At 73.1% G+C, this 56,818-nt stretch carries 49 protein-coding genes (1 of these 49 cut by a window edge); 18 read left to right on the top strand and 31 right to left on the bottom strand.

The genetic code is table 11. The features are described 5' to 3' along the window. Positions 1–913: the 3' portion of a GH1 family beta-glucosidase gene (locus ABZS58_RS30300; protein ID WP_354786632.1), read on the top strand. It extends 503 nt beyond the left edge of the window; 913 of the gene's 1,416 nt are visible here — the last part of the coding sequence; its start codon lies beyond the left edge, outside the window; it ends in the stop codon at positions 911–913. Between the two features lie 5 nt (positions 914–918). Here ABZS58_RS30300 and ABZS58_RS30295 read toward each other — a convergent pair whose 3' ends face one another. Beyond that, entirely contained in the window at positions 919–1,584 is a 666-nt protein-coding gene (locus ABZS58_RS30295; protein WP_354786631.1) for a response regulator transcription factor, read from the bottom strand. A 151-nt stretch (positions 1,585–1,735) separates the two neighbouring features. Continuing rightward, a complete protein-coding gene (locus ABZS58_RS30290) occupies positions 1,736–3,538 on the bottom strand; it encodes a histidine kinase (RefSeq protein WP_354786630.1) in 1,803 nt (600 codons plus the stop codon). Positions 3,539–3,724: 186 nt separating this feature from the next. Here ABZS58_RS30290 and ABZS58_RS30285 point away from each other — a divergent pair, with 186 nt between their 5' ends. From ABZS58_RS30285 to ABZS58_RS30265, 5 genes are all read left to right on the top strand, one after another. Then, positions 3,725–4,213 (top strand): DUF1707 domain-containing protein, encoded by a 489-nt coding sequence (locus ABZS58_RS30285; protein WP_354786629.1) that lies wholly within the window; start codon positions 3,725–3,727, stop codon positions 4,211–4,213. 68 nt (positions 4,214–4,281) lie between these two features. Further along, complete coding sequence (locus ABZS58_RS30280; protein ID WP_354786628.1) at positions 4,282–4,908, top strand: SDR family NAD(P)-dependent oxidoreductase; 627 nt, start codon at positions 4,282–4,284, stop codon at positions 4,906–4,908. A gap of 43 nt (positions 4,909–4,951) precedes the next feature. Beyond that, complete coding sequence (locus ABZS58_RS30275) at positions 4,952–5,761, top strand: metal-dependent hydrolase (RefSeq protein ID WP_354786627.1); 810 nt, start codon at positions 4,952–4,954, stop codon at positions 5,759–5,761. Next, the gene (locus ABZS58_RS30270; RefSeq protein ID WP_354786626.1) at positions 5,758–6,627 is read left to right on the top strand and encodes an amidohydrolase family protein; all 870 of its coding nucleotides are present in this window, start codon (positions 5,758–5,760) and stop codon (positions 6,625–6,627) included. The genes ABZS58_RS30275 and ABZS58_RS30270 overlap by 4 nt, the downstream gene beginning before the upstream one ends. Continuing rightward, on the top strand, positions 6,624–7,211 hold the full coding sequence (locus tag ABZS58_RS30265; protein WP_354786625.1) for a hypothetical protein: 588 nt from the start codon (positions 6,624–6,626) through the stop codon (positions 7,209–7,211). The genes ABZS58_RS30270 and ABZS58_RS30265 overlap by 4 nt, the downstream gene beginning before the upstream one ends. Positions 7,212–7,310: 99 nt before the next feature. Here the strand turns inward: ABZS58_RS30265 and ABZS58_RS30260 are convergent, their stop codons facing one another. Further along, positions 7,311–8,078, bottom strand: coding sequence for an SRPBCC family protein (locus ABZS58_RS30260; RefSeq protein ID WP_354786624.1), 768 nt, complete (start codon positions 8,076–8,078; stop codon positions 7,311–7,313). 355 nt (positions 8,079–8,433) lie between these two features. Next, entirely contained in the window at positions 8,434–9,705 is a 1,272-nt protein-coding gene (locus ABZS58_RS30255; protein WP_354786623.1) for a hypothetical protein, read from the bottom strand. Between the two features lie 111 nt (positions 9,706–9,816). Here ABZS58_RS30255 and ABZS58_RS30250 point away from each other — a divergent pair, with 111 nt between their 5' ends. Continuing rightward, positions 9,817–10,062 (top strand): LysR family transcriptional regulator, encoded by a 246-nt coding sequence (locus ABZS58_RS30250; RefSeq protein ID WP_354786622.1) that lies wholly within the window; start codon positions 9,817–9,819, stop codon positions 10,060–10,062. Here ABZS58_RS30250 and ABZS58_RS30245 read toward each other — a convergent pair. Genes ABZS58_RS30245 through ABZS58_RS30235 form a run of 3 tightly spaced genes read right to left on the bottom strand, consistent with a single transcriptional unit; the run spans position 10,059 to position 12,387 of the window. Continuing rightward, the gene (locus ABZS58_RS30245; RefSeq protein WP_354786621.1) at positions 10,059–11,177 is read right to left on the bottom strand and encodes an XdhC/CoxI family protein; all 1,119 of its coding nucleotides are present in this window, start codon (positions 11,175–11,177) and stop codon (positions 10,059–10,061) included. The two genes, ABZS58_RS30250 and ABZS58_RS30245, sit on opposite strands and share 4 nt — an antisense overlap. Next, entirely contained in the window at positions 11,170–11,682 is a 513-nt protein-coding gene (locus tag ABZS58_RS30240) for a VWA domain-containing protein (protein ID WP_354786620.1), read from the bottom strand. The genes ABZS58_RS30245 and ABZS58_RS30240 overlap by 8 nt, the downstream gene beginning before the upstream one ends. Before the next feature lie 33 nt (positions 11,683–11,715). Continuing rightward, a complete protein-coding gene (locus ABZS58_RS30235) occupies positions 11,716–12,387 on the bottom strand; it encodes an NTP transferase domain-containing protein (RefSeq protein ID WP_354786619.1) in 672 nt (223 codons plus the stop codon). Here ABZS58_RS30235 and ABZS58_RS30230 point away from each other — a divergent pair. Beyond that, a complete protein-coding gene (locus ABZS58_RS30230) occupies positions 12,386–12,889 on the top strand; it encodes an NUDIX domain-containing protein (protein WP_354786618.1) in 504 nt (167 codons plus the stop codon). The genes ABZS58_RS30235 and ABZS58_RS30230 overlap by 2 nt on opposite strands. A 169-nt stretch (positions 12,890–13,058) precedes the next feature. Here the strand turns inward: ABZS58_RS30230 and ABZS58_RS30225 are convergent, their stop codons facing one another. The 6 genes from ABZS58_RS30225 to ABZS58_RS30200 all read right to left on the bottom strand — a co-directional run bounded on the left by ABZS58_RS30225 (position 13,059) and on the right by ABZS58_RS30200 (position 19,780). Continuing rightward, a complete protein-coding gene (locus ABZS58_RS30225) occupies positions 13,059–14,714 on the bottom strand; it encodes a bifunctional 3'-5' exonuclease/DNA polymerase (RefSeq protein WP_354786694.1) in 1,656 nt (551 codons plus the stop codon). Between the two features lie 84 nt (positions 14,715–14,798). Then, a complete protein-coding gene (locus tag ABZS58_RS30220; protein WP_354786617.1) occupies positions 14,799–15,716 on the bottom strand; it encodes a carbohydrate ABC transporter permease in 918 nt (305 codons plus the stop codon). 11 nt (positions 15,717–15,727) lie between these two features. After that, a complete protein-coding gene (locus tag ABZS58_RS30215; RefSeq protein ID WP_354786616.1) occupies positions 15,728–16,636 on the bottom strand; it encodes a sugar ABC transporter permease in 909 nt (302 codons plus the stop codon). Positions 16,637–16,649: 13 nt separating this feature from the next. Beyond that, complete coding sequence (gene ngcE, locus ABZS58_RS30210; RefSeq protein WP_354786615.1) at positions 16,650–18,098, bottom strand: N-acetylglucosamine/diacetylchitobiose ABC transporter substrate-binding protein; 1,449 nt, start codon at positions 18,096–18,098, stop codon at positions 16,650–16,652. A gap of 21 nt (positions 18,099–18,119) precedes the next feature. Then, positions 18,120–18,872 carry an SIS domain-containing protein gene (locus tag ABZS58_RS30205; RefSeq protein ID WP_344502896.1) on the bottom strand — a complete coding sequence of 251 codons (753 nt, stop codon included), beginning with the start codon at positions 18,870–18,872 and terminating at the stop codon, positions 18,120–18,122. Next, positions 18,869–19,780 carry a MurR/RpiR family transcriptional regulator gene (locus ABZS58_RS30200; RefSeq protein ID WP_354786693.1) on the bottom strand — a complete coding sequence of 304 codons (912 nt, stop codon included), beginning with the start codon at positions 19,778–19,780 and terminating at the stop codon, positions 18,869–18,871. Before ABZS58_RS30200 ends, ABZS58_RS30205 begins: the two co-directional genes overlap by 4 nt. Before the next feature lie 602 nt (positions 19,781–20,382). Here ABZS58_RS30200 and ABZS58_RS30195 point away from each other — a divergent pair. Further along, positions 20,383–21,390 carry a hypothetical protein gene (locus ABZS58_RS30195; protein ID WP_354786614.1) on the top strand — a complete coding sequence of 336 codons (1,008 nt, stop codon included), beginning with the start codon at positions 20,383–20,385 and terminating at the stop codon, positions 21,388–21,390. A 1-nt stretch (position 21,391) separates the two neighbouring features. Here ABZS58_RS30195 and ABZS58_RS30190 read toward each other — a convergent pair whose 3' ends face one another. From ABZS58_RS30190 to ABZS58_RS30150, 9 genes are all read right to left on the bottom strand, one after another. Continuing rightward, positions 21,392–22,948, bottom strand: a complete 1,557-nt coding sequence (locus ABZS58_RS30190; protein ID WP_354786613.1) for a PucR family transcriptional regulator ligand-binding domain-containing protein — start codon at positions 22,946–22,948, stop codon at positions 21,392–21,394. A 103-nt stretch (positions 22,949–23,051) separates the two neighbouring features. Further along, positions 23,052–24,899 (bottom strand): N,N-dimethylformamidase beta subunit family domain-containing protein, encoded by a 1,848-nt coding sequence (locus ABZS58_RS30185; protein WP_354786612.1) that lies wholly within the window; start codon positions 24,897–24,899, stop codon positions 23,052–23,054. Continuing rightward, a complete protein-coding gene (locus tag ABZS58_RS30180; RefSeq protein ID WP_354786611.1) occupies positions 24,896–26,248 on the bottom strand; it encodes a condensation domain-containing protein in 1,353 nt (450 codons plus the stop codon). Before ABZS58_RS30180 ends, ABZS58_RS30185 begins: the two co-directional genes overlap by 4 nt. After that, positions 26,241–26,495 (bottom strand): hypothetical protein, encoded by a 255-nt coding sequence (locus ABZS58_RS30175; protein WP_354786610.1) that lies wholly within the window; start codon positions 26,493–26,495, stop codon positions 26,241–26,243. The genes ABZS58_RS30180 and ABZS58_RS30175 overlap by 8 nt, the downstream gene beginning before the upstream one ends. Next, complete coding sequence (locus ABZS58_RS30170) at positions 26,492–26,689, bottom strand: MbtH family NRPS accessory protein (RefSeq protein WP_354786609.1); 198 nt, start codon at positions 26,687–26,689, stop codon at positions 26,492–26,494. The genes ABZS58_RS30175 and ABZS58_RS30170 overlap by 4 nt, the downstream gene beginning before the upstream one ends. After that, positions 26,686–29,598, bottom strand: a complete 2,913-nt coding sequence (locus ABZS58_RS30165) for an amino acid adenylation domain-containing protein (RefSeq protein WP_354786608.1) — start codon at positions 29,596–29,598, stop codon at positions 26,686–26,688. The genes ABZS58_RS30170 and ABZS58_RS30165 overlap by 4 nt, the downstream gene beginning before the upstream one ends. Further along, positions 29,595–31,148 (bottom strand): AMP-binding protein, encoded by a 1,554-nt coding sequence (locus tag ABZS58_RS30160; protein WP_354786607.1) that lies wholly within the window; start codon positions 31,146–31,148, stop codon positions 29,595–29,597. The genes ABZS58_RS30165 and ABZS58_RS30160 overlap by 4 nt, the downstream gene beginning before the upstream one ends. Continuing rightward, complete coding sequence (locus ABZS58_RS30155; protein ID WP_354786606.1) at positions 31,145–36,697, bottom strand: amino acid adenylation domain-containing protein; 5,553 nt, start codon at positions 36,695–36,697, stop codon at positions 31,145–31,147. The genes ABZS58_RS30160 and ABZS58_RS30155 overlap by 4 nt, the downstream gene beginning before the upstream one ends. An 85-nt stretch (positions 36,698–36,782) precedes the next feature. Further along, the gene (locus ABZS58_RS30150; protein ID WP_354786605.1) at positions 36,783–39,878 is read right to left on the bottom strand and encodes an amino acid adenylation domain-containing protein; all 3,096 of its coding nucleotides are present in this window, start codon (positions 39,876–39,878) and stop codon (positions 36,783–36,785) included. A 238-nt stretch (positions 39,879–40,116) separates the two neighbouring features. Here ABZS58_RS30150 and ABZS58_RS30145 point away from each other — a divergent pair, with 238 nt between their 5' ends. From ABZS58_RS30145 to ABZS58_RS30125, 5 genes are all read left to right on the top strand, one after another. Next, positions 40,117–40,524, top strand: coding sequence for a hypothetical protein (locus ABZS58_RS30145; protein WP_354786604.1), 408 nt, complete (start codon positions 40,117–40,119; stop codon positions 40,522–40,524). A gap of 132 nt (positions 40,525–40,656) precedes the next feature. Further along, complete coding sequence (locus ABZS58_RS30140) at positions 40,657–41,790, top strand: SigB/SigF/SigG family RNA polymerase sigma factor (protein ID WP_354786603.1); 1,134 nt, start codon at positions 40,657–40,659, stop codon at positions 41,788–41,790. A gap of 49 nt (positions 41,791–41,839) precedes the next feature. Beyond that, positions 41,840–42,796 (top strand): ATP-binding protein, encoded by a 957-nt coding sequence (locus ABZS58_RS30135; RefSeq protein WP_354786602.1) that lies wholly within the window; start codon positions 41,840–41,842, stop codon positions 42,794–42,796. A gap of 3 nt (positions 42,797–42,799) precedes the next feature. Beyond that, positions 42,800–43,462 carry a chemotaxis protein CheB gene (locus ABZS58_RS30130; protein WP_354786601.1) on the top strand — a complete coding sequence of 221 codons (663 nt, stop codon included), beginning with the start codon at positions 42,800–42,802 and terminating at the stop codon, positions 43,460–43,462. Positions 43,463–43,570: 108 nt separating this feature from the next. Continuing rightward, positions 43,571–45,478: a CheR family methyltransferase gene (locus ABZS58_RS30125; RefSeq protein ID WP_354786600.1), complete on the top strand. Its 1,908-nt coding sequence runs from the start codon at positions 43,571–43,573 to the stop codon at positions 45,476–45,478. Here ABZS58_RS30125 and ABZS58_RS30120 read toward each other — a convergent pair. Further along, a complete protein-coding gene (locus ABZS58_RS30120) occupies positions 45,475–46,209 on the bottom strand; it encodes an STAS domain-containing protein (protein WP_354786599.1) in 735 nt (244 codons plus the stop codon). The genes ABZS58_RS30125 and ABZS58_RS30120 overlap by 4 nt on opposite strands. Positions 46,210–46,332: 123 nt before the next feature. Between ABZS58_RS30120 and ABZS58_RS30115 the strand changes: the two genes are divergently transcribed. Beyond that, positions 46,333–47,133: an RNA methyltransferase gene (locus ABZS58_RS30115; protein ID WP_354786598.1), complete on the top strand. Its 801-nt coding sequence runs from the start codon at positions 46,333–46,335 to the stop codon at positions 47,131–47,133. On the opposite strand, the gene ABZS58_RS30110 is transcribed toward ABZS58_RS30115, so the two are convergent. Further along, the gene (locus ABZS58_RS30110; RefSeq protein ID WP_354786692.1) at positions 47,130–48,206 is read right to left on the bottom strand and encodes an SPFH domain-containing protein; all 1,077 of its coding nucleotides are present in this window, start codon (positions 48,204–48,206) and stop codon (positions 47,130–47,132) included. The two genes, ABZS58_RS30115 and ABZS58_RS30110, sit on opposite strands and share 4 nt — an antisense overlap. Positions 48,207–48,283: 77 nt before the next feature. Further along, positions 48,284–48,712 (bottom strand): NfeD family protein, encoded by a 429-nt coding sequence (locus tag ABZS58_RS30105; protein WP_354786691.1) that lies wholly within the window; start codon positions 48,710–48,712, stop codon positions 48,284–48,286. Positions 48,713–48,863: 151 nt separating this feature from the next. Here ABZS58_RS30105 and ABZS58_RS30100 point away from each other — a divergent pair, with 151 nt between their 5' ends. Then, the gene (locus tag ABZS58_RS30100) at positions 48,864–50,207 is read left to right on the top strand and encodes a serine hydrolase domain-containing protein (protein ID WP_354786597.1); all 1,344 of its coding nucleotides are present in this window, start codon (positions 48,864–48,866) and stop codon (positions 50,205–50,207) included. On the opposite strand, the gene ABZS58_RS30095 is transcribed toward ABZS58_RS30100, so the two are convergent. Further along, complete coding sequence (locus ABZS58_RS30095) at positions 50,204–51,010, bottom strand: DUF3097 domain-containing protein (protein WP_354786596.1); 807 nt, start codon at positions 51,008–51,010, stop codon at positions 50,204–50,206. The two genes, ABZS58_RS30100 and ABZS58_RS30095, sit on opposite strands and share 4 nt — an antisense overlap. A gap of 75 nt (positions 51,011–51,085) precedes the next feature. Between ABZS58_RS30095 and ABZS58_RS30090 the strand changes: the two genes are divergently transcribed. Further along, a complete protein-coding gene (locus ABZS58_RS30090) occupies positions 51,086–51,871 on the top strand; it encodes a hypothetical protein (RefSeq protein ID WP_354786595.1) in 786 nt (261 codons plus the stop codon). A 72-nt stretch (positions 51,872–51,943) separates the two neighbouring features. Here ABZS58_RS30090 and ABZS58_RS30085 read toward each other — a convergent pair whose 3' ends face one another. Continuing rightward, positions 51,944–52,459, bottom strand: coding sequence for a MarR family transcriptional regulator (locus tag ABZS58_RS30085; protein ID WP_354786594.1), 516 nt, complete (start codon positions 52,457–52,459; stop codon positions 51,944–51,946). 50 nt (positions 52,460–52,509) lie between these two features. On the opposite strand from ABZS58_RS30085, the gene ABZS58_RS30080 reads away from it, so the two are divergent. Further along, the gene (locus ABZS58_RS30080; protein WP_354786593.1) at positions 52,510–52,968 is read left to right on the top strand and encodes an SRPBCC family protein; all 459 of its coding nucleotides are present in this window, start codon (positions 52,510–52,512) and stop codon (positions 52,966–52,968) included. On the opposite strand, the gene ABZS58_RS30075 is transcribed toward ABZS58_RS30080, so the two are convergent. Genes ABZS58_RS30075 through ABZS58_RS30060 form a run of 4 tightly spaced genes read right to left on the bottom strand, consistent with a single transcriptional unit; the run spans position 52,952 to position 56,284 of the window. After that, positions 52,952–53,731 carry an HAD-IIA family hydrolase gene (locus ABZS58_RS30075; protein ID WP_033363003.1) on the bottom strand — a complete coding sequence of 260 codons (780 nt, stop codon included), beginning with the start codon at positions 53,729–53,731 and terminating at the stop codon, positions 52,952–52,954. The two genes, ABZS58_RS30080 and ABZS58_RS30075, sit on opposite strands and share 17 nt — an antisense overlap. A gap of 31 nt (positions 53,732–53,762) precedes the next feature. Further along, entirely contained in the window at positions 53,763–54,770 is a 1,008-nt protein-coding gene (locus ABZS58_RS30070) for a ferrochelatase (RefSeq protein WP_354786592.1), read from the bottom strand. 22 nt (positions 54,771–54,792) lie between these two features. Then, positions 54,793–55,563, bottom strand: a complete 771-nt coding sequence (gene fabI, locus ABZS58_RS30065; RefSeq protein WP_354786591.1) for an enoyl-ACP reductase FabI — start codon at positions 55,561–55,563, stop codon at positions 54,793–54,795. Positions 55,564–55,579: 16 nt separating this feature from the next. Beyond that, on the bottom strand, positions 55,580–56,284 hold the full coding sequence (locus ABZS58_RS30060; RefSeq protein WP_354786590.1) for a beta-ketoacyl-ACP reductase: 705 nt from the start codon (positions 56,282–56,284) through the stop codon (positions 55,580–55,582). Positions 56,285–56,818 lie beyond the last annotated feature (534 nt).

Raw genomic sequence — 56,818 nt, 5'->3', positions numbered from 1 at the left:
CGGCGGCTGGGAGCGGCGCGACTGCGCCAAATGGTTCGCCGACTACGCCACCGCCGTCTGCTACTCCCTCGGCGACAAGGTGCGGACCTGGCTGACCGTCAACGAGCCGAAGACCGTCGTCGAGGTCGGGTACACCGCCGGCATCCACGCGCCGGGCGTCCGCGACCGCCGGATCGCCAACGTCGCCGGCCACCACCTGCTCCTCGGCCACGGCCTCGCCGTGCAGGCGTTCCGGGCCACCGGTCGCAAGGGGCGCATCGGGATCGCGCTCAACCTGTCCCCGGCATACCCGGCGGACGACTCCGACGCCGCCCGCCGCCAGGCCGTCATCGCCGACGCCGAGGAGAACCGGCGCTGGCTCGACCCCGTCCTGCTCGGCCGCTACCCCGACGACTGGCTGGCCACGCAGGCCGACGGGTCGCCGTTCCGCGCCGCCGTCCAGGACGGCGACCTGGCCGTCATCGGCTCGAAGAGCGACCTGCTCGGCGTGCAGTACTACAACCCGGCGTACGTCACCGCCAAGGGCGCCCGCGTCCAGAAGCACCCGACGACCCAGGCGACCTGGCAGGAGGTGTACCCGCAGGGCCTCTACGACCTGCTCACCCGCATCAGGCGCGACTACGGCGACGTCCCGCTCACCATCACCGAGAACGGCATGCCCTCCCTCGAACCGGTCGACGACCAGGACCGGATCACCCTCCTGCGGGACCACCTCACCGCCGCCCACCGCGCGATCAGCGAGGGCGTCCGCCTGGAGGGCTACCACGTGTGGTCACTGCTGGACAATTTCGAGTGGGCCGAGGGCTACTCCCAGCGCTGGGGCATCATCCACGTGGACTACGCCACCCAGCAACGCCGCCGCAAGGCCAGCGCCGACTGGTATCAGCAGGTCATCGCCCGCAACGGCATCTGACTCGCCTACCCCAGCCACCCCGGCCTCACCAGCCCCGCCTCGTAGGCGAACACGACCAGCTGCGCCCTGTCCCGCGCCCCCAGCTTGATCATCGCCCGGCTGACGTGCGTCTTCGCCGTGGCCGGACTCACGAACAGCTTCGTCGCGATGTCCTCGTTGGACAGCCCCGCCCCGACGAGCGCCATCACCTCCCGCTCCCGGTCCGTCAGCACGGCCAGCGACATCGGCGCGAGCGGCGCCCGCGACCGGCTCGCGAACTCCTCGATCAGCCGCCGCGTCACTCCCGGCGACAGCAGCGCGTCCCCCGCGGCGACCGCCCGCACCCCCCGCAGCAGATCGACGGGCTCGGTGTCCTTCACCAGGAACCCGCTGGCTCCCACCCGCAGCGACTCGAACACGTACTCGTCCAGGTCGAACGTCGTCAGAATCACGATCCGCACCTGCCCGAGCCGCGCGTCGGCCACGATCTGCCGCGTCGCCTCCAGCCCGTCGAGCACCGGCATCCGGATGTCCATCAACACCACGTCGGGCAGCGTCTGCACCGCGAGCCGCACCGCCTCGACCCCGTCCGCAGCCTCCCCGACGACCTCGATGTCAGCCTGCGCATCGAGCAACGCCCGAAACCCGGCCCGCACCAACGCCTGGTCATCGGCCAGCAAGACCCTGATCACCCGCACTCCTCCCGCCCGCCCGGCACACTCCACCATCCGGCAGCGTCACCGCGGCCATGGGCACTTCCGCTGCTCGTGATGACGCTGCCGCTCGCGACTGTCCCGGCGATCCCGCAGCCCACGACGACCCCGCGACCCGGGGCGGCTCTGATCATTCCTCTGCCTCGGAGCGGTCCCGGTGCAGCCTGCGATCCCGGCGCTCCCCCGGCGGGTGACGGTCCCGGCCGTCCCTGGGCGTGGGGCGGCCGTGCGGCTCGGGGCGGTCGTGTCCGTCCTGACGAACGGGGATCCTGGCGCGGACCTCGAAACCGCCGCCCGGGCGCGGTCCTGCCTCGACCACGCCGCCGAATGCCGCCGCCCGGTGCCGCATCCCGGCGATCCCGTTGCCACCCGCGTTGCCGCCGCTGGTCGTCGGTGCCGCGCCACCTTTCGGAGCGGCGGCGGCCGTCGATGCGTCGGCCGTCTGCTCGGAGCCGATCGTCGAGCCGCCGGTCGTCGGCGCGGCTCCGGACGTCGGGTCGGCCTTCGGCGCGGCTCCGGACGTCGGGTCGGCCTTCGGCACGGCTCCGGGCATCGGCGCGGGGCCGCCTTTCCGCCCCGGCCCAGCTCCGGACATCGGCGCGGTGCCGGCCGCATGCATGGCACCGGGCATCGGCGCGGAGCCGCCGTCCCGCCCGGGCCCAGTCGCCGGCGCGGTAGCGGTCGTCTGCGGGGCGCCGGATGTCGCCGTGGTGCCAGCTTTCGGTCCCTCAGTGGAGATTCCCGGGCCCGGGGCGAGCGGCCGGGTGTCGTCCAGGTCTGTGGCGGCCCCGCCGTCCACCCCGGGTGCCGGGGTGGGGCCGTGGCCGTCGTCGGCGATGAGGAGGGTGAGCTCGCCGGGGGCGTGGCCGACCACGATCGTCGCGGCGGCGCCCGGGCCTGCGTGGCGGCGGACGTTGGTGAGGGCCTCCTGCACGATGCGGAACGCGGCGCGGTCCACCTGGGGCGGCAGCGGCGCCGGGGTGCCGGCGGTGTCGACGGTGACGGGCAGGCCGACGGCGCGGGCCTCCTCGACGAGGCGGTCCAGGTCACGCAGGCCCGGGGTGGGGGTCCGCGGGGCCGCCTCGCCGGGGTTGAGGCCGGCGAGGACGGAGCGGGTCTCGCGCAGGGCCTCGGCGCTGGCGTGCTTGATGGCGGTGAGCGCCACCCTGGCCTGCTCGGGCTGCTCGTCCATGAGGTGCAGCCCGACGCCCGCCTGGACGTTGATGAGGGACAGGTGGTGGCCGATGACGTCGTGCAGCTCACGGGCGATCAGCAGGCGCTCGTCGCTGGCCTGGCGGCGCTCCTGCTCGACGCGCGCCTTCTCCTCCTCGGCGCGGGCCACCTGCTGCTGTGCGGACCAGTCGCGGGCCATCTGCGAATACCGCATGCCACGGACCCGGGCGGCCTCGCCGAACCCCGCGATGACGAGGCACCAGACACCGATGAGGACGACGCGTGAGGCGGATTCCTCGCCTCGGACCAACACCGCGAAAACGGTGAACGCGGCGGCGACGGCCGCCCAGGTCAGCCAGCGATAGCCCGAGGCGAGGGCGGTGAACATGGCCACGATCGCGGCGACGAACCCCGGGCCGTCGGGATAGCCGAGGCTGAAGTAGGCCGCGGTCGGCACCAGCGCCCCGATCAGCGACACCAGCGGCCAGCGCTCGCGGACGAGCAGGGCGAGCGGGCCGGCGACCAGCAGCAGATAGCCGGTGCGGTCGAGGACCTCGGTGCCCATCGATCCATAGGCGGCGGCGCGGGTGCCGAGGACCTGCACCAGCGCCATCATCACGACGATCCCGACCGGGTGCGGGCCGCTCCACCGCCGGCGTTCGTGCCGCTGCATGGACCGCATGCGGTGCGCGAGGCGCGCGGCATGCCGGGCGTCGCGCGCCTCGCGCAGCTCCCGGGCCCAGGGCGGTCGTCGTCTCACAGACGCCAAGGTAGTGCAGGGCCGGGACCTGCGGCGTCGCCTTCAAGTGCCACGGGGGTGTACTCCCTGGGTCGTACACGCGGCGCCGGTGTGCGACCTGGGCAGTACACCACGACACGACACAGGTGCGACGCGCTCGCCGCCGCCGGTCGGCAGGCTGTAAGTCAACAAGGAAGGGGGGCCGAGATGGCCGGCGATCGGGTGCGAGCCTCCGACAAGGAGCGCGAGCAGTACGCCAGCATGATCCGGGCCGGGATGACCGAGGGACGGCTGACGCTGGAGGAGGGTGAGGAGCGGCTCACGCAGGTCTATGCGGCGAAGTTCCGCGACGAGCTGCCGCCGCTGACCGCCGACCTGCCGGAAGGGGGACGGCGCGGGCTGTTCGAGCTGCCGGAGACGCAGGCGGAGTTCCTCCGGCAGGGCAGGCGGCACCTGGCCCGGCACGGCGCGTTCGTGGCCGTGGTCGCGGTGGCGCTGACCGGGTTGTGGGCGCTGTCCGGCGCGCACTTCTTCTGGCCCGCGATCCCGCTGTTCTTCCTGGTGCTGAGCGTCTTCAAGCACGCCCGGTGGCGGCGCTGGGCGGCGGCGTCGGGGGGCGCGCCGTGGGGGCGGTGGCACCGGGGACACCACCACGGGCCGTGGGCGGCGGCCTCGGACCGCCAGGGCTGGAGCTGAGCACACCGCAGCAGCGGGGCGCCGCCGGACAGCGCGACGCCCCGCCGAGGACGAGAGGCTGGACTGGCATGTACCGAACCGAGCTCAAAGGCCGGGTCGCGGTGGTCCTCGGCGGCGCCGGCGGGGTCGGTGCCGCGGTGTGCCGGCTGCTGGCCGCGCGCGGCGCCCGGATCGCGGTCATCGGCGACGACGAGACCGAGCTGCAGGACCTGGTCGACGAGCTGCGGTGGGTGGGTGCCGACGCGGTCGGCATCCTGTCGACCGGGACCGACACCGCATCGGTGCACGCGGGGGTCATCGATGAGGTCGGCACGCCCGATCTGCTGTTCGTCGTCGCGGGGACCGGCGGTGCCGACTTCCGCGTGAGTGTCGACAGTGGACTGACGGGCACCTACGAGGCGTTGCGGGCGTTCGTGCCCAGCATGGCCGAGGCCCGGACCGGTTCGGTGGTGACCGTCGCGCCGTTCGGCACGGACGCGGCGACGAGCGCCGTCGGCGGCGGGGTGACCGCCCTGACGCAGCATGTCGCACGAGAGGTGGCGGCGTCGGGTGTACGAGCGAATGTCGTGTCCTGGACACCGCACGCCGAGCGGGTCGATGATGTGGCCTTCGCCGCCGTCTACCTGGCCTCGGACGCGCCGGCGACGATGACGGCGACGACCTTCGACGTGGCGGGCACGTATTCGCGGCTGTAGCTCCTATGTACGAGTATCAGGTCCACATGGGATAGTCCTGATCATGATGGGCTCTTCGCATGCGCTTTCCGGGGCGGCCGTGTGGCTGGCCGGCTCGCTGGCGTTGGACCAGCTCGCCGACTTCCACCAGACGCCGTTGCAGCTCGCGGTCGGCACGGCGATCTGCGCCGGCGGCGCGCTCCTGCCGGACCTGGATCTGTCCGGCCGGGTCACCACCCGGCAGGGCGGCGCGACGGTGGCCCACACGTTCGGGGTGCTGACGCTGTTCCTCGCCGAGGTGGTCGAGAAGTTCTCGCTCGGCGTCTACCGGCTCACCCGGCTCAAGCACGACCCGCGCCGCCGCAACGGGCACCGCACGCTGACGCACACCATCATCTTCAACGTCGGCGTCGGGTACGGCACCCTGGCGCTGTGCGAGGCGTTCGGCAAGTGGGCCGTGATGGGCGTGCTGTTCTTCGCGTTCGCGATGGCGCTGCGCGGCCTGTTCGAGCGCTGGGCGGAGCGGGCCGGCTGGCTCGTCGTGACCCTCGCCGCCGCCGCGGCCGCCTTCCTCGTGTGGGAGCGCCTGCCAGGTGACCGCGGCTACCCCCTGCTCGGCATGGCGGTCGGCGTCGGCGGTCTCATCCACCTCGCCGGCGACATGATCACCCGGCACGGCTCACCGATCTTCTGGCCGATCCCGACCGGCCGGCGGCTGTGGCGCAACATCGGCCTGCCGCACTCGATGGCCCTGACCGCCGGCGACAAGACCGAGACGGTCGTGCTGCGCATCGTCTTCACCACGGTCGCCATCTTCGCCGGATCCATGCTGATCGCGCCGGTCCTCCTCGACAGGTTCAACATATCCGTGTGAAGGATGACGACGAGGTCCCCGCGTTCTGGCGGGCGCTGGGCCTGCCCGGCCTGTTCGACGTGCACACGCATTTCCTGCCCGACCGCATGATGCGCAAGGTGTGGGCGCACTTCGACGCCGGAGGGCCGCTCGTCGGGAGGCCGTGGCCCATCCGGTACCGCGGCTCCGACGCCGAACGCGCCGGGCACCTGCGCGGCATGGGCGTGCGGCACTTCACCGCCCTGGCGTACGCGCACCGGCCGGCGATGGCCGCCGACCTCAACGCCTGGACCCTCGATTTCGCGGCCCGGACGCCCGGCTGCGTGCCGAGCGCGACGTTCTACCCCGAGCCGGGGGTGCCCGGGATCGTCGGCGCGGCACTCGCCGGCGGCGCCCGGATCTTCAAGGTGCACCTGCAGGTCGGTGGTTATGACCCGAACGACCCGCTGCTGGAGCCCGTCTGGGGCCGCCTCGCGGAGGAGCGCGTGCCGGTGGTCGTGCACGCGGGTTCCGGTCCCGTCGCCAACGGGTACACCGGCCCGGGCCCGTTCGGCGAGGTGCTACGCCGCCACCCGTCGCTCGTCGCGGTCATCGCGCACTTCGGCGCGCCCGAGTACGAGGGTTTCCTGGACCTCGCGGACCGGTACGCGGGCGTCGTGCTCGACACGACGATGGTCTTCACAACCTTCTTCCCGGGTTTCCCCCCGGAGCTCCTCCCCAGGGTGGAGGAGCTCGGCCACGCCGGCCGGGTGCTGCTCGGCAGCGACTTCCCGAACATCCCTCACCCGTACGCTCATCAGCTCGACGCGTTGCAGCGCCTCGGGTTCGGCGACGACTGGCTGCGCGCGGTCTGCTGGGGCAACGCGGCGGGCATGATGGAGCGGTGACGAACTCCTTCCACGGCCTGGCGGAGCTGGTGCTCGCCGGCCCTCAGTACCGGCGCAGCGGCACCATCCGGCTCAGGGTCACCCCGGCCGGTTTCGCCACCGTCGCCGCACCCGACGTCCAGGCCGAGGCCGACGCGCTCGTCGTCGACGGGCGGCGCATCCCGTACGCGGGGCAGACGTACGCCGAGCTGGCGGCCGCCGCCGGTCTGGACGCCGGCGTGGCCGAGGGGGTCTACAAGGACCACTCCGGCGCTCAGCCCGGCGACCGGTTCGTGCCGACGGGCGCCGCCACGATCCTCGGCGCCCTCGCGGCCGGGGACGCGGCGCTGCGCAGCTTCGCCCCGGACGCGACGCCGGTGCTGTGGCCGGAGCACTTCGACGTCGGCATCTCACTCGACGAGGTGAACTACGGGGTGTCCACGGGCGACACGGCGATCGCGGAGCCGTACGCGTACGTCGGGCCGTGGACGCCGCGCGAGGGTGATTTCTGGAACGTGCCGTTCGGTGCGGCCCGGCCCTTGAGCGCCCTCGGCGACGCGGCCGCGGTGGCCGCGTTCTTCGCCGAAGGCCGCGCCGCCGCCTGATCCGGGCCGCCGCCTGGACCGAGCCGCCGCCTGGACCGGGCCGCCGCCTGGACCGGGCCGGCACCGCCTGGACCGTCCGGCTGGTCAGCGGCCGGGATGTCAGCGGCGCTTGATCCACCAGATGATGCCGAACACGACGGCGAAGCTGGCGGCGGCGGTGACGACATACGGGACGGCTCGGCGCACGACCGAGCCGACCCCGGTCACCGCGAGCAGGTCGATCGGCTCCACCCCTTCGCCGGGGTCGATGGAGACGGAGGCCTCGGACAGTGCCGTGGGCGCCGGCCGCGCGCTCACCTGCGACGTCTCCCCAGCGGCGGCGCCGGCGACGGCCGGCTCCCGCGCCGCTTCCGGGGGTTGCGGCGCCGCGCCGGCGGCGAGCTTGCCGGCCAGGCAGTCGGCGAACTGGCCGATCAGCTTGGCGCTCACGTCGCCGATGAGGCCGCGGCCGAACTGGGCGGCCTTGCCGGTGACGTCGAGGTCGGTGGCGACCTCGACGCGGGTGGCGTCGCCCTCGTCGTGCAGGGTCGCGGTCACCTTCGCCGCGGCGGTGCCACCGCCCCGGCTGTCGGCGCCGTTCGCGGTGATCACGACCCGGTGGGCGGCCTCGTCGCGCTCGACGAAGCGGCCCTTGCCCTTGAAGGTCAGGCTCACCGGGCCGAGCTTGACCTTGACGGTCCCGGCGAAGTCGTCACCCTCGAACGAGGCCAGCGCGGCGCCCGGCATGCACGGTGCGATCCGCTCGATGTCCAGCAGCACCGCCCAAGCCTGCGAGACCGGGACGGGCACGGTGAAACTGTGTTCCAGCAGCACGGTCGTCAGACTCCCAGCGCTCGGCGGCGTGGCCCGCACGGTGACCCGGGCCACGTTCCGACCATAGACCCGTCCCACCGGACCGCGCAGCGCGGTCTCCCGAAACCCCGTCACGACCGTCGGGGACGACGGTGTCGCGGAGCACCGGGTCCGACCGGCGGCGCCGGCCCTTGCAAGGCAGTTGCGGCACCCGGCCAAGCCGGCGTGCGCGAGCGTCCCGCGGTGCCGCACATGACGCTCGCAGCGGCTTCCGCGAGCAGCGGCGCGTGCCGCCGCACCAGGGGCGGCACGCGCCGCAACCGAGCGCCGCAACCGCTTCCTCCACTGTGGATGGTTCCAGGTGGTCGAACGCGACGGATCACGACGCACAGGCGGTGACCGACGCAACCCTCCGTGGGTGTCGGCTTCGTCAGCTCCGCCAGATGCGCGCGATGCCGTCGCGGACCGTGGCGGTCCCGTGCTCGAACTCCTGCTGGTAGGCCGACGGATCGTCGTCGTCCGGGGACGGCCGCTGGTCGGCGACCGGCCAGCCGACCGCGTCCGGGCCGCCGTCGCCGACGATCCGCTCCCAGACGACCCTCGAGACGGTGCGGGCGTCGTGCTCCTCGCTCCACAGCACCGCCCCGCCCTGGAAGACCTGCGCCACCCGCGACGAACGACCGGCTCCGCCCTCGAGGTCCTGCGAGGAAAGGCCCCGCGCGGCGGCGACCGGGAAGCCGAGCCGGCCGTCGAAGCCGCCGGCGTCGCAGTACGCGTCCCAGATCGGGCCGCTGACCGGGATCGCCGCCCCGGCGCCGTCAGGTGCGACGCCCATCGCGCCACCCCCGGGCAGCCCCGAGCCCCAGCCGGTCTCCCGGTCGCCTTCGAAGACCTGATACCAGTTGCCCCGCAGCGGCCCGCCGGGGAGCGCGGTGACCGTCCGCAGCGCCCCGGTCAGCGGAAACCCGAGCCCGCCGCCGAACCCGCCGAGCCGCTCGTGCAGCCGCAGCAGACGCCCCGCGACCAGCAGCGCCGGCCGTCCGGGCACGGCGACGACCAGGCCGCGCTCGAACCGCTGCGCCACGCCGGTGGTGCCCCACGGCGAAGGTCCCACCGCCTCGGCCTCGCTCAAGGTGCCGCCGAGGATGTCGTACGGGTCGCGGTACAACCCCAGATGCCGGACGACCGGCGACGGCATCGCGAACGTCCCGCGCGCCGACGTGCGCACGGTGACCGGTCCGGTGTCCGGCGCCCCCTCGAACTCCTGCGCCGTGCCGGAGGCGTCGCCCGCGGGGAACCCGAGCCGTCCACCGGTGCCACCCGCGTCACGGTGGTACCGCAGCAGCGCACCTGTCACGGCGTGCGCGCCGAAGCGGTCGCTCCACAGCGTCACCCCGCCCGGACGGGCCGTCCCGAATCCTTCGGTGCCGAACGGCGACGTCGCCGCACGGTCGATCCGCGCCGGGGTCCCGCCCGCCAGGAGCTCGTCCCTGGCCCGCGGAAACCCCGCGATCCACGGCGCCGTGCGGCTCAGCGCCCCGCAGATGCGGCGCCGGCTGCGCCCGGACACGCGACCGAGCACGTCAAGGGTCAGCGCGGTGCGGCCGCCGTCCAGCGACATCCGCAGGATCGGCACGACCCGCCGCACCGGCATCCGCGACAGCACCGATGGATCCGCACCGGCGCGGGAATCGTCGGCCACCAGGACGAGTATCCCGGACGGCGGCGGCGAAGTGTCGTGTTCCTGACTCCTGCCCGATTGTCGATCATCGCCGGCATAGGTGAGGATCGACGGATCGACCCCCACGGTGCAATGCGGCATGAGCTGGAGGCGTTCCTCACCCTTGCGGAGGAACTGCACTTCGGGCGCACCGGCGCGCGCCTGCACGTGTCGACGGCGCGGATCAGTCAGGCGATCCGGTCCCTGGAGCTGCGCGTCGGCGTGCGGCTGTTCGAGCGGACCAGCCGCCGGGTGGCGCTCCTGCCCGTCGGCCAGCAGCTCCTCGACGACCTCCGCCGCAGCCGCGACCAGCCGGACTGCCAGCCGCCGGACCGCTAGGACACGTCGTGGTGGATGCGGCCGTCGATCGTCGTGAGGCGGGCGCCGCCCCCGCCCCACCGCCCGGCGATGATCTCGGCGGCGATGCTGACCGCGGTCTCCTCCGGCGTCCGGGCGCCGAGGTCCAGCCCGATCGGCGAGGACAGCCGGGCGAGCTCCCGCTCGGTCATCCCCGCCTCGCGGAGCCGGGCGAGCCGGTCGTCGTGCGTACGCCGGGATCCCATCGCACCGATGTAGGCCAGGTCCTCGCGGAGCGCGACCTGCAGGACCGGCACGTCGAACTTCGGGTCGTGGGTCAGGACGCACACCACCGTGCGGGGGTCGACGCGGCCGGCGTCGAGCTCGGCCCGCAGGTAACGGTGCGGCCAGTCGACGACGACCTCGTCGGCGCCGGGGAAGCGCTTCGACGTGGCGAACACGGGCCGGGCGTCGCAGACGGTGACGTGGTAGCCGAGGAAGTCGCCGATGCGGGCCACCGACGCGGCGAAGTCGATCGCCCCGAAGACGATCATCCTTGCGGGTGGGGCGTAGGAGGCGACGAACAGGGTGAGGCCCTCGCCGCGCCGCTCCCCGTCGAGACCGTAGTGCAGGGTGTCCGTCCGTCCCGCCGCGAGCAGCCCCCTGGCGTCGTCGGCGGCGGCCGCGTCGAGCCGTTCGGAGCCCAACGACCCGGACGCGGACGCGGGCCAGATCACCATCCGCCGGCCGATGCGGTCCTCTGGGCCCTCGACCACGGACACCACCGCGACGGGCTCCCGCGCGGTGATCGCGGCGGCGACCGCGGCGAGCTCCGGGAACGTGTCCCGCGACACCGGCTCGACCAGCAGCTCGATGATCCCGCCGCAGGTCAGGCCCACCGCGAAGGCGTCGTCGTCGCTCACGCCGTACCGCTGGACGACGGCGGAACCGGAGCCGGCGACCTCAGTGGAGAGCTCGTAGACCGCACCTTCCACGCAGCCGCCGGAGACGCTGCCGACCGCGGTGCCGTCCGGGCCGACGAGCATCGTGGCGCCCGCGGGGCGCGGCGAGCTGCGCCAGGTCCGCACGACGGTGGCCATGCCGACGGTTCGGCCGGACTCCCACCAGCCGAGCAGATCGCTGAGAACCTCACGCACGGCGGACCTCCTCAAGAACGGCGTATAGCGCCGCCACCGTATGCCCCGCCACGAGCGCGCCGACATGCGGGAGCACGGCGGCGAGGCCACCGGCGGCCGGGGTGAGGCCCGGACGCCCCGCACGCGGGCCGACCCGGACGATGCGGGCGGCGAGGCGGTGCAGGTGGGCGACGGTGCCGCCGAGCCGGGCGGGGCCGCCGGACTCCCATCCGTCGCCGAAGACGACGGCGGCCCGGTGACCATCGCGGCGGGCGGGCACGGCGACACCGCCGGCCGGACGGGTCCCGCCGCGCCGGTCGGGGATGAGCCGCCCGGCCTCGCGCGGCGCCGCCCCGGCGGCACGGATCCGCAGCGCCGGGGTGAGCCGGGTGCCGAGCGTGGAGGTCTCCGTCCACCGTGGACGGTGCCGGGCGAGGCAGCCCGCCATCGCGAGGGCCTCGTCGGCGAGGTGGCCCGCGTCTGCCAGGCCGGTCACCGGCGCGGCCGGAGACTCGAAGTCCGGCACCGCTCCACTATGCGCGTGGACCCGCCCCGGCGGCTACTGATCCGGCTCCGCCGGGACGTCGAGGTCGGTGTCGTCGGCGATGTCCTCGCACGGCACGGTGAGGACCATGTCCGCGTGGGCCACCAGATAGGCCCGCGCGCCGACGTCGGCGGTCGCGAGGTTGGTCACCCCGGCCCAATGATCGCGGCCGAGGATCACCGGGTGTCCGCGTTTGCCGTGGTACGTCGCCGTGACAAGCGACTTCGACCCGCCATCGGTCGCGGCGAGCAGGCGGGCCACGGCGTCGGGACCGATGCCGGGCGTGTCGACCAGCAGCACCGCGACCGCGGCCGCGTCGGCCTCCGTCTCGGCCTCGGCCACCGTCGCCAGGCCGACCCGCAGCGACGAACCCATGCCGCTCTTCCAGACCGGGTTGTCCACCAGCCGGGCGTCGCCGAGCTGGGCCTCGTCGCGGACCCGCGCGGACTCCGCGCCGAGGACCACCACGATCCGCGTGCAGCCGCCGTCGCGCAGGGTCGCCACGGCCCGCTCGACCAGCAACCGGCCGTCGTCGTGGCGCACGAGAGCCTTGGGCCCGCCATATCGACGGCCGCCACCTGCGGCGAGAACCAGTCCGACGATCGTGCTCAGCGGGAACTCCTCCGGTGCTCCTCTAAGTACCAGCGCGAGGCCCAGCGTAATACCGGCGGTAGGCTCCTTGCTCATGGCCCTGCACGATCACTGCTCGTATTGCGGCGTCGCCTATGCGTCGAACGCCCTCTGGCCTCGCGTCTGTGTCTCCTGCGGCGAGACGACCTGGCGGAATCCGCTGCCGGTCGCGGTCGCGCTCCTGCCGGTGGAGACCGACGACGGCCGGGGCCTGATCCTCGTGCGCCGCGACATCGAGCCGATGCGCGGCGAGCTGGCGCTGCCCGGCGGCTTCATCGAGCTCGGCGAGACCTGGCAGGAGGGCATGGTCCGGGAGCTGCTCGAGGAGACCACGCTGCCGGCCGACCCCGCCGACGTCCGCCTCTTCGACGTCAGGAGCACCGCCAACGGCAACCTGATCGTCTTCGGCGTCCTCCCCCCGCGGCCCCTGGCCGAGATCCCCTCGTCGGTGGCGACGGAGGAGTCCCTGGGCTTCGAGATCGGCGTCGGCCCGCAGCCCCTGTGCTTCCCCACCCACACCGAGGTCATGGCCAGCTACCTCGCCTCCGCCGACTGGTGACCCCGGCGCCGCACCGTGCCGGGGCGGCGCACCACGGCGGGAGCGGCCGGACGATCCGCCTCGATCCACGAGGACCCGGACAGGGTCACGCGGCAACAACTGACCGGAGCCGCGAACGCGGGCATCGACCGACGCCTGCGCGAAGAGGCCCGGGAGCCGCGCCGCGCGGTCACTTCGCGTCGGAATAGCGGGGCACCACGGCGACGTCCAGGGGGAACCTGACCGGCGTGTCGCCGAAGAGCAGGCGCCGCGCCTCGTCGCCGGCGGTGTGCACGGCGGCCACCACCGTGTCGGCCTCCGCGGCCGGGCAGTGGACCACGAACTCGTCGTGCTGGAAGAAGACGAGCTCGGCGTCGAGACCGGTGAGGTGCGAGCGGAGCCGGGCGAGCAGGACCAGGGCCCACTCGGCGGCGGTGCCCTGGATGACGAAGTTGCGGGTGAACCGGCCGCGGGCCCGGCCCCTGGCACCGCCGCGGGCGTCGACCTCCATGCCCGGCTCGTCGAAGCCCTCCCGCCAGCTGACCGACGACGGCGGGCAGGTGCGGCCGAGCCAGGTGCGCACGAGCCCGCCGGCCTCACCGGTGCGGGCGGCCTCCTCGACGAGGTCCCAGGCGGTCGGATAGAAGCGGCGCAGGGCGGCGAGGGCGGGTGCGGCCATGCCACCGGTCTGCCCGTACATGGCGCCCAGGAGCGCGATCTTCGCCTTCGCCCGGTCGCCGTCGAACGCGTCGGCGGCGAGGGCGGCGTAGAGGTCGCCGGCGGCGCCGGCCCTGGCGAGGCGGTGGTCGGCGGAGACGGCGGCGAGGATGCGGGGCTCGAGCTGGCCGGCGTCGGCGACGACGAAGGTCCAGCCGGGGTCGGCGACGACGGCCTTGCGCACGACCTTGGGGATCTGCAGGGCGCCGCCGCCGCGGGTGGCCCAGCGGCCGGAGACGACGCCGCCGGGGATGTATTCGGCGCGGAAGCGGCCGCCGCTGACCCACTGGTCGAGCCAGGACCAGCCGTGCGCGACCCAGAGGCGATACAGCTCCTTGTATTCCAGAAGGATCGGCACGGCGGGGTGCTCGACGCCCTGCAGCTCCCAGCGGCGGGTGCTGCGCAGCGTGATGCCCTGCCGGGCGAAGGCGCGCAGGACCTCGGCGGGCGAGTCGGGGTGGATGCGCGCGCCGAAGGCGTCGTTCAGCCGGGCGTTGAGCTCGACGAGCCGGGCGGGCGGCGCGCCCTCGATCGGTGACGGCGCCCCGAGCAGCTCGCGCAGCAGCGCGTCGTGGACGTCTGCGCGCCAGGGCAGGCCCGCGGCACTCATCTCCACGGCGACGAGGGCGGCGGCGGACTCGGCGGCCACCAGGGTGCGCATCGCGCCGCCGCCGGGTGCCACCGACGGCGCGGCCGTGACACGGGCGCGCTGGGCGGCGAAGACGGCAAGGACCGTGTCGAGCGGCAACGAAGAGTCCGCGACAACGTCGAACAACGAGTCCTGAGCACCACCCGGCGGCAGCGCGGCGCGCGGTGGCGGGTCGAGTGGCACCGGCGCGCCGGTGAGGCGGGCGTGCGCGGCGGCGAGGGAGCGGGGCTGCCCCCACTGGCCTTCGGCACCGAGCAGGAGGGCCTCGGCGAGCTCCAGGTCGTGGCAGCGCTCGACGCGGACACCGGCGGCGAGCAGGCGTGGATAGAGCTCCGCGGTCGACGGCCACAGCCAGCGGGGGCGGTCGCGGGCCTCGATCGTGGCGACCGCGGTGGCGAGGTCGTCGACCCGGCGCTCGGGACCGGCGGGAACGCCGTCGTCGGCCAGCGGTCGCAGCAGACCACCGGCACCTGAGGGCATCACCGCGAGAAGCACGCCCGCATTACATCGCACACCCCCGACAGTTTTCGAGAAACCGCCGGGGGTGCGCGTGCCTTTGGTGGGTTACTTCACTGCTCCGGCCGTCAGACCGGCCTGGATCTGCCGCTGGAAGACCATGTACATCACGATCATCGGCAGGATCGAGATCGTCAGGGCGGCGAAGAGCCCCGACCAGTCGGCCTCGTAGCCCGCCGAGGTGGAGATCTCCTGAATGCCCTGCGTGAGCACCCACTTGTTCTGCGCGCCGGCCATCAGCACCAGCGGCAGCAGGAACTGCCCCCACTGGCCGATCAGGTTGAAGATCGTGAGGCTGATCAGGCCGGGCTTGGCCATGGGCAGCATGACCGAGAAGAACAGCCTGGTGTGCGACGCCCCGTCGATCGTCGCCGCCTCTGCCACCGAGTTCGGCAGCGAGCGGAAGAACGACGTCAGGAAGAAGATCGTGAACGGCAGCGAGTAGGCGATGTACACGATGATCAGGCCCGTGTACGTGTTCAGCAGGCCGAGCTGCTTGACCTGGAAGAACAGCGGCACGACCGCGAGGAACGGCGGGAATGCGATGCCGGCCACGAACAGGAAGTAGATGATCCGGTTACCGAAGAACTTGTACCGGGCGAGCACGTAGGCGGCCATCGAGCTCAGCAGCATCGTGCCGGCCGTCGCGAGCGTCACGACGAGGACGCTGTTGAGGACGTACCGGCCGACGTGGGCCTTGTTCCACGCCCGGCCCCAGTTCTCCCAGCGCAGGTGGTCCGGGACGGTCCACGGCGAGCTGAAGATCTCGGTCGTGTTCTTGAACGACGCCAGGAACACCCAGGCCAGCGGGACGATGATCATCAAGGCCCAGACGGCGAGGAACACATGGCCCAGGCCGCCGGCCACGTTGAGCTTGCGGCGCGGGCGCTCGCCCTTCGGCACCACGCGGGCGCCCTGCCCGCCGCTGCGCTGACCCGGCGTGTCACGGCCGATGGTGGTAGTCATGTCTCGGCCTCTCAGTACTCGTAGGACTCACGACGGGTGAGCCGCAGCGTGAACGCGGCGAACACCAGCGACAGCACGCACAGCGCGACGCCGTAGGTGGCAGCGTCGCCGTAGCGGCTCTGCTGCATGTTGTTGTAGATCTCCAGGCCCAGCACGGTGGTCGAGCCGTCGGGGCCGCCGTTGTCCTGGGCGAGGACCGAGACGATGGCGAACGCGTCGAAGGCCAGGATGCCCAGGTAGACCCAGGCGGTCTGGATGGTGTCCCAGAGCAGCGGCAGCGTGACGCGGAAGAACAGCGACACCTTCGACGCGCCGTCGAGCTCGGCGGCCTCGTAGATCTCGGCCGGGATGTTGGCCATGCCGGCGGAGAAGAGCACCACGTAGAAGCCGACCGCCTGCCAGACCAGCACGGCGATGAGCGCGGGCAGCGCGAGGTTCTTCTCGATCAGGAAGCCGATCGGCTTCTCGAGCCCGGCCTTCAACAGCACACCGTTGATCAGGCCGGACTCGTTGGGCCGGTACACCGTCGCGAAGAGCACGCCGATGACCGGCACGGCGAGGACCTGGGGGAGGAAGAACACCACACGGTAGAAGCTCGACCCCCAGACCCCCGCCGTCTTGCCACCCCTGCCTTTGCCTCCCACGTTGAGGAGGAAGGCAAAGAACAGGGCGAATGCGATCGTGGCCAGCGGCAGGAAGACGAGGATGACTGCGTGGTGCTCCAATGCCTGCCAGAATCGGTCGGCGTGCAGCATCCGATCGTAGTTCTCCAGCCCGACCCATCGCTTCTTGGTGAAGCCGCGCCACTGGTAGAACGACAGATTGATCGTCTGCACGTACGGCCACAGGACGAAGTACGAGTAGAGCGTTACCGGCGCAACCAGGAACCCCAGAATGAAGGGGAGTCTCCCATGCCGCATGATCAGGCTCCGATCAGCGCTTGAACTTGGTGATCGACGAGTCCTTCTTGATCTCGTCGGCCTTCTTCTGGATGCGCTCGACGAACGCGTCGGCCTTGATGCGACCGAACATCAGCTCGTTGGTGGCGGTGCGGGCCTCCTTGTCGAGGTCCTTGTACCAGCCGTCGAAGAACAGGTTGAAGACCTCGGAGCCGGCCGCCTTCAGCGCGTCCTGCGACGACTGGGTGCCCGGGGTGAAGGTCAGGCCCTCGGTGCTGCCCAGGACCACCGTAGGCGCCTTGACGACCTCGGTGAAGCCCTTGCCGCCGGCCTTCGACAGCATCTGGCGCATGTACTCCATGCCGCCCTTGGGGTTCTTGCTCTTCGCCAGGACCATGTAGCCCTCGCCGGCGGTCGCGCGCAGCGCCGTCGACTTGAGCTTGTCCGAGCCGGTGATGCTCGGGGTGGTCAGCATCTGGTACTTGAAGCCCTCGGGCGTGTCCTTCTTCTGCTCGTTCTCGATCCAGTCGCCGGACGGGTACATCGCCAGCTGGTACTGGTTCTGCTTGAGCTGGACATCCGTGTGCTTGAGACCCTCGGCGCCCTGCAGGTTGTACTTGGCACCGATCTCGGCCCACGCCTCGGCGGCCTGCTTGACCGCGTCGACCTTCCAGGCACCGTCCTCAAGGTTGTCGATGTTCTTGAGGATGTCCGCGCCACCGATCTTCGCGGCGCTGGTGAGGATGATGTTCCACTGGTAGTACGCGGCGTTGGCACCGGCGTATGCGTAGGGGGCGATGCCCTTGGCCTTGATCTTGTCGCAGAGCGCGGTGAACTCGCTCCACGTCTTGGCCGGCGCCCAGCCGTTGTCCGTGAAAAGCTTGCCGGAGTACCAGATGCCGAACACGGTCGACACGTAGTACAGGACGTACGGCTTGCCGTTGAACGAGCCGGTGTCCACCGTGCCGGGGACCAGCGTGTCCTTGACCTTCTTGCTCGGGTCGTCGACCGACGGCGCGTCGAACAGCGCGGTCAGGTCCTGCAGCTGACCGTCGGCGACGAGCGCGCCGAAGTCCAGCGACTTCTCACCGGAGTTGTTCACGAACTCCGGCGCGTTGCCGCCCGCGATGAGGGGCTGCACCAGGGTGGAGATGGCCTGGCTGGACTGGTGCTTGACCTCGGACTTCGGGTGAGCCTTCTTGTACATCGGCTCGTGGACGTCCGTGGCGTACTTGTCGCCGTAGCCACCGTTGAAGATGACGACGCTGATCGGCTGGTCCTCGGGGGCACCCAGCGGGTTGGTGGCGCTGACGGCACCCGTGTTCGCGGTGCCCGGCGACTCCTCGTCGCTGCCGCTGTCGGCGCACGCGGCGAGGAAGCCCACCGCGGGCGTGGCGACGAGGCCGGCAACGGCAGCGCGCTGCAGGACGGTCCGCCGCGAGAGCGCGTTTGGCTGTGACGGGGACTCGGGGGTAACGGACATGATCTGTCTCCTCGGTTCGGGTCAGGCGGTGCGCCGGACACGTCCGGCGTACCGCGACTCGAGGGTGTGGTTGTGCTCGTCCCCGCCGGGGACGTTTGCGGACAGGTAGACGGGAGCCACCTCGCCCGCAGCCTCGATGCGTCGCACGACCTCGGCGACCACCAGCTGCGCCATGAGCGCGTTGGTGACCGATGAGACCGGGCAGACCGCGCCGCCGCTATCCAGCGACAGCAGTGCGTCGCCGTACGGCGCGCCGTTGTCCAGCACGACGTCGGCGATATCGGCGAGTCGCTTGCCCGAGGGGTGCCTGGGGGACACCCGCTCGGTGTGCTCGACCGACGTGATTGCGATCAACTTGTGTCCGCGCTGCTTGATCAGCAGCGCCATCTCGACGATCCCCCCGTTGATCCCGGACTGTGAGGCCATCACGAACACGTCCTCGGGACGCGGCGCGGCGATCTCGTAGAGCTGGGCGGCGATCCGGGGATCGCGTTCCAGCTTCTCGTCCTCGAGGATCTGCGGGTCCTGGCCGCCGTAGACGACCAGGTCCCGCAGGAGGATCTTGTTCGTCGGCACGAGCCCGCCGGCGCGGCCGGCGAAGTCCACCGCCACCGCCTCGGAGTGCCCGGTGCCGAACGCCTGGAGGAGGCCACCGGCGCGCAGCGCGGTGACGATGTGGTCGGCCGCCTGGCTGACGTTGCCGACCTGGGTGGTGGCGATCCGGTCGATGACCGTCTGGATCGCCGACACGTAGCCGTGCGCGGTTACGGTCATGACGCCGCCTCTTTTCCACTGGCCGACTTGTGACCGGCGACCGCCTGTGCGGTGACGCTGAAGGACGCGTGCGCGCGTTCGTGCGTGCGCTGCGCCACCGCGATGTACAGCAGGTCCAGCACCACCAGCTGGGGGTGCCGAGCGGAAAGGGCATCGGGCCGGAACGTCGTCGCCTGCGTCGCGGTGAGCATGACGATGTCGGCGACCTCTGCCAGCGGCGAGCGCGGGAAGCTGGTCAGCGCGATCGTGGTCGCGCCCCGGCTGCTCGCCTCGGCGATCATCTCGATGGTCTCGCGGGTCTGGCCACTGTGCGACACGCCCAGCGCCACGTCGCCCGGCTTCAGCAGCGATGCGCTGGCCAGACCGTTGTGCACGTCGTTCCACGCCCACGCCGCCACGCCGATGCGGTGCAGGCAGAACTGCATCTCGCCGCCGACGAGCGCGCTGCCGCTGGCGCCGTAGATGTCGACCCGGTCGGCCCGCGCGATGGCCTCGGCGGCGCGCTCGACCTCGGAGAGGTCCAGCAGCGAGGCCGTGTCGTGCATCGCCTGCGTGTCGGCGGCCATGATCTGGCCCAGCACGCGCTGCAGGGGGTCGGTCGGCTGGATCTCGCGGCCGATGTCCATCGTCCATCCGCCGGTCCGCGACGCGCGGCCCGTCTCGCCGGCGATGGCGAGGCGCAGCTCCGCGTATCCGACGAAGCCCAGCGCCCGGCAGAAGCGGGTCACGGTCGCGGGCGAGGTGCCGCTGCGCTCGGCGAGCTCGACGATCGTCGAGCGGGCCGCGGCGGCGGGGTCGGCGAGGATCAGCTCGGCGACCCGCTGCAGGGCACCGGTGAGCTCCGGCAGCTGCGCCCGGACTTTCGCCAGGACGCTGTCGCCGGTGACGATGGCCGGGAAGCCGTCCATCGCGCCGAGCGACCCGCCCGTGACACCGGCAGGGATCGAAGACACGGGCGAGGCACTGACAGCGGTGTGCACCGCCGTCGTGAGCTCCTCGCGAGATGTCATGTCGCTCCCTTTCAGCAAAGTTCCTTAACTGTTAGTGGTAAAAGTTCTTACTGAGGGGCCCTTCTTGTCAAGGAGTTGGGTGAAGTTTTCAAACTGTTACCTAAGAAGTGGATCTTAAGGGGAGCTAAAAGCGCAGCTCATGGCCGCTATGACCCCGTCGGCGACACGGCTCCCGCGCACCGGCCGACCCGACCAAGAAGACCAGACGTGACCGGGTGACTGTCAGGGTGAACCGCAGATATAGCCCGTTTTGTTACATCCGCAGCACCCGAGGAGAACGGCCGTTTTCATGAAGAAGGGCCGAACAGACCGTTTCGGTCCATTCGGCCCCTTCAGCCCCTTGTGAGCGCCGTCAACCGGAAGCGCTCCCACCAGCGGTCGGCGCCCTGGTCAAAATTTCCAACCCTTCGAGGCCAACCGCCTACGTCACTTTCCGTGACGGTTCAGTGGCGCACATCGGGCGCTGGTAATTTCACGCCGCTTCGATATGCTGTCCGGCGATGTTGACGGCGCCGAGACGGATCCTCACCTTCCTGGTCACAGCGTGCCTGCTGGCGATCGCGTTCGCCGACCCCGCGGCCGCCGAGCCGGGCGAGGACGACGGTCAGAATCTCACTGTCCGTCAGGCCCTGGACAAGGCGCTCGGCGAGTACAACGACGCGAAGGGCCGCCTCGACAAGTCGACCGCCGACCAGGCGGCGATCGAGGCCGAGCTCGGCAAGACCCAGGCCCGCCTGGCGGAGCTGGAGGTGGCGGCCGGCTCGGTGGCCGCCGCCGCCTACCGGGGACGCCGGGTCAGCCTGTTCAACGTGATCGTCGGCAGCGACAACCCGAACGAACTGCTGCACGACATGTCGAGGATCGAATACATGGTCTCCCGCGACGACCAGGCCCTGCGCGAGCTGGCCGAGACGCGCAAGAAGCTGGAGCAGCAGAAGGCGGACATCGCCGCCGCCGTCGCCAACCAGCAGGCCCAGCTGAAGATCATGGAGGCGAACAAGAAGGCCGCCGAGGACGCCCTGCGCAAGGCCGGTGGCGGCGGGGCGGTCGGCAGCTCACCGAGCGGCGGCCGGGTCACCACCAAGCCGGTCGCGCGCAACTCCGACGGGTCCTTCCCGAAGGAGAGCTGCTCGATCAACGACCCGACGCCGGCCGACGGCTGCATCACGCCGCGCATGCTCAACGCCTACAACGAGGCACGGCTGGCCGGCTTCACGCGGTACACCTCCTGCTTCCGCAGCGGCGGGAGCGGCGAGCATCCACTCGGTAGGGCCTGCGACTTCTCCGCGAACACCAGCGGCTTCGTCAACGCGAACGCGGGCGGCGCCGACAAGGCCTACGGCGACAACCTCGCCGCGTGGTGCGTGGCCAACGCGAAGAACCTCGGCGTCAAGTACGTCATCTGGTATCGGCAGATCTGGCAGCCCAGCAGCGGCTGGAGGAGCTACAGCGGCAGCGGCGGACCCGCGGCCACCCACACCAACCACGTCCACCTGTCGATGCAGTGACCTAGTCGCGCAACGCTTCGAGGGCCAGCAGCGCGACGTGCAGCGACAGGCACACCTGCACCGAGTCGAGGTCCGTGCCGAGGACCCGGCGGATCCTGGCCAGCCGCTCGTAGAACGCCGGCCGTGACAGGTGGCTGTGCTCGGCGGCCGCCGACTTGTTGCGCCCGCATTCGAGGTACACCCGCAGCACATCGAGCAGTTGCTCGCGGGGATGCAGGGCGTCGTGCGCGAGCAGCGGCCCGAGCTCCCGCTCGACGAACGTCTGCAGCCGCGGCTCGTCGCGCAGCATGTGCAGCAGGCCGGGCAGGCCGACGTCGGCGAGGCGGACGACCTCCCCAGGGCCGGCCGCCGGGTGACGGACCGACATCGCGACCTGGCTCGCCTCCAGCAGCGACCGGCGCGCCTCCCTCGGCGTCGCCACCCCCTCCCCCGCCGCCACGACCACGTCGCCGCCCACGAGGTCCCGCACCCGCACCGCGAGCCGCCGCAACGCCTCCCGCTCATCCTCGACGGCCCGCAACGCCAGCAGGACCGCGGTGACCTCGCCGTCGAGCACCCCGGCCAGCCCGGCGAGGGACGTGTCCCGCAGCGCCCGCGCGGCGACGCCCGCGGTGCAGCCGCGGATCACCACCCCGACGAGGTGTCGTCGCTCCAGGTGTACGCCCAGCGCCTTCGCCCGCACGACGACGTCCCCGACCGGTGCGGTGTGCCCGAGCAGGGCGGCCAGCAGTGCCGACTGCGCCTGCCGCTCGGGATCGTGCTCCTCGCGATGGGTGAGACGGACCAGTGCGAGCGTCGCCGCGGCCCGCTCGATGAGCGTGACGTCGCGGTCCCGGGCCGCCGGCAGCCGGATCAGCAGCCGCCCCCAGTCCTGCCCGCGCGCCCCGACGACGGTCACGAGCCAGCCCGCGCCGGCGTCGTGCCCGGTCCGCCCCGCCGGCCGCACCGCCCGCGAGTGCGCCTCCCAGTTGGCCAGCAGCAGCTCCGCCGAGCCGCCTGCCGCGTCGTACGCCAGGACCTGCCGCGACAGGTTCTCCAGCACGACGGGCGCCCCGGCGAGCGCGGCGGTCTGCGCGACCACCTCCGCCGGCGCCGCCCCCTCCACCGACAGGTCCGTGAACCGCTGGTGGATCTCGGCGGTGGCCCGCAGCTCGGCCAGCTGCGCGTCCACGATCATCCCGTGCACCGCCTGCGTGATCAGCACGAACGGGGTGCCCCGGTGCAGCTCGACGAGCGGCAGCCCGAGCTCCTCCGCGGTGCGCACCATGACCGCCGGCAGCCGGGACGTGAACCGCCGGCCCATCTCCACGGCGAGCCCGCAGGCGCCGACGTCGGCGATGTCGGTGACGAAGCGGCGCAGCCCGGCGTCGTCGGACGGCAGCCCGATCCCCGTGATGAGGATCAGCTCACCGCCGCGCAGCAGCGTCGCGATGTCCGGCACCTCGGAGCTGTGCACCCACTGCACGGCCTGATCGAGCCCGCGCTCCCCCGCCACGACCCGCGGCGCACCGTTGCGCACGGGGTCGAGCTCGAGCACCTCACGGACGGACGGGAACATCAGCGCGGATGCTACCGCCCGGCGGCGACGTGCGGGCCGGTCAGGCCCGGTCGGCCCCCGTGGTCAGCTCAGGCCAGCTCAGGCCAGCTCAGGCCAGCTCAGGTCAGCTCAGGGGCGGCACGCGGTGGCGCAGGAGGGTGCCCGGGCCGGCGGCGACGAGGCGACCGGCGTGGGCGGCGAGGGCACGGCCGGCGGCGGCGTCGCACACGTCGGTGAAGGGGTGCGGGCGGGGCACGGGTGGGCGGCTGACGACGCGGCCGGCGGCGGTGATGCCGTACAGGCGGCCGCCGAGCGTGGCGAGGGCGACGGTGCCGCCGGCGGGGCCGGCCGGGCGCCAGTCGCCGGTGCCGAGCTCCAGCGCGGGCAGGTACCACAGGGTGTCGTCATCCGCGGCGGCGAACAGGCCGGCGTCGCACAGGGCGAGGCAGCGGGCGCCCGGCGGGGCCGCGGTCATGTCGGTCCACAGGGTGGCGTCGGCGGCCGGGTCGCGGTAGGTGAGGCGGCCCGCCCCGGTGATCGCCCACAGGCCCTGCCGCATCGTGCCGGCGGCCTCGCGCGGAGAGGCGAGGCACAGCGCGCCCGGGGTGTCGCCGATGCGGCGCCACGGGAGGTTCTGGGCGCACGCCTCACGGGTCAGCAGGCCGCCGTCGACGGCGACGGCGTAGAGGGCGCCGTCGCACGCGGTGAGGGCGTGCAGGTCCGCCGGTGGGCCGATGACGGTCCAGCCGGTCGCGGGCGCGGGTGCGCAGAAGCGGTCCAGGACGTTGCGGGTGATGCGGTCGACGACGGGGTCGTGCAGGCCCTTGCCCCAGTTGACGGTCGCCGCGGTGAAGACCGTGCCGGCGCCGAGGTCGAAGACGCCCATCGTGGCGGCGCCGCCCTGGCCGTAGCGGCGCCAGTGCCGCAGGTCCGCGGTGGCGAGCACGGCGAACGACGGCGGGGTGCCGTCGCGGCCCGTGGCGCGCGGGACGCCGTCGACCTCGACGATGTCGGCGGCGTCGGTCTCGTACCCGAGGGTGCCCTGGCCGAACTTGTCGCCGTCGCTGAGCCCGGTGCCGTCGAAGACCCAGTGGTCGGCGAAGCGGGCGGTGAACGCCTCCCGGCCGATGACGGCCATCCCGTCGCCCCAGGCGCCGGCGCCGCGGCGGAAGCTGACGCCGGTCATCGCGTTCTCGGGCCGGTCGACCGGGGCGCTGGACCATTCCACCGTGACCCGTCCCGGGTCCACTGTGGACATGGGATCCGTGGTGGCGTCGCGGTGGCAGACCATGGTGCGGCCGCCGTCCTCCAGCCGCATCTGCCACCAGGCGGTGTTGGCGCCGAAGACGGCGAGGTTGCCGCCGCGGCGCACGAAGCCCTCGACGGCGTCGCGCTGCTCCCACGTCCAGTACTCGTCGTGGGCGCACACGATGAGCATCCGGTGCCCGTCGAGGATCCCGGGGTCGAGGTGCAGGTCGAGGTTGGAGCAGAACTCGACCGGGTACCGCGCGGCCCGCAGCCAGTGCAGCAGCGGCTCCTCCCACCGCTGCGGCGGTGGGCCGCCACCGGGACGGTCGAAGGTGACGGCGGCGGCCCGGGTGGGCTCCTCCGCGTAATACAGGCCTTCACCGGGCACGCCGGCGCGGTTGTACGCCTGCCACGTCGAGAACGGCACCGACACCAGGATCGGCGCCCGTGCGACGGCCGGCCGGACCACGAACCAGGCCTCGTCGTCGCCGGCGCCGTCGATGTCCGGCCGGGCACCGGGGGCGGCGAACGTCGCGCGGTACAGCGACGACGGCCACGACCCGGGGACCGGCAGTGTCCACGTCGGACCGTCCACTGTGTCCCGGCACATGACGAGCCCGGTGATCGCGTCGGTGACGACCACCGTCGCGGCACCGGTGACCACGAACGGGAGCGGGGTCCCGGCCACGCAGGAGGTGGCCCGGCTGTACGCCCGGGCAGTCACAGCAGCCCGGTCAGCGTGGACATCGGCACGTCCTCCCCCGCGGCGCGCACCAGCAGCTCCTCGATCGCCCGCAGCTGTCCCTCGATGGCGGCCGGCGGCAGGTAGGCGGTGTCGGCGGTGAGCGTCACGACGAGCGCCTGCCCTTCGACGGTGACGTGCAGGCAGTACCGGCACGCGACGCGTTCCTGGGTGGCGGGGAAGTCGAAGCGGGTGTCGCGGCACAGCGCCCGCAGTTGCGTCGCGGGCCGCACCGGGCGGCCTTCGATCAGGCGCATGTCGTTGAAGCAGCAGTACGGGTGGACCTCCTGCCCGCGGGCGGCGGCCGCGTCGGCGAGCATCGCGTCCCAGCCGGCCGGGTCGTAGGCGGCGGCCCGGTAGCCGCGCAGCGCCGCCTGCCAGCCGGGGCGCAGCAGCGCGCCGAACGTGGGCCGGTCGACGTCGAGGACGAACAGGCCGTCCTGCGACAGGGTGCTGACGAGGTCGCGGTGCCCGGTGGTGAAGCGGTTGCCGACGATCGGCATGACGGCGGTCGTCGCGTGCCCACCGGCGGCCGCGGCGAGCGCACCGGCGGCGGTGAGCAGGACCGTGGAGCCGCTGACGCCGTGCTGGGCGGCGAGGGCGTCGACGGCACCGCCGAGCGCGGTGGAGACGATCCGCCCGGTCCAGTAGCGGGGTGCCCGCGGCGGCGCGACCTCGGCGCCGAACATGGTGGCGGGGATGCGGGCGAACTGTTCGGCCCAGTACGACAGGGCGGCGGTGCCGCGCCGGTGCCCTTCCGGGGACTGCTGCTCGGCGGCGAGGTCGAGCGGGCCGGTCTGCGGCGGGCGGAGGCCGCGGTTGCCGCGCAGCGCGAGCAGCCGCAGGTCGCGGGCGAGGACCTCGGCGCCGTGCCCGTCGGTGGCGAGGTGGCACAGCACGAGGACCAGGTGGCTGACGGCGCCGTCGCGGGTGACGAGCGCGGCCCGCAGCGGCCACTCCTCGCGGTAGTCGAAGGCGGTCCCGGCGAGGAGGTCCCGGGCGCGGGCCGCGGCGGCGGCCGGGTCGTCCCCGCCGTCGACGACCCGCACGTCGAGGACCCCGTCCTCGACGAGCACCTGGCCACCGTCAGGACCGAGCCTGGTGCGCAGCGCCTCGTGCCGGGCGACGAGCGCGGCCAGGGCGGCCAGGGCCGCGTCGACCGGCACGGTCCGCGGGGCCAGGTCGACGATCCGGTCCAGGTTGAAGTAGTGGTCGTTGGGGACCGTACGGCCGATCGCGTGCCAGATCGCCCGTTGCCCCCACGTCAGCGGGCCCGTCCCGGCACGGTCACCGGTGAACGGCACCCGGACCTCGGTCACGACCTCAGTCATCGCGGACCGCCCGCTCCGCAACGGTGCGGACCAGGTCGTCGAAGTCGTCGAAGGTGCCGGGCGCGTCCAGGTCGAGCTGGACGCCGAGCTCGTCGTCGAGGGCGTCGACGAGCCGCAGCACCGCCAGGGAGCCGACGCCGAGCGCGGCCAGGGAGCCGCCGCCGAGGATCTCCCCGGTGGTGACCTCGCCGTCGGTGGCGGAGCTGAGGATCGTCGCGACCCGGTCGCGCAGATCGGCCGGGCTCATCGCGCGGCCAGCCGCTGGCGCAGGCTCAGCGGGCGGATGTCGGTCCACACCTCGTCGATGTGGGCGACGCATTCGTCCTTGCCGCCGGTGAACCCGGTGCGCCGCCAGCCGGCGGGCGGCTCCTCGGCCGCGCTCCACAGCGAGTGCTGCTCCTCGTCGTTGACGACGACGGCGAACGTGTCCGGCGTGCTCATCTGGCCTCCCGCAGGTCGGCGATCGCGGCGGCGACGCCGTCGATCGTGGGGGTGTCGAAGAAGACGTCGAGCGGCACGTCGACGCCGAGGCGCTTGCGGATGCGGACCGCGATCTGGGTGATGGTGAGGGAGTGCCCGCCGAGATCGAACAGGTCCTCGTCGGGGCCGATGTCGTCGATGCGCAGCACCTCCTGCCAGATGGCGGTCACGGTCGCGGTGGTGTCGTCGCCGGTACCGGCGGCGACGGGGACAGCCGCGGCGGCGGGGACTTCGTTGGGTGCGGGCAGCGCGGCCCGGTCGAGCTTGCCGTTCGGTGTGAGCGGGAAGCTGTCGAGGGCGACGACGGCGGCCGGCACCATGTAGCCGGGCAGCGTGTGCGCCACGTGGTCGCGCAGCGCGGCCGCGTCGACCGGTGCGCCGGGCGTGGGCACGACGTAGGCGACGAGCCGGGCGCGGGGGCCGTGCGGGTCGGCGAGGGTGACGGCGGCCTGCGCCACCGCCGGGTGGGCGGCGAGCCGGGCCTCGATCTCGCCGGGTTCGATCCGGTGGCCGCGCAGCTTCACCTGGTTGTCGGCCCGGCCGAGGAACTCGAGGCCGCCGGGCCCGCGCCGGACCCGGTCGCCGGTGCCGTAGATGCGGGTGCCGGGAGCGCCGGACGGGTCGGGGCGGAAGCGGTCGGCGGTGAGCCCGCCACGGCCGCGGTAGCCGTGGGCGACGCCGAGGCCACCGATCCACAGCTCCCCCGCGATGCCGTCGGGGACGGGCCGCAGCGCGTCGTCGAGGACGTGCAGGGTGGTGTTGGCGACCGGTCCGCCGATGGTGACGGGGGCGCCGGGCGCGATGTCGGCGAGCGCGGACCAGACGGTCGTCTCGGTCGGCCCGTACGCGTTGACCAGGCGCCCGACGAGCGGGGCGAGCTGCTCGGCGAGGTCGGCGGGCAGCGCCTCGCCGCCGGTGACGGCGACCAGGTCGCCGCGGGTGAGGCCGGCCTCCAGGAGCAGCCGCCAGCCGGACGGGGTGGCCTGCACGTGCGTGACGGCGTGCCGGTCGATGAGCCGCAGCTGGCCGGCGGCGTCGCGGTGCCCGTCCGGCGGGACGAGCACGACGCGGGCGCCGAGGGTGAGGGGCAGCAGCAGCTCGACGGTGGAGATGTCGAACGACAGCGACGTCAGGCCGAGCCAGGTGTCGCCGGCCGTGCAGCCGAGGTGGTCGCGCATCGAGTCGACGAGGTTGCTCAGCGCCCCGTGCGGGACGGCGACGCCCTTCGGCCGGCCGGTCGAGCCGGAGGTGTAGATGACGTAGGCGACGTCGTCGACGTCCGGCCTGCCGCCGGCTTCGAAGGGCACCTCGCCGACGGGTGCGTCCGCGGCGGTGAGGACCAGGGCGGCGCCGGCGTCGTCGCGGATGAAGGCGATGCGCTCCGCCGGGTAGGACGGGTCGAGCGGCAGATACGCCGCGCCCGTCTCCAGGACGCCGAGCACCGCGACGAGCAGCTCCGCGGTCCGCGGCACGGCGATCCCGACGAGGGACCCCGGCCCGATCCCCCGCGCCCGCAGCCGTCCGGCGAGCCCACCGGCGGCGGCGCGGAGCTGGCCGTAGCTGATCCGCCGGTCCCCGCAGACGACCGCGTCGGCGCCGGCGTCGGCGGCGGTACGAGCGAGGAACCGGTCGACGACGGTGTCCCGCGGCCCGGCACCGACCGCGGCGGTGCACGCCGTGGACGGCACGGGCAGGTCGCCGATGCGCGTGTCCGGGGCGGCGAGCGCGGCGGCGAGCAGCGCCTGGTACTGCGCGGCGACCTGTCCGGCCTCGAACGATCCGGCGACCAGGTGCAGGCTGCCCTCGACGGCCGACGGCCCCTCGACGAGCTGGAGGTTGGCGGTGCCCCGGACGGCGCCGGGGAACACCAGCCAGTCGACGGTGCTGTCCACCCCGGCGAACGCGGGCGGGTCGGCGCGCCGCCGGTAGCTGACGGTCAGCGGCGCGAGCGACGCCCGGGGCGTGAGCCGGACGGCGTGGCTGAGCGGGACGGCCCGGTGCGCGTAGATCTCGCGCAGCTGTGCGCGCAGCGCGCGGGCGAACTCGGCGAACGGCTGCGCGGCCGCCGGCGCGGTGGTCACGGGCAGCTCGTTGACGTGCAACCCGATCCGGGGCGCGGCCCGGTCCGCTGTGGACAGCTCGACGGCGGTGGTGACGGTGTCGTTGCCGTACCGGCGCAGCAGCGCGTGCCAGGCGGCGAGCAGCAGCTCGAAGCGGGTGACGCCGAGCGCGGCGGCCGTCTCGGCGAGGGCGGCGGTGCCGACGGTGAACGGCACCGCGACGGCCGCGGTGCCGGGCGGGGTGTGCCGCAGGCCGGGCAGCTGCGGCGCGGGCGGCTCCTGCCATCGCGTGGCCCAGTATCCGGCGGCCCCGGCGACGTCCACGGTGGACTCCTCCACCGGCCTGTCCACTGTGGCCGGTGGGTCGCCGTTGTACGCCGCGGCGAGGTCGGCGACGAGGACCTGCTTGGACACGCCGTCGAAGACGAGGTGGTGCACGACGACGCACAGGAGGTGCCCGCCCGGTCCCGTGTGCAGCAGCGTGAACCTGGCGAGGGGGCCGCGGCGCAGGTCGAACGGCGCCGCGACGAGGGCCGCGACCTCCGTCCCGTCGCCCGGCCGGACGGCGAGGACGACCGGGTCGGCGGCGGGCACCAGCGACAGGAGGTCGTCGTCGACGGCGGCGGCCAGGACCGGGTGCCGGGCGACGACGGCGGCGACGGCGGCGCCGAGCCGCTCGACGTCGAGGACGCCGGTGAAGCGCACGGTCACCGCGAGGTGGTAGGCGGCCCCGGCCGGCAGGGCCTGTTCGGTGATCCAGACACCGTGCTGGGCGGGCGTCAACGGGTCTGCGGCGGTCACGGTGGTCATCGGCCCGGCCTGTCGTCGTCGAGGAGCTGGCGCAGCTCACGTTTGAGGATCTTGCCGTTCTCGTTGCGGGGCAGCCGGTCCAGGAACAGCATCCGGCCGGGGATCTCGTGCCCGGCGAGCCGTTCGAGGAGGAACGCGCGCAGCCGCTGCGCGGTGAGGGGGGCGTCGGTGACGACGGCCGCGGCGACGGCGGCGCCGAGGACGGGGTGCGGGACGCCGAACGCGGCGGCCTCCCGCACGTCGGGGTGCTCGTGCAGGGCGTGCTCGATCTGCAGCGTCGACACCTTGTGCGCGCCGGACTTGATGACGTCGCGGTCGCGGTCGACGAGGAACAGGTAGCCGTCGTCGTCGAGCCGGCCGACGTCGCCCATCCGCACCCACCGGCCGCGGAACACCTCGGCGGACGCGTCACCGTCGCGGTAGTACGAGCGGGCCGCCGTCGGCGAGCGCAGCCACACGTCGCCGGTCTCGCCGGCGGGCAGCGGCCGCCCGTCGGGCCCGGCGATCATCAGGTCCGCGGCGACGGTGGGGCGGCCGAGCGCCGCGGGTCGTTCGGGGTCGAACACCATCGACGTCTGCGCCGGGGCGGCCTCCGTCGACGTGTAGTAGTTGACGACCGTCGCTTCCGGGAACGCCTCGGTGAGCTGCAGCGCGACCGACGGCGGCAGGGCGGCGGCGGTGGAGCCGATGAGCCGCACGCCCGACAGGTCGTGGGTGGTGTGCACCTTCGCGTGCAGCAGCTCGATGGCCATCGCGGGGACGAGGAAGACGGTGCCGGCGGCGTGCCGTTCGACGAGTCTGGCGAAGCGGCCGGGGGTGAACGCGCCGAGGGTGAGCGCGGCGGCGCGGGCGTTGAACGCGTTGACGAGCATCGTCTGCCCGGCGTTGCTGCCGACCGGGAACGCGTGCACGAAGTGCGTGGAGTGCGCGAGCGGGCGGCGGCGCGGGTCGAGGGTGCAGCCGTGGGCGAGGTTGGCGTGGGTCGCGCCGACGCCCTTGGGGACGCCGGTGGTGCCGGACGTGTAGAGGATCTGCGCCAGGTCCCGCGGCGCCGGCGGCTCGGGGGCCGGGCCGCCGGTCCTCTCGACCTCGGCGAGGGTCGAGGACCGGACGCCGTCGAGGTCCGGGCGTCCGGCGGGGTGCAGGACCGCGGTGGCGCCGCTGTGGGTGAGCACGTGGCGGACCTCGGCCGGGGCGAGCCGGTCCGATATCGGCACGGCGACGAGCCCGGCGCGCACGACCCCGGCGAACGCGACGGCGTAGTCGTTCCAGCCCGCGGTGCCGTAGTGCAGCGCCACCCGGTCGCCGGGCGCGAGTCCCAGGGCGCGGAGCCCGGCGGCGACGGCCTCGGCGCGGGCGTGCCACGCGCCGAACGTGACCTCGTCGTCCCCGGCGACGAGCGCGACCCGGTCCGGTTCGCTCGCGGCCCGGTGTGCGAGGAGCTCCACCAGCGTCGCCGGCACCGCGGGCCGCCCCGGCCCCGCCGCGCGAGGCGCCGGAACGGACGGCGACGCGGTGGACCGTGACGCGGCGGCCGGGGTCGTGGTCATCGGACCGGCTCCAGCGGCCGCACGTCCTCGCCACCGGAGCCCCCGGAACCACCGGAGCCGCCGGAGCCGCCGGTGGGTTCGTCGCCGGCGCGGACCCGGCCGCGGAGCTCCTGGATGCCGACGAGGTCGTCGGGCAGGGCGTCGGGCACGTCCCGGTCGAAGCGCCGCAGCACCGGGATCCGCAGACCGATCGCGACCATGCCGGCCATGGCGAGGCCGAACACGATGTACATGAGCGCGATCCCGCGGCCCGGCCCGGTGCCGATGACGGCGCCGACGGTCCCGGCGAGCGCGCCACCGGGGGCCAGGAGCGGCTCGAAGAACCTGGTGCCGAGCGGCGCGACGATGCCGTGCCCGATCGGCAGCGTCGACCAGGCGACCATGGTGTTCAGGGCGAAGACCCGGCCGTGGTACCGCTGCGGCACCTTCACCTGCACGATCGTGGTGTAGACGCCGTTGACCAGCGACAGGGCCGCCGACAGGCCGAACGCGCACGCGCCGACGACCCACACGCTGGGGTGGGTGCCGCCGAGGACCGCGGCGGCGGCGAGGAGCGCGGCGAGGCCGAGCATGCCGCGCAGCCGCTGCCGGCGCGGCCCGCCCCAGAAGCCCATCGCGACGCCGCCGACGATGACGCCGGCGCCGCCGCACATGGCGACCCGCGCGGCGGTGCCGAGGTCGGCGAAGGACAGCACGAGCGGGGTCATGAGCAGGAACAGCGGGGCGAGAAAGACGTTGAGCCCGGCGAACCACAGCAGCATCGCCCGGAAGCCGCGGTGGTGCCACGAGTAGGCGAAGCCGTGCCTGATCTCCTGCAGGAGCGTCTCGCGCCGCCGCCACGGCAGGGTCCGCGGGAACTTCACGACGGCGAGGACCGCGATCGCGACGGTGTAGCTGGCCACGTCGAGGATGAGGATGCCCTTGAGGCCGATGCCGGCCATGAGCCCGACGGCGATGAGCGGCACGACGAACGCGCTGACGCCGCCGGCGAGCTGGACGATGCCGTTGGCGTGGCCGAGGTACTGCTTCGGCACCAGTTGCGGCACGGCCGAGGCGTACGCGAGCCGCTGGAACGTCAGCGCGATCGACAGCGCGGCGAGCAGCGGATAGATGTGCCACGGCACGAGGGCGCCGCTGAGCAGCAGGGCGAGCAGCGCCGCCTGGGTGGCGCCGGCGGCGACGTCACCGGCGAGCATCACCTTGCGCCGGTCGAAGCGGTCGACGATGGCGCCGGCGACGGGCCCGGCGAGGATGCCGGGGAGCATGCCGATGACGGCGTACAGCGCGTACCTGGCGACGGACCCGGTTTCGAGGTAGATCCAGATCGGGAGGGCGAACTCGGTCAGCGCGGAGCCAGTGATCGACACGAGCTGGCTGAGCGCGACGATGAGGAACCGCGCCATGCCCGGCTGCGCGATCGGCTCCGCCTCGGCCGGGTCGGCGGTGGCGGGCGCGGCGGCGCCGGTCCCGTGCAGCCACCACGACGTCTCCCCCGCCGTCGACGGCAGCGCCTCCTCGGGGGAGGGCCCGCCGGGGGCGAGCGTCGGGTGGGCCCGGCTGACGATGTCCGCGAGCTCCTTGGCGCGGTACTTGAGGAAGAAGTGCCCGGCCTCGTCGAGCAGGACGAGGGCGACCCGGTCGGAGACGAGGAGCCATTCCTTGTACCGCTCCTGGTAGAAGTCGGCGGCGGGGTCGCGGGTGCCCATGACGGAGACGATCGGGGCGCGCAGCCGCCCTGCCTTCGCACCGGCGCCGCCGTCGAGGGTGGCGGTGAAGTACTCCTCGGCGGCGACGGAGTCGCGGCGCATGTTGCCGATGATGAACTGTTTCTGGGTGTCGTCGAGGTCGGCGACGTCGGCGCCCATCGACGTGAGCCAGTTCTCGTAGACGCGGTTGCCGAGCAGCGGCTCGAGGGCCGCGAACCGGCTCAGGGCGCTCAGCACCCTGCTGCGGGGGCGGGCGAACGGGAACTGGGCGCCGATGTAGACGGCTTCGAGGTCCCGGCCGGCGTCCTCGAGGCGGTGGGCGACGGCCACGATGAGGGCGCTGCCGACGCCGCAGTGCCCGTAGAGGGCAATGGGGCCGCTGACGCGGTCCTGGATCTCGGCGGCGACGCGGTCGGCGAGTTCCTCGAACGGCAGCCGTTCCTCGGTGAGGCCGACGTCGTGGCCGGGGATCGCCACGGACCACAGCGCGTGGCCGGTGGGGAGCGCGTCGGCGAGGGGCTGGTAGACCACCGCGCTGCCGCCGCCGTACGGGACGCAGACCAGCGAGAGCCCGGGCGCCTCCGACGCCTTGGTGAGCCGGTGCAGCAGCTGCCGCGGCCCGCGGTCCTCCTCCGACGTCGACGCGAACGCGGCGAGCTCGCGGATGGTCTTGAGGGTGAACACGTCCATGACGCTGACCGGCTGGCCGATCCCGTCGAGCTGCTTGCGGGCGCGGGCGACGACCTGGGTGGCGAGCAGCGAGTGCCCACCGAGGTCGAAGAAGTCGTCGTCGATGCCGACGGACGGCAGGCCGAGGACGTCGGCCCAGATGGCGGCGAAGACCAGCTCGGCCGGGGTGCTCGGGGGTGCCGAGCCGGCGCCGCCGGCGGTCGCGACGGGTGCAGGCAGGGCCCGCCTGTCGAGCTTGCCGCTGGGGCCGAGCGGGAGCTTCGCCAGCCCGACGAACGCCGACGGCACCATGTAGTCGGGCAGGGCCTTCTTCAGCGCCGCCTTCAGCGCCGCCGGGTCGGGTTCGCCGCCGCCGACGAGGTAGCCGACGAGGCGCTTGTCGCCGGGGCGGTCCTCGCGGACGGTGACGGCGGCCTCGGTGACGCCCGGCCGGGCGCGCAGCGCGGCCTCGATCTCGCCGAGCTCGATCCGCAGCCCGCGCAGCTTCACCTGGTGGTCGATGCGGCCGAGGAACTCGATCGTGCCGTCGGTGCGCCAGCGGGTGAGGTCGCCGGTGCGGTACAGGCGGCCCCCCGGCGGCCCGAACGGGTCCGGGACGAAGCGGGTCGCGGTGAGCCCGGGCCGGTCGTGGTAGCCCAGCGCCAGGCCGACGCCGCCGATGTGCAGCTCACCCGGGACGCCGGGCGGCACCGGCTGGCCGGCGGGGTCCAGGACGTACAGGCGGATGTTCTGGATGGGCGCGCCGATCGGCACGGTGTCCAGGTCGCCCGCGCACTCGAAGGCGGACACGTCGACGGCGGCCTCGGTCGGCCCGTAGAGGTTCCACAGCGCGGTCGCGGGCAGCGCGGCGGCGAACGCGCGGACGGCGTCGACGGGCAGCTCCTCGCCGCTGCACACGACGCGGCGCAGGCTCGTGCAGGCGGCGACGCCGTCCTCGGCGAGGAACATGGCGAGCATCGACGGCACGAAGTGCGTGGTGGTGACGCCCTCACGGACGATCAGGTCGCGCAGGTACGCGGCGTCCTTGTGCCCGCCGGGCTTCGCCAGGACGAGGCGGGCGCCGGTGATGAGCGGCCAGAAGAACTCCCACACCGACACGTCGAAGCTGGCCGGGGTCTTCTGCAGCACGACGTCGGTGCCGTCGAGGCGGTACGTGCGCTGCATCCAGTCGAGGCGGTTGACGATGCCGCGGTGCGTGTTCGGCACGCCCTTGGGCTTTCCCGTCGAGCCGGACGTGTAGATCATGTACGCGACGTCGCCGGCCTCCGGACGGTCGGGCACCGGCGGCAGTTTCCGGGCGAACGCCGACGGGTCGTCGAGGAAGACGACGGTGGCGCTCGTGTCCGGCACCGGCAGCCGCGACTGGGTCAGCAGGACCGGTGCGGCGGCGTCGGCGAGCATGAACGCGAGCCGGTCCGCGGGGTAGTCGGGGTCGAGCGGCACGTAGGCGGCGCCGGACTTGAGGACGCCGAGCAGCCCGACGACGAGGTCGGTGGAGCGTTCGGCGCTGACCGCGACAAGGGTGCCGGGCCCGGCGCCCTCGACGCGCAGCCGGCGGGCGACGCGGTCGGCGGCGGCCTCGAGCTCGCGGTAGGTGAGCCGCTTGTCCTGGAACCGCACGGCGACGGCGTCGGGGGTCCGGGCGGCCTGCGCGGCGATCAGCCCCGGCAGGGTGGCGTCGGCGGGGAAGTCGGTGGCGGTGTCGTTCCAGCCGTGCAGCACCTGGTCACGTTCGGCGGGTTCGAGGAGGTCCACGGTGGACACCGGTGCGTCCGGGCGGGCGACGACCGCGCGCAGGAGCTTGTCGAGGTGCCGGCCGAGGCGGGCGATCGTCGCCTCGTCGAACAGGTCGACGTTGTAGTTGAAGGCGCCGCGCAGCCCGGTGGGGTCCTCCATGACGAACAGTTCGAGGTCGAAGCGGGTGCCGGTGGCCCGCAGCCCGAACGGCGTCACGTCGAGCGGGCCGGTGGGTCCCCCGGCGGCCGCGTAGTTCTGCACGGCGAGGACGGCCTGGAACACCGGCGAGCGGCTGACGTCGCGGGGCACGTTGAGCTCCGACACCAGCTGCGCGAACGGCAGCTCCTGGTGCGCGTAGGCGGACAGGCACGTCTCGCGGGTCCGCTCGATCAGCTCCGTGAACGTCGGGTCGCCGTCGAGCCGGGCCCGCATCGCCAGGACGTTGACGAACATGCCGATGAGCCGTTCGAGCTCCGGCTCGGGGCGCCCGGCGATCGGTGATCCGACGGCGAAGTCCCGCTGGCCGCTGTGCCGGGACAGCACGACCTGGAACGCCGCGAGGAGCACCATGTAGACGGTGGCGCCGTGCGAACGGGCCAGGCCGGTGAGCCCGTCGAGCAGCTCGCGGTCGATGTCGAACCCGTAGCCGGCGCCGTCGAACGTCTGCTGCCTCGGGCGGGGCCGGTCGGTGGGCAGGGCGAGGGGTTCGACGCCGGCGAGCTCGGCGCGCCAGTAGCCGACCTCGCGGGCGAGGGCGTCGCCGGTGAGCCGTCGCCGTTGCCAGGCGGCGAAGTCGCCGTACTGCACGGGCAGCGGCTGGACCGGTGACGGGACCCCGGCGGCGTGCGCGTCGTAGCCGGCGAGGACCTCGCCGACGAGCACCTCGCTGGACCAGCCGTCGCTGATGCTGTGGTGGGTGACGAGGAGCAGCACGTGGTCGTCGTCGGCCAGCCGGACGAGGAGCGCGTGCAGCAGCGGGCCGTGGACGAGGTCGAAGAGCCGGCCGACGGCCTCGTCGACGATCCGCTCCGCGGCGTGGCTGTCGGCGGCGTCGACCACGGTCAGGGTGACCTGGGCGTCCGGGCTGCCCGGCGCGGCGAGTTCGAGGACGGGGCGGCCGTCGTCGGTGACCGGGTAGCGGGTGCGCAGCGACTCGTGCCGGGCGACGACGTCGTCGAGGGAGCGGGCGAGGGCGGCCTCGTCGAGGGCGCCGCGCAGCCGGCGGGCGACCGGGATGTGGTAGGCGGCGGTCCCGGGCGCGAACTGCTCCATGAACCAGAGTCGTTCCTGAGCGAACGACAGCGGCGGGACGGTGCCTTCGGGGCGGACCGGGACGGTGGCGGCGGCCTTGGGTCTGTTGCGGAGCCGTGCGGTGAGCAGCGCCCGCTTGGTCGCGGACAGGTCGTCGACGGTCATGACGTCACCTTCGCTGCGCTACGGCGCCGCCCTGACCTGAAACTGCGCTGATGACGCCCGGCTCCGGCGCTTCGCTTCGGCCCGGTCATTGGTCCCCCGTGAGCATGTGGTGTGCCGTTTCCTCGTCCATCGCCTCGATCTCGGCGATGAGCAGCGCCTCGACGGCCGCGGCGAACCCTTCGACCGTGCGGTGGGTGAACAGGGTGCGGATCGGCACCGTCAGGTCGACGGCGGCCCTGATGCGGGCCACCATGCGGGTGGCGAGCAGCGAGTGGCCGCCGAGCTCGAAGAAGTCGTCGTGCGCGCCGACCTTCTCCACGCCGAGGACCTCGGCCCAGACGCCGGCGACGAGGTCCTCGGCGTCGGTGCGGGGCGCGACGTAGCCGGCCGCGGAGCGGACCTCGGGGTCGGGCAGGGCGGACCGGTCGAGCTTGCCGTTGACGGTGAGCGGCAGCGCTTCGATCGCCACGATCGCCGTCGGGACGAGGTGCGCCGGCAGCGACCCGGCGAGGGCCTGCTTGAGCACCGACGGCTCAAGGGTCCGCGGCACCACGTAGCCGATGAGCGCGTCGGTGCGGGCGACGACGGCGGCCTGGCCCACGCCGGGAAGCGCGAGGAGCGCGGCGGTGACCTCGCCGGGCTCGATCCGGTAGCCGCGGACCTTCACCTGCTCGTCGAGGCGGCCGAGGAACTCCAGCTGCCCGTCGGGGCGCCATCGGACGAGGTCGCCGCTGCGGTACCGCCGCGCGCCGGCGGGACCGCCGGGGTCGGGTTCGAACGCCTCCGCGGTGCGGCCGGGGCGGCCCAGGTAGCCGTGGGCGACGCCGGCGCCGCCGATGCGCAGCTCCCCCGGGACGCCGGGCGGCACCGGGCGGCCGTGCCGGTCGGTGACGGCGACCGTGGTGCTCCACAGTGGACGCCCGATCGGCGGCCGCTCGCCGGAGCCGTCGCCGGTGAGGTCGGCGACGGTGGCGATGATGGTGGTCTCGGTCGGGCCGTAGGAGTTGACCAGGCGGACCCGGTCGCCGAAGACCGCCGTCCACTGCGCGACCGCGGCCGCCTCGACCTGGTCGGCGCCGAGGACGACCAGGCGCAGCCCGGCGGGCCAGCGGACCCCGCCGAGATCGTCGACGAGGCGGTGCCAGTAGGGCGTCGGCAGGTCCAGGACGGTGACGGCGGCGCCGGCCGGGGTGGCGAGGAACCCGGGCAGGTCGGCGTCGGCGAAGACGACCGTGCCGCCCGCGGTCAGCGCCGGCCACAGCTCCTCGGCGTGCGTGTCGAAGCTCAGCGCCGCGAACTGGGCGACGGTGTCGGCGGCGGTGATCCCGTAGCCGTCCCGCATCCAGGCGGCGCGGGCGGCCAGGGCGCGGTGCGGCACCAGCACACCCTTCGGCGTGCCGGTGGAGCCGGACGTGTAGATGACGTACGCGGCGTCCTCGGCGTCCGGGGTCACCGGGGTCGCGTCGCCGGTCGCGGTCACCGGCACCGTGCGGACGCCGTCGAAGGTGTGCCCGCCGTCGGTGACGACGACGCCGGCGCCGCTGTCGGCGACCATGAACGCGAGCCGGGGCGCCGGGTACGCCGGGTCGAGCGGTAGGTAGGCGGCGCCGGCCCGCCACGCGGCGAGCATGGCGACGACGGCCTCCGGGCCGCGGGGCAGGCACACGCCGACGATCCGCGGCGCGTCCGCCAGCAGGGCGCCGGCGAGCCGGCCGGACCGCTCCCAGAGCTCGCCGTAGGTCAGGTCGTCGAGGGCGGGCCGGTCGGGGTGCGCCACCACCCGCGCCGCCAGCTCGTCGAAGACGCTCCCGGCGGCGTCGAGGGTGCCGGCGGCCGGGCCGGCGGTCGTGTTCCACGCGGCGAGCAGGGCGACGTCCGCGTCCGTGAGGACCGGCAGGTCGCGCAGCGGCGTGTCGGGGGCGGCGAGCGCGGCCCGCAGCAGCACCTCGAAGCGCTCGGCGAGCGCCTCGACCGTCCCGGGGCGGAACAGGTCGCTGCGGTAGCCGAAGACGCAGACGAGGTCGTCGCCGGAGCGCCAGACGTCGAGCATGACGTCGACCTTGGTCCGGCTGTGCCCGCCGTCGACCTCGACCGCGGTCAGCGGGCCGAACGCGTGCGGCACGCCGTGCCGGTCGCCGTCCTGGCTGTGCACGGTGAGCAGGGTCTGGAAGAGCGGGTTGCGCGACAGGTCCCGCTCGACGTGCAGCTCGTCGAGGAGCCGCTCGAACGGCAGGTCCTGGTGGGAGAAGGCGCCGAGCGCGGTGCGGCGGGTGGCCTTCAGCAGCTCCCGGAACGTGCCGCCGCTCAGGTCGGCGCGCAGCACGAGGGTGTTGGAGAAGTAGCCGACGAGCGGCTCCAGGTCGGGGTCGTCGCGGCCGGCGACGGGCACGCCGACGCTGATGTCGTCCTGGCCCGTGTGCCGTTGCAGCAGCAGCTGGTACGCGGCGAGGAGGACCATGAACTGGCTGACCCGCTGCTCGCGGGCGACACCGTCGACGGCCGCGGCGAGGGCGATCCGGCGGGTGTGGAAGGCGCCGTCGGAGGTCTTCGAGGCGGGACGGCGCAGGTCCGGCTGCAGCTCCAGGGGTGCGGCACCGGTGAGCTGGTCCCGCCAGAACGTGGTGTCCTCGCGTTTCCCATGACCGCCGTCGCCGTCTTCCTCGGCACGCACGTGACGTCGGTCCGCGCCGGCGTTGCGTTGCGCCTGCGCGTAGGCGGCGTACGTGGTCGGCAGCGGCGGCTCGTCGAAGGTGCCGGCGTAGCGGCGGGCCAGCTCGTCGCGCAGCACGTTGAGTGACCAGCCGTCGGCGACGATGTGGTGCACGACGAGGCTCAGGACGTGTTCGTCGCCGACCGTGACCAGGGTGGCGCGCAGCAGCGGGCCCTCGGCGAGGTCGAACGGGGCGTTGCTGCGCCCGGCGAGCAGCGCGCCGAGACCTTCCTCGGTGCTGGTCACCTCGTCCAGGACCGGGGCCGGGCCGGCGGTCGCGTGCGGGCGGCCGTCGACGGCCGGGAACCTGGTGCGCAGCGTCTCGTGCCGCTCCGCGAGGCCGGCGAGGGCGGCGCGCAGCCTGCCCGCGTCGAGGTCGCCGGTGAGCCGCAGGACCAGTGGGATGTTCCAGGAGGCGTCACCGGGGTCGAGCTGGTCCAGGAACCAGAGCCGTTCCTGCCCAAAAGACAAAGCTCCCGACACGAGTTCCCCCTCTCGTCGGCGTGACCATCGGTAAGGTACGAGTCGATACGTAAACTGTCAACAATCCTTACGATTAACGCGGTGATCGACGGCGATGGCGTCGCGATCCCTGGCGGCCCCCCGGCGGTACGATGGATTCCGGTTCGGACATGAGCCGCGGGCGCGTCGGTGCCCACTCTCGTGCAAGGGCCGGTGCCAAGGCCCGCGAGCTGCGAGGATGCTCCTCATGTCCGCGGATCGACCCGACTCCCCGACCGGCGCACGCAGCGACACCGGTGCCGTCACGATGGCCGCCACCCGAGCCGCCGCCCTACGGGTCGAAGCGCGAGCCGACGCCCCACGAGCCGACGCCCCGGGGGCTGATCCGGGGGACGACACACTGGCGGGAGCCCGACTGCGGATGACGGCGGCGGCGCGGCGGGAGACCGTGCGGGCCCGCGAGTCGAGCCGGACGGCGGCGCTGCAGTCGCGGCAGGCGCAGGAGACGCTGCTGCGGCGGCAGCAGCACGTCGCAGCGGCCCAGACCCGGCTCCAGACGCTGCTGGAGCAGTCGGTGCGGCGACTCGCTCACGCCCGGCGGGCCAGGGCCTTCGCCGACCGTACCCGGCTGCCCGAGGGCGCCGCGGGGGACTGACGACCACCGATTTGGCATCAACCTCGTCACGAACGGCCGGAAGGGCCCACCACGGCCGGCGGGAACGGGAGGAAACTGGGAGTGAGCGGCGCGGCGGGGACCGCCCATCAGGCCGCCACAGGGAGTAGTCAGATGGACCTGACGATCACCTTGTCCTCCCGGCAGGACGAGGACCTCATGGAGGTCAGCGGCGCGCTCGACCATGCCACCGTGCGCCACCTGCGGGAAGTGCTGTTCGGGCTGCTCGACGCCGGGCGGTGCCGGATCACCGTCGAGATGTCCGGGCTGCGGATCCTCGACGCGGCGTCGATCAGGGTCCTGCTGTGGCTGCGCGACCGGGCCGGGCAGGCCGGCGGCGACCTGCGCCTGTGGGGCGCGACCGGCACCGTCCTCACCGCGCTGGAGATCACGGGCGTCGCGAAGCAGTTCCACGCCTACGACCAGGTCAGCTGGCCGCAGTCGCAGCGCGACCGGCAGGTCGTCGACCTCGGCAGCATGCGCGTCGGTCACGACCAGTGGCCCGCCCAGGTCGACGACCTGCTCGACCGGCTGCACACGATGCGCGCCGGTGGGCCGGGCCGGGACCGGGTCCGCGACACGATCATCGAGCTGTGCCTGCCGGCCGCGCACCGCCTGGCCCGCCGCTACGCCGGGCGCGGGGAGATCAAGGAGGAGCTCACCCAGGTCGCGTCGCTGGCGCTGGTCAAGGCCGTCGACGGCTTCGACGTCACCCGCGGCGTCGAGTTCGGCGCGTACGCGACGCCGACCATCCTCGGCGAGCTGCGGCGGTACTTCCGCGACCAGAGCGCCGGCATCCGGATGCCCCGCCGGCTCCAGGAGCTGCGGCTCGCCGCCGGGCACGCCCACGAACTGCTCACCCAGCGCCTGGGCCGGTCGCCGACGACCGCCGACGTCGCGGGGCACCTCGACGTCGGCGAGGACGAGATCGTGGAGATGCTCAGCGCCTCGTCCGCGCACCGGCCGCTGTCGCTGAACGCCCCGGGGCCCGGCTCCGATCATGACAACGCGACGCTCATGGATGTCGTCGGCGGTGACGACCCGGCGTTCGGCCTGGTGGAGTACCGCCGGTCGATCGAGGTGATCATGGCCGGGGTGTCGGAGCGTGCGCAGCGGATCATCAGCCTGCGCTTCTACGGCAACCTGACCCAGGCGGAGATCGCCCGCGAGGTCGGGCTGTCGCAGATGCACGTCGCCCGGCTGCTGCAACAGACACTGAGCCTCCTCCGCCGTAGGCTGACGGAATGAGCCACGGTCATCGGGCGGGTGCCACCACGACGCGCTGCCCGGCCGGGCCGTGCTGACCTGGACCGCGCAGCCCGCGACCGCCGCGGTGGTGCTGCGCCTCACCGGCCTGCTGGACCTGGCCGGGGTGGCGCAGGTGCGCACCGCACTGCACAAGACCCTCGCCGACCAGCCTGCGGCGATCGTCGTGGACCTCGACGCGCTCACCGTCGAGGACGACGTGCTGCTGACGGTCTTCGCCGCCTTCGCCCGCACGGCCGTGACCTGGCCGGGGTGCGCGGTGCTGCTGGCCGCGCCGGACACGGGGCTGCGCGCGGCGCTGCACCGCGTCTCGATCAGCCGGCTGCTGCCCGTCTACCCGGACTCGCCGGCGGCGGTGCTCGCCGCCGCGTCCCTGCCCGCCCCGCACCGCTTCGCCCTGTCGCTGCCGCCGGGCTCGGAGGCGGTCACCGCCGCCCGCCGGACGGTGCGCGACGCCTGCGCCACCTGGGAGCTGCCGCACGTCGTCGACGACGCCGAGCTCGTGGCCAGCGAGCTGGTCGGCAACGCGGTCCGCTACGGCGGCGCACCTGTCGCGCTCGCCCTGGTCCAGGGGCGGTACTTCCTCTACCTGTCGGTGCGCGACGGCAACCCCTACCCGCCGGCGCGGAGGTTCCCCAGCCAGGAGCCCGGCGCGGAGATCAGCATCGGCGGCCGCGGGCTGCTGCTCGTCGAGGCCCTCGCCGCCGGCTGGGGCAGCAGGTCCGCCGCCCCCGGCAAGGTCGTCTGGGCCACGCTGCGCCTCCGCAGGCCTCTGCTCCGGCGCCGCCCCGGCCGTCCCGATCAGGCCACCACCGGCCACGGCCAGGCTGCCCCCGACGGCCACCGCCCAGCCGACGACGGACACCGACGGTCCACCACCGCCGGCCAGGCGACCGCCGACGGTCACGCCCCCGGCGACCACATCAGGGGCGCCCCTGACGGCGCTCACGGTCAGGCGGTCGGCGGGGCTGCGGGCGTACCGTTGTGAGGCATGGGCACGCCCGCACAGGGTGAGGTGACCGCACCGAGGGCCGTCGTCGTGATCGGCGCGTCCGCCGGCGGCGTCGAGGCGCTGCGGACCCTGGTCGCGGCGTTTCCCGCGGGCTTTCCGGCCGCCGTCTGCGTGACCCTGCACATCCCGCGGACGGGCATCAGCGTCCTGCCGCAGATCCTGTCCAGAGCGGGCGCGCTCCCCGCGACCCACCCGCACGACGGCACCCCGCTGCGAGCCGGTCACGTCCACGTGGCGCCCGTCGACCTGCACCTGCTGCTCCAGGACGGTCTGGTCCGCCTGTCGCCGGGGGCGCTGGAGCACGGGCTCCGCCCGGCGATCGACCCGCTCTTCCGCTCGGCGGCCCTGCAGTGGGGTCCGCGGGCCGCCGGGGTGGTGCTGTCCGGCAGCGGCCACGACGGCACCGCCGGGCTGGCGGCGATCACCGCTCTGGGCGGCGGGGCGTTCGCGCAGGACCCGGCGGAGGCGCTGTTCCCCAGCATGCCGCGCGGCGCCGCGCAGCGGATCCCCGGCTGCCTGGTCCTGCCGGTGGCGGAGCTCGGCCCGGCCCTGGTCGCCTTCGTCACGGCCGCCGCGACCCACCGACCCGGCGCCGCACCGGAGGCGGACAACCCCGTGGCCGGACCATCGCCGGCGGCGTGACGCACATGCGGTGCGACCGCTGCGGCAGCGGTCCGTGGCGGTACCGTTCCTGAGGGCCTGGGACCCTCACAGGCCGTGCAGCGGGGTGCCGGACCGGAAGGGGCGACGATGACCGAGCCGAACTACGCGTTCGAGGCGCTGCTGACCTACCTGAAGGAAGCGCGCGGCTTCGACTTCACCGGCTACAAGCGCTCCAGCCTGATGCGCCGGGTCGACCGGCGGATCTCCCAGCTCGGCATGCACGGCTACAGCGAATACCTCGATCAGCTCCAGGTGCACCCCGACGAGTTCACGACGCTGTTCAACACGATCCTGATCAACGTCACCAGCTTCTTCCGCGACGCCGAGCCGTGGGAGTACCTGCGCACCGAGCTGATCCCGCAGCTGCTGGCGGACTCGAAGCCGGAGGCGCCGCTGCGGATCTGGAGCGCCGGCTGCGCGTCCGGCGAGGAGGCGTACACCCTCGCCATACTGCTCTGCGAGGTGCTCGGCCCCGACGAGTTCCGGCGCCGGGTCAAGATCTACGCGACCGACGTCGACGAGGAGGGCCTCGCCCAGGCACGGCAGGCCGTGTACACCGAACGCGACGTGCAGTCGCTGCCGGACGGGATGCTGGAGCGCTACTTCGACATCTCCGGCAACCGGTACACCTTCCGCAAGGACCTGCGCCGGTCGGTGATCTTCGGCCGGAACGACCTGGTCCAGGACGCCCCCATCTCCCGCATCGACATGCTCGTGTGCCGCAACACCCTGATGTACTTCAACGCCGAGACGCAGGCGCGGATCCTCGCCAGGTTCCACTTCGCGCTGGCGCCGTCCGGGCTGCTGTTCCTGGGCAAGGCCGAGATGCTGCTCAGCCACGGCAGCCTGTTCGCGCCGGTCGACCTGAAGCGGCGGGTGTTCCGCCGGGCGGCCCGGCCGACGTTCCTCGGCGACCCGGTCCTCGCCGTGCCGACGCCAGCGCTCGACGTCTCCCGGCTCAGCGGCCTGGACCGGCTGCGGCACGAGGCGTTCGTCGCCGGCCCCGTCGCGCAGATCGTGATCACCGACTCCGGGCTGGTCGCGTTCGTCAACCATCAGGCGGAGAAGCTGTTCGGGCTGTCGTCCACGGACTGCGGGCGGCCGTTCCGCGACCTGGACCTGTCCTACCGGCCGGTCGAGCTGCGCGGGCACATCGAGAAGGCGAAGAGCGAGCGGCGGGTGGTCCGGGTCGCCGACGTGCAGTACACCAGCGCGCAAGGTGAGAAGGTGCACCTCGACGTGCAGATCCACCCGCTCACCGAGTCGACGGGCGAGCTGCTCGGCGCGGCGATCGTCTTCCAGGACGTCACCACCGCGCGGCGGCTGCAGGAGGAGCTGGAGCACAGTAACCATCAGCTGGAGGCGGCGTACGAGGAGCTGCAGTCGACCAACGAGGAGCTGGAGACCACCAACGAGGAGCTGCAGTCCACGGTCGAGGAGCTGGAGACCACCAACGAGGAGCTCCAGTCCACGAACGAGGAGCTGGAGACGATGAACGAGGAGCTCCAGTCGACCAACGACGAGCTCCAGGCGATCAACGAGGAACTGCAGGACCGCACCGGCGAGGTGCACGAGTCGAACGTCTTCCTCCAGGCGATCCTCAGCAGCCTGCGCTCCGGGGTGGTCGTGCTGGACCCGGAGCTGCGGGTCGTGGTGTGGAACCGGCGGATGGACGACCTGTGGGGCCTCCGGTCGGAGGAGGCGATCGGCCAGCACTTCCTCAACCTCGACATCGGCCTGCCCACCGACCAGCTCCGGCCGCTGATCCGCTCGGTCCTCGGCCCCGGCCCGGCCCAGGACAACGTCACGCTCAGCGCGATCAACCGGCGCGGGCGCCCGACATCGCTGCGCATCGCCGCGAACCTGCTCGTCGACGGCCACGACGCCCCCGCCGGCGCAATCCTCGTCATGGACCCGGCGTCCCCGAACGGCGACGAGCCGGCCCAGCCCGAGACCCAGCCCGACGCCCAGCCCGAGGCCGACGGACGGAACTAGGGTCGCAGCGTCGCCCAGACGATCTTGCCGGCCGGGATGGCGGTGGCACCCCACGCCACCGTCAGCGCCTCGACGATCAGCAGGCCACGGCCGCCGGCGGCGATCGGGCCGGTGGGCCCGGTCAGTCGCGGCACCGCCGGGGATCTGTCCTGGACCGCCAGGTGCAGATACCGGTCGCGGGCCGACACCCACGCGGTGACCGGCGCGGCGCCGTGCAGGAACGCGTTGACCGCCAGCTCGGTGACGACCAGCTCGGCGTTGGCGCTCACCGCCTCCCGGCCGTGCCGCGCGCAGAACGCCCGCACGACCGCGCGGGCCTCGGCGAGCCCGCCCGCACCGCCGGCGACATCCCAGCTCACCCGCACAGGACCGGCGCGGCGGGCGGCGAGGGCCTCCGCCTCCGCGAGACCGGCGGTCAGCGGCGCGTGCCGGCCGATCGCGAGGCCGTCCAGCTCCCGGGCGAGTGACGGCCCGGCCGAGTGGTTGATGAGCTGGGCGCCGGGCCAGGCGGCCGCGGCCCGGGACAGCGCCAGGAAGACCGTCAGCGCGACCGGGTCGACGGCGCTGACGCCGCCGAGGTCGACGAGCACCGCGCGGGGCTCCGCGGCGAGGGCCTTGAGCACGGTCCGGCGCAGCCCCGGCGCGGTGTGCAGGTCCAGGCGGCCGCGCACGGTGACGTACGCCAGCGGCCGCCTGTGCCGCAGGTCGCAGACGAGGAGCTCAGCCGGCACCGGCCAACTGTAGACCTGATCGGGCGGTGAGCGTCGGTGCCGGTGGAGCTGCCCGCGAGTGACGATGCCGTGCCGGGGGTGCGAGTCGTCCTGCGGATCCCGGCACAGGGCAGAATCGACCGGGTGCCGAGCGCGACAACGATCACCGACCAGGACGACGACCGGATCGCCGACTACCGGGCGCTGACCGACGTGGAGCTGCGGACCCGGTGGGAGCCGCCGAACGGGCTGTTCATCGCCGAAGGGGAGCTGGTCATCCGGCGTGCGCTGCGGGCCGGGTACCGGGCGCGGTCCGTCCTGATCGACGCCAAGCGGGTCGGGCAGCTCGACGACCTGCCGCTCGACGGCGTGCCCGTCTACGCCGGGGACCAGACGACGCTCGAGGCGATCACCGGGTTCCACGTGCACCGGGGGGTCCTCGCCAGCTTCCACCGCAAGCCCGACCTGACGGCGGAGGAGGTCCTCGCGAGCGCGCGGCGGGTCGCGGTGCTCGAAGACGTCAACAACCACACGAACGTCGGGGCGATCTTCCGCGGGGCGGCGGCGCTGGGCATGGACGCGGTGCTGTTGTCGCCGTCGTGTGCGGACCCGCTGTACCGGCGCAGTGTGCGGGTCAGTATGGGTGAGGTGTTCGCGATCCCGTACGCCAGGATCGAACCGTGGCCGGGTGGGCTTGCCGCGATCCGTGAAGCCGGGCTCACGCTCCTGGCGCTGACGCCCGCGCCGGATGCGGTGCCGATCCAGACGCTGACCGCGGCCCAGCGGGAACGCACCGCGCTGCTGCTCGGCGCGGAGGGCCCCGGCCTGTCGGCCAAGGCCCTCGACGCCAGCGATGTGCGGGTCGTCATTCCCATGCGCAACGGCGTCGACTCGCTCAACGTCGCCGCCGCCGCGGCGGTCGCGTTCTGGGAGCTCTGCCGCTAGCGCTCCAGTTCGCGGGAAGCGTCACGGGACGCCTCGTGGGAAGGGTCGTGGGAAGGGTCGTGGGCGGTGACGGCGTCGAGGTCGGCGATGAGCTCGCCGACGGTCGCCTTCGGGTGGCCGGAGACCTGGGCGGAGGCTGCGGCGGCCTCGGCGTTGGCGGCGGCGGCCGCGTCCTCAGCGGAGCGGCGGGCCTCGATGACCTCGGCGGACTCGTCGTGGTTCGCGTTGGCTTCGACGAGGGTGGCGCGGGCGGCATCGGACATCTGGGACATGCCGCCCAGAGCGCCGCCGATGCCCTCCAGGGCCTTGGTCAGCTCGACGGGCAGGATCCACAGCTTGTTGGACTGGCCGGCGGCGATCTGGGGCAGGGACTGCAGGTACTGGTACGCCATGACCTTCGAGTCAGGGTTCGCGGCGTGGATCGAGTCGACGACGGTGCGGATGGCCTTCGCCTGGCCTTCGGCGGTGAGGATGCGGGACTGGCGGTCGCCCTCGGCGCGCAGGACGGCGGCCTGCTTCTCGCCCTCGGCGGTGAGGATCTGGGACTGCTTGAGGCCTTCGGCGTGCAGGATGGCGGCGCGGCGGTCGCGTTCGGCGCGCATCTGCTTCTCCATCGAGTCGCGGATGCTCGGCGGGGGCTCGATGGCCTTCAGCTCGACGCGGGTGACCTTGATGCCCCAGCGGCCGGTGGTCTCGTCCAGGACGCCGGACAGGTGGCGGTTGATCTCGTCGCGGCTGGTGAGGGCCTTCTCCAGGTCGAGGGAGCCGATGACGTTGCGCAGCGTGGTGACGGTGAGCTGCTCTATGCCCTGCAGGTAGCTGAAGATCTCGTAGGTGGCGCGGACCGAGTCGACCACCTTGAAGTACAGGACGGTGTCGATCGACACGACGAGGTTGTCCGAGGTGATGACGGGCTGCGGCGGGAAGCTGACGACCACCTCGCGCTTGTCGACCTTGTTGCGCACCGAGTCGATGAACGGCACCAGGATGTTGAGGCCGGGCGTCAGGGTCCGGCTGTACTTGCCGAGCCTCTCGACGACGTATTCGACCTGCTGCGGCACGACCTTGACCATCTTGACGACCGTGACGATCGCCAGGAGGGCGGCAGCGATGACGATGACCGCCAGGAACACACTCGGATCCACGTGACTCAGTCCTTCCACACCATTGCGGTGGCACCTTTGATCTCGATCACCCGGACCCGCTCCCCGATCGCGAACGTCTGCGTCGCGTCGTAGGGCCGGGCCCGCCACATCTCTCCGTCGATCTTGATCTGTCCGCTGTCGTTGTCGACGGCCTCGATGACCAGCGCCGTGGCGCCTTCGAGGGCCTCGACCCCCATCTGCGTGTCGCGCACGTCGCGGCGCATGTACCGCGTCAGCGTCGGCCGCACGGCGAGGAACGACGCCGCCGAGACGGCCGCGAACACCGCCGCCTGCACCGGCACCCCGGCGCCGAGCGCGGCGGCGCCGGCCGCGGCGAACGCGCCGAGGCTGAACATCAGCAGGACGAACGTGGTCGTGAAGATCTCCGCCGCGACGAGCGCGGCACCGACAACGATCCAGACGATCAGCCACAGGTCCACGCTTCGATCGTGTCACGCCGATGCTCGTGGCGCTCGTCGCTGATCACCCGTCTTGCCGAATCCTTGCCCCTACGCAGTGCGCCCCGGGCCGGCGCACAGTTGGGGTGACAGAGCACCCCCTCAGCGACCCCCTTGGAGATCAGCCGTGCCGCTGCTGCCTGAGACCGTCTCCTGCGTCGACGACCGCGTCGCCCGGGCCCACGCCGGCGGGCGGGTCCCCGCCCTCGTCGCCGGCGTCGTCCGCGACGGTGTCCTGCAGCACGTCGCCGCCGGCGGGCTGGACGGGCCGGTGACCGGACTGCAGTTCCGGATCGGGTCGATCACGAAGACGATGACGGCGGCGCTCGTCCTCGCCCTGCGCGACGAGGGCAGGCTGGCCCTCGACGACCTGCTCTACCGGCACCTGCCCGGGACGCCCGTGGGCGCGGTCACCCTGCGGCAGCTGCTCGGCCACGCGGGCGGGGTGCAGCGCGAGCCGGACGGCGACTGGTGGGAGCGCGCGGCCGGGGTGGACGTCGACACGTTCCTGTCGACGCTGACCGCGGACAAGGTCGCCTACCCGCCGCTGCACGGTTATCACTACTCGAACCTCGCCTACGGTCTCCTGGGCGCGATGGTCGCCCGCCTCGGCGGTGAGGACTGGCAGTCGATGCTCGCGAAGCGGTTCCTCGGCCCGCTGCACCTCGACCATACGACGTACGCCGAGGCCGAGCCGTTCGCGCGTGGTTACGTCGTACACCCGTGGCTGGACGAACTGCGGGAGGAGCCCCGGCACGACGCGGCCGCGATGGCGCCGGCCGGCCAGTTGTGGTCGACGGTGCAGGACATGGCGCGCTGGGCGGCGTTCCTCGCCGAGCCCGACCCCGCGGTGCTGGCGCCCGCGACGGTCGAGGAGATGTGCGCGCCGGTCGTGCTCAGCGATCTGGACGGCTGGTCCGCCGGGCACGGGCTGGGTCTGCAGCTGTGGCGGCGCGGCGAGCGGGTGTTCGTCGGGCACAGCGGCTCGATGCCCGGCTACCTCGCGGTGCTGGCCGTGCACCGGCCGACGCGCACCGGCGTCGTGGCGTTCGCCAACGCGTACACCATGCGCGGCGGCGGGCTGAGCGCGTTCGGGCTCGACCTGCTCGGCGCGGTGCTCGACCGGGAGCCGGTGCGGGTGGCGCCGTGGCGGCCGCGCACCGAGCCGCCCGCGCAGATCGTGCCGCTGACCGGCCGCTGGTGGTGGATGGGGCGCGAGCACGAGGCCGGCTGGGCGGACGGCGAGCTGGTCGTGACGCCGCTGACGGCGCCGCGGGAGCAGTGGCGCTTCGTGCCGGACGGGCCGACACCGGACCTGTGGCGCGGGCTGTCCGGGGACTGCGACGGGGAGCTGCTGCGGGTGGTGCGCGACGGCGCCGGCGCGGTGGTGGCCCTGGACATCGCCACGTTCGTCCTCACCCGCGACCCTTGGCCCGCGGCCCTTGGCCCGCAACTTAGGCCCGCGCCCTAGACGTCCTCGTCGGGCTCGGTGACGAAGTCGATGAGGCGCTCCACCGCGTTGATCAGGGGCGTCTCGACGTCCTTGTAACTGGACACGGAGGCGAGGATGCGGCGCCACATGTCGGCGGGCTCGCTCACACCGAGCCGGGCGCAGACGCCGTCCTTCCAGTTCTCCCCGATCGGGACCGCGGGCCATTCCCGGATGCCGACGGCGGCGGGCTTGACCGCCTGCCAGACGTCGACATACGGGTGCCCGGTGATCAGCACGTACGGTGACCGGATATTTCCGACAATCCGGCTTTCTTTCGAATTGGGGACAAGGTGGTCGACGAGCACCCCGAGCCGGGCGACGGGCCCGGGGCGGAACTCGGCGACGGCGGCGCTCAGCTCGTCGATCCCGTCGAGCGGCTCGACGACGACGCCCTCGACGCGCAGGTCGTGGCCCCAGATCCGCTCGACGAGCGCGGCGTCGTGGATGCCTTCGACCCAGATCCGGCTGCGGCGCGCGACCCGGGCGGCGAGCCCGGCGACGGCGATCGACCCTGAGCTGGTGATGTTCCGCTGCTGCTGGTGTACGACCGGCGCCGGCCGCACCAGGGTGACGGGTTGCCCGTCGAGCAGGAAAGCGGCGGGCTCCAAGGGGAAGTTGCGGCGCTTGCCGTGCCGGTCCTCCAGCACGACCGCGCCGAACTCGAAGCCGACCACGGCGCCGCAGAATCCTGAGTCGGCGTCCTCGACGACCAGGTCCGGTTCAGCGTCCACCGTGGGGACCGCGCGCCGCCGCCGCCAGTCGTTGGTCGCCAGGACGTCCATGGACGGCAAGCGTATCGGCTGACGCCTCCGTCGCCTGCGAGACATACCGGCACGTCAGCACGTACCCTTGCTCCCATGTCCCCCGCAGCACGCGCGGCGACCCTGCAGGCGCGCCGCTCGGCGCGTTTCGTGGCATGGGTCCGGGCGTGGCGCGCCGGCCTCGTGCCGTGCGACGACGCCGCCGCCGAGATCTCCGGCGACGAGGAGCACATGGTCTCCGACGTCCCCGGCACGTGGACCGACGTGTCCCTGACGGACGCGATCGCCGCGCTGTCCAAGCTCCACCCGGACGAGGTCCGCCTGGTGCTTCCGGCGCCCGGCGATCCTCGCGGCCTGCCCGGGCCCGGCCCGTTCAGCGGCGCGGCCCTGCTCGCCGGTGAGGGGGTGGTCGCGGGTGGGCTCGGCTTCGTGCCGGAGGTCCGCCTGCACACGTCCGGCTCGGGGGACGAGTTCGAGACGGTCCGCTGGCAGGTGTTCGTCCTGCCGGTGACCGCCGCCGCCCCGCTCGACGCCCCCTCGACGGCCGAGGCCGAGGCGGAGCTGTCCGCGGAGCTGGCGACCGCGACCCGCACCCTGGCGAAGCTCGACATCGCCCAGTGGCGCCCGGAGCTCGCCGGCGCCATCGAGGCGCTGCGCAAGCCCGACGGCGCGACGGATCTCCCGCCGGGCTACGACCCGCGGGCCCGCCGCCTCTACGCGCGGGCCTCGATCCTCGACCGCGTCCTGGCCCTGGCCGAGCACGCGGCTCCCGGCGGCGCCGTCAACGGCTACGAGGTCCAGCAGCGCGACGCCGCCCTGCGCCCGCTCACCACGGCCTGCCGCCGCGCCCTGGTCGCCGCCTGCAACGCGCCGCTGATCTAGCAGCTGTCGGCCTCACCCCTGCCGGGCTCACCGCGGCCGGCCTCACCCCTGCCGACCTCACCCTTGCCGGGCTCACCGCGGCCGGGTTCCCTCGAAGCGGGTGAGGAGCTTCCGGGCGACGGCGTCCAGGTGGTGCCGCTCGTCCGGGGTGAGGTCCGCCAGGAGCGCCGACTCGTTGGCGACGTGGACGGTCGTGACCTCGTCGACCAGGGCGACACCCCGGTCGGTGAGGGCGATCAGCATGCTGCGCCGGTCCTCCCGGTTGGCGCGGCGCTCGACCAGCCCGGCCGTCTCCAGGCGATCGAGGCGGTTCGTCATCCCGGCGCGGGACAGCATCAGCACGTCCGACAGGGCCGACGGGGTCAGGACGTGGGGCGCGCCGGAGCGGCGGAGCGCGGCGAGCACGTCGTATTCGCCGCGCTGCAGGCCGAAGCGGGTGAACGTCTCGTCGACGGCCCGTCCCAGGTGCGCGAAGAGCCGGCCCAGGCGGCCGAACGTCGCCATCGCGTCGAGGTCGAGCTCGGGGCGCTCACGGCGCCACTGCGCGATGATCCGGTCCACATCGTCGGGGTCGCCGGGCGTCGCCATGCCGACATTCTATGGATCTCCGAATAGTTCGACGCCGTATTATCAGACGCATGACTACTTTGGTGTTGTCCGCCGAGACCGTGATCGACCGGCCCGCGCACGACGTCTGGGACGTGCTCGCCGACTACGAGCTCGACCACCTGTGGCGGCACGGGGTCACGTCGATGGTGCCGGCGCCGCTCGGGCCGGTCCGCACCGGCACGACCACCGACGAGCACATGCGGGTGGCCGGCGGCCGGTACCACAACCTCGGCGTGGTCACGGCGGTCGAGCCGGGGCTGCGCTTCACCTGGCGCACCACCACCGGCGCGGACGCCGACGGCTCCCGCACGGTCACCCCGACGGCCGCAACCGCGTGCCTGGTGCGCCTGGAGCTCAACGTCCGCCTGCACGGCGCCCAGCGCCTCGCCGCGCCCCTGTTCCGCGCGACGCTGCGCCGCAACCTCAGTGGGGACGCGGAGCGCCTCCGCGCCCTCACCGAAGGACCGCCGGTCAGACCTCGTCGATGAGGTGGGCCACCGACGGGATGATGCGGGACGGGCGGTAGGGGTAGCGCTCCACGTCCGTGACCGTCGAGATGCCGCTCAGGACCAGGATCGTCTCCAGGCCCGCCTCGAGGCCGCACAGGACGTCGGTGTCCATCCGGTCGCCGATCATCGCGGTCGTCTCCGAGTGCGCGTCGATGCTGTTGAGCGCGGAGCGCATCATCATCGGATTCGGTTTGCCGATGAAGTACGGCTCGATGCCCGTCGCCTTCGAGATGAGGGCGGCCACGGCACCGCAGGCGGGCAGGGCGCCCTCGTTGGAGGGGCCGGTGGCGTCGGGGTTGGTGCAGATGAAGCGGGCACCGTCGTTGATGAGGCGGATCGCCTGTGTTATCGCCTCGAAGCTGTAGGTGCGGGTCTCCCCCAGCACCACGTAGTCGGGCTCGGTGTCGGTGAGGATGTAGCCGACCTCGTGCATCGCGGTGGTCAGGCCGGCCTCGCCGATGACGTAGGCGGTGCCGCCGGGGCGCTGCGTGTCCAGGAACTGGGCGGTCGCCAGGGCCGAGGTCCAGATCGCCGACTCGGGCACGTCGAAGCCGATGCGCCGCAGGCGGGCCTGCAGGTCACGGGCGGTGTAGATGGAGTTGTTGGTCAGGATCAGAAACGGCTTGCCGGACGAGCGCAGCCGGTTGACGAACTCCGGTGCGCCGGGCACGGGCTCGCCCTCGTGCACGAGGACCCCGTCCATGTCGGTGAGCCAGGACTCGATGGGCTTGCGTTCTCTCACGCGTACATGCTCCCTCAGAAACGTTTCGGTCCTATACGCGTTTTGGTGACACGCAGCAGTCGTCCGAGCAGAAATCCCAGGTCGGGACGGTTCCAAGGGCGTGACGAACGTTACTGTGAGCAAGCACGCGCTCGTCGACGAGCTGTCCGATCATCGTCACGAAGCGGGGGTCGGTGCCCGGCGTGGCGGCGCGGGCGAAGGCCAGGCCGAGCTTCGCCGCGGTGTCGCGGGCCTCGTTGTCGAGGTCCCAGATCACTTCCAGGTGGTCGGAGATGAACCCGATCGGGCTGACGACGACCTCCCGTACACCTGCCGCGGCGAGGTCGGCGAGATGGTCGTTGACGTCGGGCTCGAGCCACGGCACCTGCGGCGGGCCGGACCTGCTCTGCCAGACCAGGTCCCACGCCAGCTCGGGGGCGGCCGCGGCGGCGACCAGGCCGGCCGTCTCCAGCAGCTGCGCACGGTACCGCCCGACGCCGCCGGGGCCGGACGCGTCGTTCATCGCCGCCGGGATCGAGTGGGCGGTGAAGACGAGCCGCGCGGCCAGGCGCGACGGCAGTGTTTCCAGCGCAGCCCGCACCGCAGAGGCGTGCGACTCGATGTAGAGCGGGTGGTCGTGGAAGTGGCGGATCTTGTCGATGACCGGGGCGCCGGGGCCGACGGCCTCCCGGGCCCGCGCGATGTCGTCCTGATACTGCCGGCAGGACGAGTTGGAGCCGAACGGGCTGGTCACGAAGGCGAGCGCGTGCCGCACGCCGTCGTCGCGCATCCGCCGGACGGTGTCCTCGAGGAACGGGTGCCAGTTCCGGTTGCCCCAGTACAGCGGCAGGTCGATCTCGTCCTGCAGGGCCGCCAGCAGGGCCCGGTTCTGCGCGTTGATCGGCGACACACCGCCGAAGTGCCGGTAGTGCCCGGCGACGGCTTCGAGGCGCTCACGCGGGACGCCGCGCCCCCGTGTCACGTTCTCCAGGAAGGGCAGGACGTCCTCCTGCCCTTCCGGACCGCCGAACGAGACGAGCAGGAACGCGTCATAATCCACGCGTCCCATTGTTACAACACGGTCAGGACGATCCGACCGCGTGGTACCCGCCGTCGACGTGCACGATCTCGCCGGTCGTGGCGGGGAACCAGTCCGACAGCAGCGCGCAGCACGCCTTCGCGGCCGCGACCTGGTCGTTGAGGTCCCAGCCCAGCGGGGCCGTCTTCGCCCATGAGTCCTCGAACACGGCGAAACCCGGGATGGACTTGGCCGCCATGGTGCGCAGCGGGCCGGCCGCCACCAGGTTCACCCGGATGCCGCGGGGGCCGAGATCCCTTGCCAGGTACCGCGAAGCGGACTCCAGGCCCGCCTTGGCCACGCCCATCCAGTCGTACACCGGCCAGGCCTTCGTCGCGTCGAAGTCGAGACCGACGATCGAGCCGCCCTGACCCATCAGCGGCAGGCAGGCCACCGCGAGGGACTTGTAGGAGAACGTCGACACGTGCAGGGCGGTCGCGACGTCCTCCCACGGCGCGTCGAGGAACCCGCCGCCCAGGCAGCTGGCCGGGGCGAACCCGATCGAGTGCAGGACGCCGTCGAGGCCGTCGACGTGCTCGCGCACCTTGTCGGCGAGGCCGGCCAGGTGCTCGGGGTTGGTCACGTCGAGCTCGATGACCGGCGCCTCCTTCGGCAGCCGCTTCGCGATCCGCTCGACGAGCGACAGCCGGCCGAACCCGGTCAGCACGACGGTCGCGCCCTGCTCCTGGGCGAGCTTGGCGACGGAGAAGGCGATCGACTGGTCTGTGATGATCCCGGTGATCAGCAGCCGCTTGCCTTCGAGCAGTCCGCTCATGGTTCTCCTCTGGTGATTAATGGCCCATGCCCAGGCCGCCGTCGACGGGGATGACGGCGCCGCTGATGTATCCCGCCGCGTCGCTCGCGAGCCAGGTCACCGCGCCGGCGACCTCCTCGGGCTTCGCCATCCGGCCGAGCGGGATGGCCTTCTTGTACTCGGCCTGGGTCGCCTCGGGCAGCACGGCGGTCATGTCCGTCTCGATGAACCCGGGCGCCACCACGTTGGCGGTGATGTTGCGGCTGCCCAGCTCGCGGGTGATCGACCGGGCCATGCCGACCAGGCCGGCCTTGCTCGCCGCGTAGTTGACCTGGCCGGGTCCGCCGTACAGGCCGACGACCGAGGAGATGAAGATGATCCTGCCCCACCTGGCGCGCAGCATCTTGCTGGACGCGCGCTTCGCGCAGCGGAACGAGCCGGTCAGGTTCGTGTCCACCACGCGGGTGAACTGGTCCTCGCTCATCCGCAGCAGCAGTGTGTCGTCGGTGATGCCGGCGTTGGCGACGAGCACCTCGACGGGGCCGAGCTCGGCCTCCACGGTCGTGAACGCGGCGTCGACGGCCGCGCTGTCGGTGATGTCACACTGCACGCCGAACAGCCCGTCGGGGGCGCCGGAGCCCCGGTGGGTCACCGCGACCTTGTCGCCCTGCGCGGCGAAGGCCTGCGCGATTGCCAGCCCGATGCCACGGTTACCGCCGGTGACCAGCACGGTCCTCGCCACGTTGCCGCCCTTCTGCGATTCCTGCGATTAGCTGTACGGAGATTAGGTGTTACTGACGGGTACCCGCCAACTCGCCGGTCGGCTGATGTGGGCCATGTGGCGTGGCGGTAACATGGCGGGCGTCTGCACGTGCAAATGCTGACCGCCCGGTGCGGCTGCTGCTCCCTGGAGGTGATCGCTGTGCGAAGTAGCGATCCTTCCAGTCGTGACAGGGTGTAGTCCTTTCCCCGGTCACGGCTCCGCGTGTCTGTTCTCCGTTCCGTCGAGACACACCGTTTGGGAGCACGTCATGAGCCGCTTCATCGCGCCCATTGGATTCTTCCTGGCCGCCGCCTGGGTAGCCGCCCTTTTCTACCTCGTCGGGGCGCACTAACCCGCCGGCCGCCGTCGTGGCTGAGCTCAAACCTCATGATCCGGAAGACATTGTGTCGTCATAGCACAATGCCGGTGAGTTAAGGATTTGCGTCGAGGGTTGTCGATGCCGCGTGGCGGCTTGCGCAGCAACGAAGCTCCCGTTACACATGCTGTCGACCA

The sequence above is a fragment of the Dactylosporangium sp. NPDC005555 genome, from assembly GCF_040605635.1.
In the GTDB taxonomy this organism is placed as follows: domain Bacteria; phylum Actinomycetota; class Actinomycetes; order Mycobacteriales; family Micromonosporaceae; genus Dactylosporangium.
This window is presented reverse-complemented; position numbering and strand designations above follow the sequence as displayed.

Coding starts and splice junctions, on each gene's coding strand:
- ABZS58_RS30285 (WP_354786629.1), top strand. CDS start 3,725: ATGGCCGGCGATCGGGTGCGAGCCTCCGACAAGGAGCGCGAGCAGTAC.
- ABZS58_RS30280 (WP_354786628.1), top strand. CDS start 4,282: ATGTACCGAACCGAGCTCAAAGGCCGGGTCGCGGTGGTCCTCGGCGGC.
- ABZS58_RS30275 (WP_354786627.1), top strand. CDS start 4,952: ATGATGGGCTCTTCGCATGCGCTTTCCGGGGCGGCCGTGTGGCTGGCC.
- ABZS58_RS30250 (WP_354786622.1), top strand. CDS start 9,817: ATGCGGCATGAGCTGGAGGCGTTCCTCACCCTTGCGGAGGAACTGCAC.
- ABZS58_RS30230 (WP_354786618.1), top strand. CDS start 12,386: ATGGCCCTGCACGATCACTGCTCGTATTGCGGCGTCGCCTATGCGTCG.
- ABZS58_RS30235 (WP_354786619.1), bottom strand. CDS start 12,387: ATGAGCAAGGAGCCTACCGCCGGTATTACGCTGGGCCTCGCGCTGGTA.
- ABZS58_RS30225 (WP_354786694.1), bottom strand. CDS start 14,714: ATGCCCTCAGGTGCCGGTGGTCTGCTGCGACCGCTGGCCGACGACGGC.
- ABZS58_RS30220 (WP_354786617.1), bottom strand. CDS start 15,716: ATGACTACCACCATCGGCCGTGACACGCCGGGTCAGCGCAGCGGCGGG.
- ABZS58_RS30215 (WP_354786616.1), bottom strand. CDS start 16,636: ATGCGGCATGGGAGACTCCCCTTCATTCTGGGGTTCCTGGTTGCGCCG.
- ngcE (WP_354786615.1), bottom strand. CDS start 18,098: ATGTCCGTTACCCCCGAGTCCCCGTCACAGCCAAACGCGCTCTCGCGG.
- ABZS58_RS30205 (WP_344502896.1), bottom strand. CDS start 18,872: ATGACCGTAACCGCGCACGGCTACGTGTCGGCGATCCAGACGGTCATC.
- ABZS58_RS30200 (WP_354786693.1), bottom strand. CDS start 19,780: ATGGACGGCTTCCCGGCCATCGTCACCGGCGACAGCGTCCTGGCGAAA.
- ABZS58_RS30195 (WP_354786614.1), top strand. CDS start 20,383: ATGTTGACGGCGCCGAGACGGATCCTCACCTTCCTGGTCACAGCGTGC.
- ABZS58_RS30190 (WP_354786613.1), bottom strand. CDS start 22,948: ATGTTCCCGTCCGTCCGTGAGGTGCTCGAGCTCGACCCCGTGCGCAAC.
- ABZS58_RS30180 (WP_354786611.1), bottom strand. CDS start 26,248: ATGACTGAGGTCGTGACCGAGGTCCGGGTGCCGTTCACCGGTGACCGT.
- ABZS58_RS30175 (WP_354786610.1), bottom strand. CDS start 26,495: ATGAGCCCGGCCGATCTGCGCGACCGGGTCGCGACGATCCTCAGCTCC.
- ABZS58_RS30170 (WP_354786609.1), bottom strand. CDS start 26,689: ATGAGCACGCCGGACACGTTCGCCGTCGTCGTCAACGACGAGGAGCAG.
- ABZS58_RS30165 (WP_354786608.1), bottom strand. CDS start 29,598: ATGACCACCGTGACCGCCGCAGACCCGTTGACGCCCGCCCAGCACGGT.
- ABZS58_RS30160 (WP_354786607.1), bottom strand. CDS start 31,148: ATGACCACGACCCCGGCCGCCGCGTCACGGTCCACCGCGTCGCCGTCC.
- ABZS58_RS30155 (WP_354786606.1), bottom strand. CDS start 36,697: ATGACCGTCGACGACCTGTCCGCGACCAAGCGGGCGCTGCTCACCGCA.
- ABZS58_RS30145 (WP_354786604.1), top strand. CDS start 40,117: ATGTCCGCGGATCGACCCGACTCCCCGACCGGCGCACGCAGCGACACC.
- ABZS58_RS30140 (WP_354786603.1), top strand. CDS start 40,657: ATGGACCTGACGATCACCTTGTCCTCCCGGCAGGACGAGGACCTCATG.
- ABZS58_RS30130 (WP_354786601.1), top strand. CDS start 42,800: ATGGGCACGCCCGCACAGGGTGAGGTGACCGCACCGAGGGCCGTCGTC.
- ABZS58_RS30125 (WP_354786600.1), top strand. CDS start 43,571: ATGACCGAGCCGAACTACGCGTTCGAGGCGCTGCTGACCTACCTGAAG.
- ABZS58_RS30110 (WP_354786692.1), bottom strand. CDS start 48,206: ATGGTCAAGGTCGTGCCGCAGCAGGTCGAATACGTCGTCGAGAGGCTC.
- ABZS58_RS30095 (WP_354786596.1), bottom strand. CDS start 51,010: ATGGACGTCCTGGCGACCAACGACTGGCGGCGGCGGCGCGCGGTCCCC.
- ABZS58_RS30090 (WP_354786595.1), top strand. CDS start 51,086: ATGTCCCCCGCAGCACGCGCGGCGACCCTGCAGGCGCGCCGCTCGGCG.
- ABZS58_RS30085 (WP_354786594.1), bottom strand. CDS start 52,459: ATGGCGACGCCCGGCGACCCCGACGATGTGGACCGGATCATCGCGCAG.
- ABZS58_RS30080 (WP_354786593.1), top strand. CDS start 52,510: ATGACTACTTTGGTGTTGTCCGCCGAGACCGTGATCGACCGGCCCGCG.
- fabI (WP_354786591.1), bottom strand. CDS start 55,563: ATGAGCGGACTGCTCGAAGGCAAGCGGCTGCTGATCACCGGGATCATC.